Consider the following 56,279-nt stretch of genomic DNA (forward strand, 5'->3'; position numbering starts at 1 on the left):
AGACCACCTCGTTCGTGGCTGCTATCGGTGCCGCCACCTTGGCCGTGGGCATGGCCTTGCAAGGTAGCCTGGGCAACTTCGCGGGGGGCGTGCTGATCATGATGTTCCGCCCGTTCCGTGTCGGCGACTGGATCGAGGCCCAAGGGGTGTCCGGCACCGTGGACAGCATCCAGATCTTCCACACCGTGCTGCGTACCGGTGACAACAAGACCGTGATCATCCCCAACGGCAGCCTGTCCAACGGGATTGTCACCAACACCAACCGCCAGCCGACGCGCAAGGTGGTGTTCGACGTGGGGGTGGACTACGAGGCCGACTTGCAGAAGGCGCGCAACGTGCTGCTGGAGCTGGCGCAAGACCCGCGGGTGCTGCAGGACCCGGCGCCGCAGGCGGTGATCTCGACCCTGGGTGACAGCTCGATCACCGTGTCGCTGCGTATCTGGACCAAGACCGCCGACTACTGGGACGTGCTGTTCATGCTCAACGAGCATGCCCGTGACCGGCTCAAGGCCGAAGGCATCGACATTCCGTTCCCGCAGCGGGTCATCCGCGTGGTGCAGGAGAACGCGGTGCAGTAAGCCGCGCCTTCACCCTCGCTGTTCAACGTGGGGTAAGTCTGTTCCTACAACCTTGTGGGGATGGGCTTACCCCATGTTGCTTTTCCTGCCCTTACACTTGTTCACAGCACAGGCACTGCCAAATCTGGCATATAGCCTGACCCCGCCCTCAATACCTGATGCCCGCCATGAAACCTCTGTTGTATATCACCCCTCTGCGCGCCTTGCTGTTCGGCTTGACCCTGGCGCTGTTCGAACTGCTGACCTACCTGGCCAGTGACGCCGTGATGCCCGCCATGCCGGTGGTGGTCGGTGACCTGCAGGCCAGCCCCGAATACATCCCCCACGCACTGAACCTGTACCTGCTCGGTGGCGTGGTGCTGCAATGGCTGATCGGCCCCCTGGCCGATCGTTACGGCCGGCGCCCGATGTTGCTGGTGGGTTGCCTGTTCTTCGGCCTGGCCTGCCTGGCGACGTTCTGGGTCCAGGACATCGGCCTGTTCAACCTGCTGCGCCTGCTGCAAGGCATCGGCCTGGGCTTCGTGGTCACGGTCAGCTACCCGGCGCTCAACGAAGCCTTCAGCGAGGCCGACGCCGTGCGCATGATGGCCCTGCTGGCCAATATCGCGCTGCTGTCGCCGTTGCTCGGCCCGCTGGTGGGGACCCTGATGCTGCAATGGCTGGACTGGCGCTGGCTGTTCGTCGCCTTCGCCCTGGGCGCGGTGCTGTGCTGGGTGCTGCTGTACCGCCTGATGCCGGAGACCCTCGGCGTGGAGCGCCGCGATGGCTCGCGCCTGCCGTTCACGCCGATTCAGCTGATGCCACTGCTGGCCGGCTATGCCCAGTTGCTGGGTAACCGGCGTTTCGTTGCCGGCAGCGCGGCACTGGGGCTGGTGGGGCTGCCGCTGATCGGCTGGATCGGCCTGTCGCCGGTGCTGCTGATCCACGACGAAGGCCTGAGCACAATGGACTACGCGTTGTGGCAGTTGCCGGTATTCGCCGGGCTGATCCTCGGCAACCTGATCATCAACCGCATCGCCGATCGCTATCCATTGCCGGCGCTGGTACGCGGCGCGTTGCTGCCATACCTGGCAGGGCTGGGGCTGATGGTTCTGGCCACCTGGTGCTGGTCGTCGGTGACCAGCGTGGTGGCGGGCATGTCGCTGTATGCCCTGGGCCTGGGCGTGGCCAACGCCGTGCTGTACCGCATGACGCTGTTCTCCAGCGAGCAGAGCAAGGGCCTGGTATCGGCCATGCTGGGCATGATCACCATCGCGCTGCTGGGGCTGGGTGGCGTGGTGCTGGCGATGCTGGGCGCAGGCGCGAGCCTGCTGCACTTTGCCGTCGCCGCAGGTGTGGCAGGGGCGCTGGCGCTGTTGCCGCTGTGGTTCGTGGTGGGTGGTCGTTCCGGGGAAGGGGTGGTTACAGGCTGAATGCAACGCGGGGCAAGCCCGCTGCCACGCAGCGTCCACAGGAGGTGTGCGTGGCAGCGGGCTTGCCCCGCGATGAGGTCGGCGATGGCTTAATGGGTTTCAGCCGCCGGGCTCTCCACCGGCACCGGCTTTCCCCGGCCGGCCTCCTGGCGCCAGTGCAGGGCGATCAGGATCAGCGTCGGCACGCCCAGCAGGGCGGTGATCAGGAAGAAATCGTGATAGCCGAATTTCTCCACCATCACCCCTGAGTAGCCGCCGATCAGGCGCGGCAACAGCAGCATGATCGAGCTGAGCAGGGCGTATTGGGTGGCCGAGAACTTCAGGTTGGTGAGGCTCGACAGGTAGGCGACGAACGCCGAGGTGGCCAGGCCTGAGCTGAAGTTGTCCAGCGAAATGGTCACCACCAGCATTTCCAGGTTCGGCCCCATGTCGGCCAGCATCAGGAACAGGATGTTGGTGGCCGCCGAGGCCGCGCCGCCGATGAACAGGATCGGCAGGATGCCGAAGCGCACGATCAGCAGGCCGCCGGCGCCGGCGCCGACCAGGGTCATGATCAGGCCGAAGATCTTGCTGACGCTGGCGATCTGGTCCTTGGTGAAGCCCATGTCGATGTAGAACACGTTGGCCATCACCCCCATCACCGTGTCGGACATCCGGTAGGTGGCGATCAGCCCGAGCAGCAGCAGGGCCTGCCAGCGGTAGCGCATGATGAAGTCGTTGACCGGCGTGAGCACCGGCGCCAGGCCGCGACGGCCCAGGGACGACAGGCAGGCCCAGGTCAGCAGCACGTAGAGGATCAGGCGCAGGAAGGCGCGATCCTCGAGCAGCAGGTCGAGCATGGTCGCGTCGCCGAAGACCACGCTGGCCCAGTCGGTGTTGAACATCTGGGTGAAGCTGGCCGGTACCGACACCAGCAGGATGATCAGCACGAACACCGAGGCCAGCTGGTGCGTCAGCCCGTAGCGGGCGGCCGACAATTGGGTGCGCAGGGGCACCGGCGGTTCGCGCATCACCAGGGTGGTGAACACGGCGGGCAGCATCAACACGCCAAACAGCACGTAGGTGCCGGTCCAGGCTTCATGCAGGTAGCTGAAACCGGTGGAACCGAACCATTCGGCAAAGAACAGCGCACCGGCTGTGGCGAGCAGGGCGGCGACCCGGTAACCGGCCATGTAGCTGGCGGCCAGGGCGGCCTGGCGCTGATCGTCGGCGATCTCCAGGCGGTAGGCGTCGACGGCGATATCCTGGGTGGCCGAGGCGAAGGCCACCAGCACCGCCAGGGCGATCAGCCACGACAGGTGCTTTTGCGGGTCGCAGAAGCCCATGCCGATCAGCCCGAGTACCACCAGCACTTGCGACAGCAGCAACCAGGAGCGGCGCCGGCCCATGCCGCCCAGCAGCGGCAGGCGCCACTGGTCGAGCAGCGGCGACCACACCCACTTGAAGGCGTAGGCCAGGCCGATCAGGCTGGCATAACCGATGGTTTCACGCGCGACACCCGCCTCGCGCAGCCACACCGAGAGGGTCGAGAACACCAGCATGTACGGCATGCCGGCGGCGAATCCGAGCAGCAAAAGCACCAGGGTTGACGGGCTGGCATAGGCAGCGAGCGCAGCGCGCCAGGTTTTACGGGGCATGGGCCAACATCTGCCTCAAGGTTTGCGAAAACAAAGCGCGCACTCTAACCGCTGTGCTCCATCGGGCGCCAGCCATGGCGCGCCATATCCACACGATTATTGGCCACATTCACGCCTTCTGCGCGCAGGCGGGCGCGCTGTTCGTCGCCCGAGGGGGTGCCCAGGGCCAGGCTCAGCCGGCCACCGGCGCCGAGCACGCGGTGCCAGGGCAGGCGGGTGTCGCCAGGCAGTTGCCCCAAGGTGCGCCCAACCCAGCGCGCCGCGCGGCCAAGGCCGGCCAGCTCGGCCAGTTGGCCGTAGCTCACCACCTTGCCGCTGGGGACCTGGCCCAGCACCGAGTACAGCGCCATTCGTCGGGCCTGTGCGTCTTCTGGCGGCGGTGCGAGCGGCGTGGGCATCACGGCGCCCCTGGCCTGTGGATGAAACCGGACAGGCGGTTTGGGTAAATGCGAGTGGAACTCATCGGCATGGGGTGGGTCTGTCCTTGCTCAGGGCCGGGGTATCTGGATAATGCCCGGCTTTTTCGTCGAATCGAACCCGTATCGCATTTATGTATTCTAGAACCCTGCTGTGCCTCGTTGCCGTTTCCCTGTGCGCCCCGGCGCTCGCCGACACCGTGTGGATGAAGAACGGTGACCGCCTGAGCGGCAAGATCAAAGTCTTCGACGGCGGCAAGTTGCTGTTGGAAACCCCCTACGGTGGCTCCATCGCCCTGGACTGGAAGCAGGTGCAGACCCTGGAGAGCGACCAGGAGCTGCTGGTCAAGCAGGACGCCTACAGCGGCGAGAAGGCCAAGTCGCTCAAGGCCGCCGAGCCGGGCAAGGTGACCCTGGCCAACGGCGAGGCGCCGAAGACCGTCGAGTTGGCCAGCATCGAGCAGATCATGAAGCCGCGGCCGCTGCTGGAGGACTTCCTGTGGAAAGGCAATGTCGATGTGGCGATGGACTACAAGCGCGCCGAGAACGATACCGACGACTATGACGTCAGCTTCAAGACCACCGCCCGCCACGGACGCTGGCGGCACAACGCCGAAGGCGAGTACAACCGCGAGACCAAGGACGACGTCACCACCACCAACAACTGGAGCGCCGAGTACGCCCTGGACCGTTTCATCACCGAGAAGTGGTTCTGGCAGGGGCGTCTGGAATACAAACGTGACCATATCGAGGACCTGGCCCGCCAGCGCACCGTCGGTACCGGCCCGGGTTATCAGTTCTGGGATGACGAGCTGGGCGCGTTCTCCCTGGGCTCGCTGATCAACCGAACCGATTTCGAATACCGCGATGGTGGCAAGGACAACTTCTATTCCGCCGCGGTGAAGTGGGACTACAACCGCTACCTGATCGGCAAGAAGGTCGAGTTCTTCACCAATGGCGAGTTCGGCAAGCCGTTCGGCGGTGTCGCCGACTACTCGCTGGATGCCGAGATGGGGCTGCGCTACAAGGTGACCGAGTGGGCGTCGTTGAACCTCAAGGCCGAGAAGGACGTGATCAGGGGCACGCGTGACAGCGACCTGGACAAGACCCGCTATACCGCCGGCTTCGGGGTAACCTGGTAAGGCGAGCCGGTAAAACACTGTGCATGCTCTTTGTAGGAGCGGCCTTGTGTCGCGATAGGGCCGCAAAGCGGCCCCAGGATCTCAGCGACATGGCAGACATTGCCGGGGCCGCGTTGCAGCCGTTTCGCGACACAAGGCCGCTCCTACAGGGATGTGCATCGATCCCATAGGTGAGTCTGGCAGCGGCGGGTGATAATGCTTATCTTGTCACTCATCCAGTCTGCCGCCAGGAGCCCACGCCTGTGAGTACCAACGCCCTTCGCCCCGCCCGGGAACTGCTGCTCAAGGAGTACCGCGGCGTCCTCTCGACCCATTCCAAGTCGATGCCCGGCTTCCCTTTTGGCTCGGTGGTGCCCTACTGCCTGGATGCCGAGGGCCATCCGCTGATCCTCATCAGCCGCATCGCCCAGCACACCCACAATCTGCTCAAGGACCCCAAGTGCTCGATGCTGGTGGGTGAGCGCGAAGCAGAGGATGTGCAGGCGGTCGGGCGCCTGACGGTGATGGCCGAGGCCCACAAGCTCAGCGACGAGGCCGCCATCGAAGCGGCCGCGGCGCGCTACTACCGCTACTTCCCCGAGTCGGCGAATTACCACAAGGCCCACGATTTCGACTTCTGGGTGCTGCAACCGGTGCGTCACCGCTACATCGGCGGGTTCGGCGCAATCCACTGGCTCGACCAGGTGACCCTGGCCAATCCGTTTGCCGGCTCCGCCGAGGCCAGCATGATCGCGCACATGAACAGCGATCACGCCAATGCCATCGCCCATTATGTCGAGCTGACCGGGCTGCCGCGCAGCGCGCCTGCCGAACTGGTCGGTATCGACAGCGAAGGGATGCACCTGCGCATCGGCCAGGGTGTCCACTGGCTGGCGTTTCCAGAAATTTGCAACACCCCGACACAAGTCCGCGAGGCCTTGGTACTGCTGGCCCGCGCCGACCAGTGGCCGGTGGCGGCGGCGGTCGAGGGTTGAAAATCGGCAGCAGGGCATCCATCTGATGGTCTTACAGGAAGATTCTCTTCCATCGAGGAATGCTTGATGCGTGCTTTTCTACTGCTGTTTCTACTCTTCCCTGTGCTGGAGCTGTTCGTCTTCGTCAAGGTCAGCGCCGCCATCGGTTTCTTCCCGGCGTTGCTGCTGATCATCGCCGGTTCCGCCCTGGGTGTGCTGGTGATGCGCGTGGCGGGCCTGGCCACCGCCCTGCGTGCCCGCGAGAGCCTGCAGCGTGGCGAATTGCCCGCCGAGGACATGTTCCAGGGCCTGATGCTGGCGGTCGGTGGCGGCCTGTTGCTGCTGCCCGGCTTCATCAGCGACGTGGTTGGCCTGCTGTGCCTGCTGCCGTTCACCCGGCGCCTGGTGGCGGCGAAGATGCGCCGCCGTGCCGAGGAGCAGGCCCTGCGCCAGCGTGCCTTCCAGGATGACCCGTACCAGGCGCAGCCGCGTGATGGCGGCCATCGCCCCAATGTGATCGAGGGCGAGTACGAGCGTCGTGACAAGTAACGGCGTCCAGCGCTGTGGCTTGCCTCGTCGCGGGGCAAGCCTGCGGCCACGTCGGCCTTGAAAGGCCAGGTGAAAAAAATTACCTATCAAGCCTTGTAATCAATTTTGTCGGCCTCATGTATGTGGTCACCGCAAGGTTTCTGGTGGCGACACCAGACATGACACAAGTGGTTCGCCCATCGCGGGCCACTCCCGGCAACGCCGGACCGTATCAACCTGCCGGTGTCGACACCGGCCGATGAAAACCACTATTTGGGAGAGATCGACAATGAAGCTTCGTCCTCTGCATGACCGCGTCGTTATCCGCCGCAGCGAAGAAGAATCGAAAACCGCTGGCGGTATCGTCCTGCCGGGTTCGGCCGCTGAAAAACCAAACCGCGGCGAAGTCGTCGCCGTCGGCACCGGTCGCATCCTGGACAACGGCGAAGTGCGCGCGCTGGCCGTGAAAGTGGGTGACAAAGTGGTTTTCGGCCCTTACTCGGGCAGCAACACCGTGAAAGTCGATGGCGAAGACCTGCTGGTCATGGCCGAGAACGAAATCCTCGCCGTCATCGAAGGCTGATTTCCCCGACTTCCCGTTACTCCAAAGATTTTTCAAGGATTAAACGATCATGGCTGCTAAAGACGTAAAATTCGGCGATTCCGCTCGTAAGAAAATGCTGGTTGGTGTCAACGTTCTGGCTGACGCGGTAAAAGCGACCCTGGGCCCGAAAGGCCGTAACGTGGTCCTGGCCAAGAGCTTCGGCGCGCCGACCATCACCAAGGACGGCGTTTCCGTCGCCAAAGAAATCGAGCTCAAAGACGCCTTCGAGAACATGGGCGCCCAGCTGGTCAAGGAAGTGGCTTCCAAGGCCAACGACGCTGCCGGTGACGGCACCACCACCGCTACCGTCCTGGCTCAGGCCATCGTCAACGAAGGCCTGAAAGCCGTCGCTGCCGGCATGAACCCGATGGACCTCAAGCGCGGCATCGACAAGGCCACTGCCGCCGTCGTCGCCGAGCTGAAGAACCTGTCCAAGCCATGCGCCGACTCCAAAGCCATCGCCCAGGTAGGCACCATCTCCGCCAACTCCGACAACTCCATCGGTGAAATCATCGCCGAAGCCATGGAAAAAGTCGGTAAAGAAGGCGTGATCACCGTCGAAGAAGGCTCGGGCCTGGAAAACGAACTGTCGGTCGTCGAAGGCATGCAGTTCGACCGTGGCTACCTGTCGCCGTACTTCGTCAACAAGCCGGACACCATGGTTGCCGAGCTGGAAGGCCCGCTGCTGCTGCTGGTCGACAAGAAGATCTCCAACATCCGCGAACTGCTGCCGGTGCTGGAAGCGGTGGCCAAGTCGGGCCGTCCGCTGCTGATCGTGGCTGAAGACGTCGAAGGCGAAGCCCTGGCGACCCTGGTGGTCAACAACATGCGCGGCATCGTCAAGGTTGCCGCGGTCAAGGCCCCAGGCTTCGGCGACCGCCGCAAGGCCATGCTGCAGGACATCGCTGTCCTGACCGGCGGCCAGGTCATCTCCGAAGAAATCGGCCTGACCCTGGAAACCACCACCCTGGAGCACCTGGGTAACGCCAAGCGCGTCATCCTGTCCAAGGAAAACACCACCATCATCGACGGTGCTGGCGTCGACGCCGACATCGAAGCACGCGTCAAGCAGATCCGTGCCCAAATCGAAGAGACTTCCTCGGACTACGACCGCGAGAAGCTGCAAGAGCGCCTGGCCAAGCTGGCTGGCGGTGTTGCCGTGATCAAGGTCGGTGCCGGCACCGAAGTTGAAATGAAAGAGAAGAAAGCCCGCGTTGAAGACGCCCTGCACGCTACCCGTGCAGCCGTCGAAGAAGGCGTGGTGCCTGGCGGTGGCGTTGCCCTGGTTCGCGCCCTGGCGGCCATTGTCGAGCTCAAAGGCGACAACGAAGACCAGAACGTCGGTATCGCCCTGCTGCGTCGCGCTGTAGAAGCCCCGCTGCGCCAGATCACTGCCAACGCCGGCGACGAGCCAAGCGTTGTCGCTGACAAGGTCAAGCAAGGTTCGGGCAACTACGGCTACAACGCCGCTACCGGCGAATACGGCGACATGATCGAGATGGGTATCCTGGACCCAGCCAAGGTCACCCGTTCGGCCCTGCAAGCGGCTGCTTCGATCGGCGGTCTGATGATCACCACCGAAGCCATGGTTGCCGACCTGCCGGAAGACAAGCCAGCGGCTGGTGGCATGCCTGACATGGGCGGCATGGGTGGCATGGGCGGCATGATGTAAGCCTGCCTGTACCCTGAAAAAGCCCCGGCTCGCGAGAGCCGGGGCTTTTTCGTTTATAGCATCGCGCAACGGGTTGGCGTTGCCGCTAAACGCCATAGCGTAGGAGCCAGCCTTGCTGGCGCAGCAGGCAATCCAATAATCGCACAGGCATCCGCTACACAACGCTGCCTTGAGGTACAGGGGCGTCTTGTCTTGCCCGGCGATACAGCACCAGGTAATACGACCCCAGGCCGATCAACCAGCAGAACACTGCCGTCCACACGTTGTGCGACAAGAAGTGCGCCCCTTGCATCATCCGTCCCAACGACAACACTGAACCTGCGACAAACGCCAGCAACAACGCTGCCCGCGCCAGCCTCGGCCTGCGGTCGCGCAGCGCGAAGAACAGCGCGAACAGGCAGAACCCGGTCGTCGCATGGCCACCCGGCCAGCACAGCCCCGGTTTGTCGGTAGGCGGCCGTGGTTCGAGCAGCTTGCTATAGGTTTCCTTGCCGCCGAACTGAGTCAGGCTCCACGGGCATTGCACCTGGGTCAGTTGCTTGAGCGGAGTGACGAAAGCGGTGGACAGCGCCAGGGCCAGCACCAGACAGCCCAGCTCGCGGCGCCAGCTGAACAACCGTGACCACAGAAAACTCAAGGCAAGGGCGCCGATGCTCAGCACGCCGAGCAGGATCACGCCTTGCTTGACCCGGTCATGCAGGATGGTTTCCAGCAGGTAGCTGTGGCGGCCGATGAACTGGCCGGCCTGCGGGTCGTAGAACAGCGCGGCCAGGTCCATGTCCAGCGAGGTCCATTCCAGCAGGACCAGCGCCACGACGGTAAGCAAAGGGATGCCCAGGTACAGCCACGGATTGATCGGGCGGGGGCGGACAGATGCCTGCATGGTGACTCCAGCGGGTGAGGGGAGGGTGTGAAAATGACCGGGCATTGTCGTGCGCCCGCTATCCTGAGTCCGTGAAGGATCAGTGAAAAATCTGTCAAGTTCGCTGAATTCGCCGCAGGGCTGGCACCTCGCGGGCGATGGCCGTAAGCTGCGCCTGCCGCGCCCTGCGAAGCGCCGCACAGGAGACCCCGATGCGCATTCTTTTGGTTGAAGACAACCGCGATATCCTCGCCAACCTGGCCGACTATCTCGGCATGAAGGGCTATACCGTCGATTGTGCCCAGGATGGCCTGTCCGGCCTGCACCTGGCCGCTACCGAGCACTACGACCTGATCGTGCTCGACATCATGCTGCCGGGCATCGATGGCTACACGCTGTGCAAGCGCCTGCGCGAGGACGCCCGTCGCGATACCCCAGTGATCATGCTCACCGCCCGCGACCAACTGGATGACCGTCTGCAGGGCTTCCGTTCCGGGGCTGACGACTACCTGCTCAAGCCATTCGCGCTCTCGGAGCTGGCCGCGCGCATCGAAGCGGTGCTGCGCCGGGCCCAGGGCGGCGGGCGGCGCACGCTGCAGGTCGCCGACCTGAGCTACGACCTCGATACCCTGGAAGTCACCCGCCAGGGCCGTCTGCTCAAGCTCAACCCGGTCGGCCTCAAGCTGCTTGCCGTGCTGATGCAGAAAAGCCCCCATGTGCTGCGCCGCGAAGTGTTGGAAGAGGCCCTGTGGGGCGACGACTGCCCGGACAGCGACAGCCTGCGCAGCCATGTGCACCAGTTGCGCCAGGTGATCGACAAGCCGTTCGAAAAGCCCCTGCTGCATACCGTCCATGGCGTCGGCTATCGCCTCGCCGAGGGCCGCGATGGAGTTTAGACAGAGCCTTGCCCAGCGCATCATCATCGCCTTTGCGCTGATGAGCGCGCTGGTCGCCGGGGCCTTCGCCTTTGGCATCGTCGCCACGGTGCATCTGGTCGAGGAGCGCCTGATTTCGTCGGTACTGGGCGGTGACCTGCAGCGCCTGCTGCGCATGGACAGCGTCAGCGACTGGAGCCACCGGCCGCGTCCCGACCAGCTGTTCTACTTCAGTGGCGGGCGCGACGATTTCGAACTGCCCAAGGACCTGCGCCACCTGGACGTCGGCTTTCATGAGGTGTTCCGCGACCAGCTGTCGTACCACGCCATGGTCGAGATCGTCGATGGCCGGCGCTATGTGCTGTTGCAGGACCAGAGCGACTTCGAGGAGCGTGAGCGGGTGCTGTTCGCCGTGGTGGTGGTGGGCTTCGTGCTCAGCCTGGCACTGGCGGTGATCCTTGGATGGTTGCTGGCGCGGCGGGTCATGGCGCCGGTGATTCGCCTGGCGCGCCAAGTGCGCCATCGCGACCAGTTGCTGGGCCTGGCGCCGCCGCTGGCGCCGGACTACGCCGCGGACGAGGTTGGCCAACTGGCGGTGGCCTTCGACGATACCCTGGGGCGCCTGCGAGATGCCCTGACCCGCGAGCGCCTGTTCACCAGCGACGTCAGCCACGAGCTGCGCACGCCCTTGATGGTGCTGGCCACCTCGTGCGAGCTGCTGATGGAAAACCCCAACCTCGAGCGCCGCGCGCGTAGCCAGGTCGAGCGGATTGCCCGGGCGACCGAGGAGATGCGCGAACTGGTCAAGACTTTCCTGATGCTGGCACGGGCCCAGCGCGACGAGGGCGCGGTGGCCTCACGGGCGACCCTGCGCGAGGTGGGCGACGATTTGATCGGCGTGTGGCGCGACACCATCGAACAGAAGGGCCTGGTGCTGCACTACGACGGTCGGGCGGATGCCAGCCCGGTGCTGTACAACGCCACCTTCCTGCAATCGGTGATGGGCAACCTGCTGCGCAACGCCGCCCACTACACCGACGGTGGTTACATCCGCCTGAGCCTGGAGGCCAATGGTTTCAGTGTCGAGGACAGCGGCGTGGGCATTCCCGAGGAACAGCGCGAGGCCATGTTCCGGCCCTTCGTGCGCGGTGACGAGCGCCGTGGCGAAGGCCTGGGCCTGGGCCTGTCGCTGGTGCAGCGGATCTGCGACGACCAGGGCTGGCGAGTGACCCTCACCGCGACGCTGCCCCATGGTTGCCGTTTCCAGGTAGACCTGAGCCAAGGCAAGCCGGTGGTGCAGGACAGCGAAGGGCGTGACGGCATCTTGGATCCGGATTAACGTTCGGTAACATCTGCGGCTTGTTCTGACAGATTTTTCACATCGACATGACCTGGCACCAACGCTTGCCTGCCTAAGGTGGGGCGCACTGGAGTCAGGAGATGTTCAATGCGTAGCCCCATCAAACTTGCGTTCTCGGAGAAATACGACCGGGACCATGCCCGTGAGTACTTCCTCAAGCACCAGGATGGCCTGGCCCGTCGCCTTTCCCACCAGCGCGACGAACAGCTGGCCCGGCGGGCCCTGGCGCTTGTCGGTGAACCGGGCCTGGTGCTCGACCTACCCTGTGGTGCCGGGCGTTTCTGGCCGATGCTGGCGGAAAAGCCCAACCGGGTGATCATTGGCGCGGACAATTCTGCCGCGATGATCGAGACAGCCTGTGCGGCACAACCGCCAGAGGTGGTGGCGCGGGTACGCCCTTTGCAGACTTCTGCCTTCGCGATTGATCTGCCGGATAACGCAGTCGACAGCATTTTTTGTATGCGGTTGTTCCATCACATTGGTGACCCCGCCCATCGAAGAAAAATTCTTTCAGAATTTCAAAGGGTTAGCCGTGACAGTGTAATTCTGTCACTGTGGGTGGATGGTAATTTCAAGGCTTGGCGACGTCGCAAGCTGGAGGTTCGCCGTGGTGCCCAGGCAGCGCAGGACAGCTACCAGAACCGGTTTGTGTTACCAGCGGCTACAGTTGAAGAAGAATTTTCCTCTGCTGGCTTCAGGATTCAGGAACGTCTCGACTTCCTGCCGTTCTATGCCATGTGGCGAGTGTATGTATTGCGCAAGGGGTAGAGATTGATGGCGGTAGCCCAGAAAGAATCCAGGCAGTTCGAGTATTACTGGCAGCAGCAGGGGGAGTGGGTCGAGGAGCCTAACCAGCGCCGCGGTGGCGAGAGTGGTGTGCAGCGCCTGAGCGATGAGCGCGGCCACATGTTGTATGCCAAGCGTCAGGTCGGGCATATCTATCGCAGCCTGCTGCACCCGTTCGGCCGCCCCACGGTGTTGCGCGAACTCGATGCATTGAACAGTTTCGAGCAGTTGGGCGTGCGTGTGCCGCGCATCGTCTACGCCGGTGCCGAGCGCGATGCCGATCATCAATGGCGCGCATTGCTGGTGAGCGAGGCGCTCGAGGGTTTCGTCGACCTTGATACCTGGCATGCCGAGGGCGCCCATGATCGATATCCGCAGGCGGTTCACGAGCGCATGCTCAAGGACCTGGCGGACAACCTGGCGCGTATGCACCTGGGCCATTGGCAGCATGGCTGCCTGTATGGCAAGCATGTGTTCGTCAAGGTGACGGGCGAGGGGGAGCTGGCGCGGGTCGAGGTGGCGTTGCTCGATCTGGAGAAATGTCGGCGGCGGATCAGTTGCCAGCGCGCGGCGTATAACGATTTGCGCCAACTGCGCCGCCATTCGTCGTTCAATGACGCGCAGTGGCAGACGTTGCTCTATTTTTACCAGATGGCGTTTGGCAGCGCTGTCAAAGGGTTAGAGCAATGAAACTAGAAATCGCTCGAGCTTTGTTCCTGGTGGCGGCGTTGGCGGTGACCACCGCAGCGGCGGCGGCCTGGGAGCAGCCTCGGCCGACGGTGTTCAGCAAGGCCGAGGTCGGTGGGTTGTGCCCGCTGCCGCGGGTGGCCAAGGCTGACCAGGCGCGGGCGCAGCCGGATCACGATTTGTTGTTGTTTCTGTTTGGGATGAGGCAGGGGTTGCGGCCGTTTGGCTAAATGCTGGCTGGCGCCAGGGGCTTCAGGAAGTGCCTGGCGTTTTGGTTTTGGCGATCATGTTTTGGTTGGTTAGTTGGTTAGTTGGTTAGTTGGTTAGTTGGTTAGTTGGTTTTGGTGGTTGTATGCGCATTCATTTGTGATGTCGACGCATAGTCACCTTTCCGCCCTTACGGCGGGTAACTTTTTGAAGGATCAAAAAGTCACCAAAAAATCCTCGCTCCATTCATCCGGCCCCTGCGCTTCGCTCCGGGGTTCCCTCACTCCGGCCTTGCTCCCGGGAGGACCGCGCTGTAGGGCCCATCCTGGGCCCCAGCGCTTGACGGGCATCCATGCCCGTCACCTCCCTACGCAAGGCCTGCGTTCGGCCTCCTGAAGTCGCGAAGTTACGGGCGGCGCCTGCACTGGCGCAGCTAGTCGCTAGTTGAATCAGTGGGAACTCCGGATCGCATTGCGGGCGTCGGAACAAACAACACACTTCCAACTAACAAACCAAAAACATCTGCTCTTGATCTGCTCTTGATCTGCTCTTGATCTGCTCTTGATCTGCTCTTGATCTGCTCTTGATTTTGCTTCTAAGCGCGCGATAGTCCAGGCGCCGCCAATTGCGACTTCAGGAGGCCGAGTGGAGTTCTTGCGTAGTGGGGCGACGGCCATGGATGGCCGTCGAGCGCTGCGCCCCAGGATGGGGCGTACAGCGCGGTACCCACGGGAGCAAGAACGGAGCGAGGGGACCCCGGAGCGAAGCGTAGGGGCCGGATGAATGGAGCGAGCGGTTTTTGCCTACTTTTGCCCGCGTGCAAAGTAGGTCGCCGTAAGGGCGAAAAGGTGCCTAAATGTCGGCATCATCTACGAATGCGCATAAAAAAATCAAAACAATCCCTACCGACCCCGACCCCGACCCCGACCCCGACCCCGACCCCGACCCGACCCCGACCCCGACCCCGACCCCATCACCCCCACCCCGCCCCCTTATGCGCCAAAACCGTATAAATGCAGGGCAACACAAACAACGTAAACAGCGTCCCAATCGACATCCCGGTAGCAATCACCGTCCCGATATCGAACCGACTCACCGCCCCCGCCCCCGTCGCCAGAATCAGCGGCACCATGCCAAACACCATGGCTGCCGTGGTCATCAGCACCGGCCGCAGGCGAATCGCCGCCGCCTCCTCGATCGCCTCGCGCACCCCAAGCCCCTTCTCCTCGCGCAACTGATTGGCAAATTCGACAATGAGAATCCCGTGCTTGGTAATCAGCCCGATCAAGGTCACCAACCCCACCTGGGTATAGATGTTCATGCTCGACACCCCCAGGAACAACGGCAGCAGCGCCCCGCAGATGGACAACGGCACCGTCACCAGAATCACCAGCGGATCACGGAAACTCTCGAACTGCGCCGCCAGCACCAGGAAGATGATCGCCAGCGCCAGACCAAAGGTCACCCATAGCGCGCTACCCTCCTGGACGAACTGCCGCGCCGTCCCGGCATAGTCCACCGAGAAGCCCTCGGGCGCTTCCTCGCGGGCGATGGCGCGCACCGTCTCCAGCGCCTCGCCCATGCTCACCATCGGCACCCCCTGGATAATCGCCGAGTTGAGCTGCTGGAACTGGTTGAGCTGACGCGGCCGGGCGCGGTCGCTGAGGGTGATCAGGGTCGACAGCGGCAACAACTGGCCTTGCTCGTTCTTCACGTAGTAGTTGTTCAGCCAGCCAGGGTTGGCGCGGTAGGGCCGCTCCACCTGGGCAATCACCTTGTAGCTGCGGCCCTCGAGGGTGAAACGGTTGATCTCGCCCTCGCCCAGCAGCGTCGCCAGGGTACCGCCCAGGGTGTCCATCGACACGCCCATCTGCGCGGCCTTGGCCCGGTCGATGTCGACCACCACCTCGGGCTTGTCGAAGGCCAGGTCGATATCGAGGAAGGCGAACTTGCCCGAGGCCTGGGCACGTTCCTTGACCCGTTGGGCCACATCCAGCAGGGCCGGATAATCGCCGGCGGTGTTGATCACGAACTGGAACGGCAAGCCCTCGCCAGTGCCGGGCAGCGACGGCAGGTTGAAACCAAAGATCTGCAGGCCGCCGATCTGCTCAAGCTGCGCCTGCACCAGCGGCAGCAGCTGCATCTGCGTACGCTCGCGCTCGTTCCACGGCTTGAGCAGAAAGCCGCCGATACCGCTTTGCACACCATTGAAACCGTTGATCTGGAACGACGAGTAGTACTCGGGGAAGCGCTTGAACAGCGGGGTGAACTGGTCAGTGTAGGCGTTGAGGTAGTCCAGGTTGGCGGTCTGCGGCGAGCTGCTCATCATGAAGATCACCCCCTGGTCCTCGTCCGGGGCCAGCTCGTTGCGGGTGAACATCAGCAGCACCGGGATCAGGCACAGGATCAGCACGGCGAACACCAGCACCACCGGGCGGCTGTCCAGGGTGCCGTGCAGCAGGCGTTGGTAGCGCAGCTTCAGGCCATCGAAGATCAGGTCCAGGCGGTGGGCCAGGCCGCTGGGGTTCTGTTCGTGGCGTAGCAACAGGGCGCACATCATCGGCGACAAGGTCAGCGCCACCACGCCGGAGATCACCACCGCGCCGGCCAGGGTCAGGGCGAACTCCTTGAACAGCGCGCCGGTCAGCCCGGTGAGAAAGCCGATTGGCGCGTACACCGCCGCCAGGGTGATGGTCATCGACACCACCGGCACGGCGATCTCGCGGGCGCCTTCCAGGGCGGCCTGGCGCGGCGTCTTGCCTTCCTCGATATGACGGTGGATGTTCTCCACCACGACAATGGCGTCGTCCACCACCAGGCCGATGGCCAGGACCATGGCCAGCAGCGTCAGCAGGTTCAGCGAGTAGCCCATCATCTGCATGAAGAACAGCACGCCGATCATCGACAGCGGGATGGTCACCACCGGGATCAGCACCGAGCGCAGTGCGCCGAGGAACAGGAACACCACGACGATGACGATCAGCACCGCCTCGCCGAGGGTCTTGATCACCTCGTCGATGGAGGCCTGGATGAACAGCGTGGCGTCGTAGGCGATCGACACCTTGAGGTTGGACGGCAACTCCTCCTCCAGCTGTGGCATGAGCCGGCGCACTTCCTTGATCACCTCCAGCGGGTTGGCCGCCGGGGTGGCCTTGATGCCGATGTACACCGACGGCGTGCCGTCGAAGGAGCTGACCGTGTCGTAGTTCTCCGCGCCCATCTCCACCCGTGCCACATCGCCGAGCAGCACCCGGGTGTCGCCAGCGGTCTTGACCGGCAGGGCGGCGAAGGCCTCGGCGGACTTCAGCTCGGTGGTGGCGTTGATGCTGGTGACCACGTACTCGCCCTTCACCTCGCCGGCGGCGGCGAGGAAGTTGTAGCGGCGCACGGCATTGGTCACATCCACCGCCGACAGGCCGAAGCCGGCCAGCTTCACCGGGTCGATCCAGATGCGCATGGCGAACACCTGGTTGCCGAGGATCTCGGCCTCGGCCATGCCGGGCAAGGTGGCCAGCTTGGGCTGGATCACCCGCGACAGGTAGTCGGTGATCTGCGGGTTGCTCATCTGCTGGCTGTAGAAACTCAGGTACATCAGCGCCGAGGCGTCGGCCGCTTCCTTGCTCAGTACCGGGTCTTCGGCGTCCTGGGGCAGCTTGTTGCGCACCTCGTTGGCCTTGGCCAGCAACTGGGTGAACAGGCGGTCGCTGTCGGCGCCGATGCGCGCGTAGACCGAGATAATCGAGAAGTTCTGCCGGCTCACCGATGTCATGTAGTCGATGCCGTCGGCGCTGGCCAGGCTCTGTTGCAGGGGTTGGGTGATATAGCCCTGGATGGTCTCGGCGTTGGCCCCGGGGTAGGCGGTGGTCACCGTGATCAGGGCGTTCTCCATTTGTGGGTACTGGCGGATCTGCAGCTTGCTCCAGGCTTGCAGCCCCAGCAGCAGGATCAGCAGGCTGACCACGCTGGCCAGCACCGGGCGACGGATGAACGGGTCGGTGAACGCCATGCCAGCCTCCCGTTCAGTTCGCGCCCGGCGCAGCGGGCTTGAGGGCCTGGTCGGCGCTGATGCGGATCGCCGCGCCCGGGCTGAGCTTGAGCTGGCCGGCGGTCACCACCTGATCGCCGGCCTGCAAGCCCTTGAGTATCACCACCCAGCCCTCGCGGCGCTCGCCGGTCTGCACGGTGCGTTGCTCGGCGATCAGGCTGGGCTGGCCCTCGGCATCGTGCTGCACCTGGCCGTCCTCGTTGCGCTTCTGGCTGATCCGGTACACCGAGTTGCCGTACAGGGTATAGGTGATGGCGTTCTCGGGCACCACCACCTGCGGTTGCGGGTCGGGCAGCAGCAGTTGGAGGCTGGCGAACATGCCCGGCAGCAATTTGCCGTCGGGGTTGGCCAGGGTGGCGCGGACCAGCAGGTTGCGGGTGTTCTCGTCGACCTTGGGGTTGATCGCGCTGAGGCTGGCGGGGAAGGTCTGCCCGGGGTAGGCGGCCACCTGGGCCAGCACCCGCTGGCCCAGGTTCAAGTGGGGCAGGGCCTGCTCGGGCACGTTGAAGTCGACGTAGAGGCTGGACAGGTCCTGCAGGGTGGCGATCACCGTGCCGCTGGCCAGGTAGGCGCCGACATCCACCTGGCGGATGCCGATGGTGCCGCTGAACGGGGCACTGATGCTCTTTTTCGCCAGCGAGGCCTTGAGCTGGTCGACCACCGCCTGGTTGCGCCGGTACTGGGCGGTGAGGCGGTCGAACTCACCGCGGGAGATGGCCGAGTCGCCGACCAGTTGGCTGCCGCGGCCGAAGTCGACCTTGGCCAGGCCCAGGTCGGCCTGGGCGGTGCCGAGCAGGGCGGTTTCCTGGTCGCTGTCCAGTTGCAGCAGCAGTTGCCCGGCCTTGACCTGCTGGCCAGATTGGAAATGCAGCGACCTGACCGTGCCGGCCACTTCCAGGCTCAGCTCGACGCCCTGGTAGGCCTTGAGGCTGCCGACCGCCGGCAGGCGCTCCTGCCATTGGCGCAGCTCGGCCTGGGCCGCGGCGACACTGACCGGCGGCTTGGGCTGGGAAAACATCTGCACCTGCTGGTAGATGGAAAAGGCCTTGATGCCTCCCAGGATCAACACGATCAGCAGGACGACGGCCAACATGATCAGCATGCGGCGGCGCAACATGGTCCGGTTCCCTGGATGTGAGGTTATGCAGCGGGCACGACAACGGGCGATGCGACCCACGTGCGGTGGGGAAAGTATCGTCGGTTTTTGAAAAAAGGGGAGGCGCAAGCCGGTGAGGGCGCGAACCCTGTGGGAGCGGCTTCAGCCGCGAACACCGGCGCAGCCGGTGCCAGGCACCGCGTCGCCTGGTTCGCCAGCCAGGCTGGCTCCTACAGGAGGAGCACAGGGCTTGCCCGCGACATCAGACCAGGTGCAGGTGGTTGTCCCAGAACCCGGACGGCAGGTTCATCGGCTGGCCGATCAACTCAGCCTGGCGGCAATCGTAGAAACGGCAGCGGCCTTGCCCGGAGGTGACCACAAAGCCATCCTTCACCGCCCCGACCCCGGCGCAGTCGGGCATCGGCGCGTCGAGCTTGACCGCACCGCTGTCCAGGTCCCAGATGAACAGGCGGTTGGCTCGCGGGGCGGTCAGCGCCACCAGGCGCAGGTCGCTGTGGATCGCCACGCTGGCGGTGTACTGGGCCATCGCCTGCAATTGCCGCTCAGGCACCGGGAAGGCCTTGAACGGCTCGCCCGGGCGCTTGATCGCCAACAGCTCGGCGGTCTCGTGCGCGCCCCCCATGAACTGCTGGCAGGCGGCGATGGTGCCGTCGCTGCCCACCGCCAGGTGACGCACGCTGTTCATCTGCTGGGCCAGGGTCTCCTTGCTCAGCAGGGTGCCATCGCGCTGCATCAGCACCAGGCTCGGCTGCATGGCATCGAGGTTCATCTCGACCCGGCTCTCGGCCTCGGTGCGGATACCGCCGTTGGCCACCACCAAGGTCTCGCCGTCCGGCAGCCAGGCTACTTCGTGGGGGCCGATGCCGTGGGTCGGGATCTCGCCGCTGTGCACCAGGCGTTCGCCTTCGAAGCGGTAGACACCGAGCACACCGCGCCCAGGGTCGCGGGTGTCGTTCTCGGTGGCATACAGCCACTCGCCGTCCTGGTGGATCACCGCATGGCCATAAAAATGCCGGTGTGGTTGCGAGGTGACGGTCTGCAGCAGGCGCCCGTCACGCAGGTCGACCAGGTAGCTCTCGGTACCGGGCCGACGGGCGACGAACAGGGCGATGGGCAGCGCAGGGTGGTTGATGATCGCGTGGCAACGCTGGGCCACCTGGGTGCTGAACACCTGGGTGCCGTCCAGGCGGAACCCGACGGCATAATGCCTGCCGTCGCCGTCGTCGCGCGCCGAGAGCAGCAAGGGTTCGCTGCCTTTGTTGCGAAACAGGCTCCAGCCGCCCAGGGTCAGGGCGCTGAGCAATACGCTACCGAGTTTCAGGGCCTGGCGTCGCAGCATGATCAGTCACCGTCGTTGGCGTTGAAGCCCAGTTGGATGTTCAGCGCCTTGGCCAGCTCGCCTTCGTGCAGGCGGTGGACGACGTTGAGGGCATCGTAGATCTGGTTGAGGGTTTGCTTGCCGGCGTCGTCGGCCAGCAGTTCGCCCAGGGTCTTCTGGTTGTCGCCCAGCAGCTTGAGGGCATTGGCGTAGGCGTCGTCGATCTTCTGCGCCAGTGGCGCCTGGTCCTTGCCCAGCAGGCCGCGCAGGCCCTGGTTGTCGACCCCGACCCACACGGTCTGGGCGGCCTTGAGCGAGGCTTCCAGGCTCTTGATCGAGGCGTGGCTGCGCCAGGCTTCGGCCTGCAGCGGCTGCGCGATGCCCTTGCTCAGGCGGCCCATCGGGGCGCCGAGCTTCTTCTTCAGGGTGTCCAGGGCGGTGACCTGGGCGCGCAGCAGGTCGGCGATGGCCTCGTGGGAGTCGGCATAGCGCTGGTTGGGGAACTTGGTCATCTGCGAAAGCATGCCGTCGGTGCTGTTCCAACCCTTGAGGATTTCTTCGGCCAGGGCCTTCTGGTGTTCGCCGATGGCCACCAGCAGCGGGCAGTAGCGGGCCTTCTGCTCGGCCGTGGCGATGTCTGGCTTGCTGTCGAACAGGATGTATTCGTAAGCCGACAAACCGCGCACCACGACGCTGGCCTTGCCCAGCGACTCGGCGTCCACCGGTTTGTCCGCGGCGACCAGTTGCTCGACCTGGCGGCCCACCAGGTTCTTCTTGTCTGGCCAGAACTGCACCTGCCAGGCGCGGTTGCCCTCGGCCAGCGGGCCGATCAGCAGCGGTTGCAGTTCGGCCCAGGCCTTTTGTGCGTTGAGGAAGTCGGCGCGGGCTTTTTCCAGGTTCTCCTTGCCTTCGCAGTAGGCCAGGGCGCTGGCGGCCAACAGGCGGTCGGCTTCGACCCAGCGGCTGTAGGTCGGCAGGATCACCTGCTTGGCGATGGCGGCCGAGGTCACCGCTTGCGGGTCCTGCGGCGAGCAGGCGCCGAGGGCGAGGGCGGCGAGGCTGGTGAACAACAGTTTGGGTCGGAACATGCCCGGCTCCTTGTGCGTTTTAAAGTGAATTCAAAAAGGCCAGCAACGCGGCGCGCTGCTCGGCATTGAACGTCAGTACATGGTCGCGCGCCGCCTGGGCTTCGCCGCCGTGCCAGAGCACGGCTTCGAGCAGGTTGCGGGCGCGGCCGTCATGCAGGAACTGGCTGTGGCCGCTGACGGTCTGGCTCAGGCCGATGCCCCACAGCGGTGGGGTGCGCCAGTCCTGGCCGTTGGCGGCAAATTCGGTGCGTTCGTCGCTCAGCCCCGGGCCCATGTCGTGCAGCAGCAGGTCGCTGTAGGGGCGGATCACCTGGCCGGCCAGCTCTGGTTCGGCGGCGTTGGCGGCGGTGGTGAACTGCGGGGTGTGGCAGGCCTGGCAGCCCGCCTGGAAGAACAGGTTCTTGCCGGCCAGCACCTGGGGCGCGCCGACGTCGCGGCGGGCCGGCACGCCGAGGTTGCGGGTATAGAAGGTGACCAGGCGCAGGATGTTGTCGCTGACCTCCTTCTCGCCGTCCTGGCCATCGCCGTTGGGCGCGGCCAGGCAGGCGACCTGCGCCGGGGTGCAGTCGTCCTTGGGCAGCAGGCCGGTGGTCAGGCCCATGTCGCCGGCGAAGGCGTGCACGTTCTGCTGGTTGACGTTGGGCTGCCCGGCCTTCCAGCCGAAGCGGCCGACCACGGTCTTGCCCTGGGCATCGTCCCACACCCGGTTGGCGCGCCCGCGAATGCCGTCGCGGTTGCGGTCGTCCGGGTCTTCATTGGCGAGCAGGTCGGCTTCGGCGATCGCCTCGAGCAGGCCGAGGCCGATCATCGGCGGGGCAACCCGCGCCGAAAAGCGCGTGTCCGGGTGCAGCGGGCCGTAGCCGAGCTGGCTGATCTGCAGGCTTGGGCGGCGCAGTTCGACGGCATGGCCATCCTGGAAGGTGACCCGCTGCAGGTCGTAGCTCACCCGTACCTTGCCCTCCGGCGTCACGCCAGGGATGGCCATGTCCTGCAACTGGGTGCCGTAGACCGGCTCGGGGACCACGCCCAGGCGTTCGATTTCGCGGGCATAGTAGGGCTGGTCGGGGATCGACAGGCGCACCAGCATCGACACCGCGTTGCTGTCGCCCGGCTCGGGCGGGTGGCCGCGGCCATCGCGCACGTGGCAGTTCTGGCAGGCGTTGGTGTTGAACAGTGGGCCAAGGCCGTCGCGGGCGGTAGTGGTGGACGGGGCGATGACCCAGGGGTTGCGGAAGAAGCTGTTGCCCACCGCGAAGTCCAGGCGCCGCTCGGGGCTGAGGTTGGCCGAGGGCAGCGAGTAGGCGTTGCGGTCGCTGCGCTGCACGGTTGCCTTGCCACCGGCGAGGGCTTCGCCGGGCTCGGCCTGGGTGAAACGCGGGGCGTCGTCACAGGCGGCGAGGGCGAGGGCCAGCAGCAGGGGGCTTAGGCGGAGCACGGACATCGAGGATCCTGGGCATGGGCGAAAAACCGGCGTGCAAGCTTATCAGGCCGGGGGTGTTTGAATAAGAGCAATTTGCAATTGCTGGATGAAATCAATGTCAGTTGGCCCCTATCGTCGAGGCAAGGCCGCTCCTACAGGGGGGCGATGGTGGTGCTGGGAAATAAAAAAGGCGGCCCGAAGGCCGCCTCTGTTGAACCGCTGGCGCTGATCAGAACTCGTGATCGGCGGTGTCCGGGTTCAGGTTGGCAATGCCCAACTTGCCTGCTGCCTGCTCGATCGCGCCGGTCTGCTTGACCAGCGAGGCGATGGCGTCACGCACGATCTGGTTGCCGGCGGCGTTGTCGGCGGCGATCAGCTGGTCGTAGTGCTCGCCCTTGAGCGCGTGGTCGACGATCACCTGGATCTTGGCCTCGGTGGCTTCCAGGTCGGCCTTGAGGGTGGCGTCGGTGGCCGGGTCGGCCTTGGCCACCAGCGACGACAGGCTCGGGCCGCTCAGCTTGCTGCCGTCGACACGGGTGTACTCGCCCAGGTAGACGTTGCGGATGCCCTTGGCGTCGTAGAAGTGCGAGTAGTGGGTGTTGTCGCTGAAGCAGTCATGCTCGTCTTCCGGCGAGTTGGCTTCCAGCGAGACCTTCATGCGCTCGCCGGCCAGTTCGCCCAGCGACAGGCTGCCCATGCCGAACAGCATCTTGCGCAGGCCATCGTTGCCCGGCTCGTTTTCCAGGGTGGCGCGGTAGTTGTCGGCGACGTTCGGTGCCCAGTTGCCGACCATTTCCTCGAGGTCCTTGACCAGCAGGTCGGTGACCGCCTTGAGGTAGGTGCGGCGACGGTCGTTGTGCCCGCCCGTGGCGCCCTTGCCTTCGAGGTAGTCCGAGGCCGGGCGGTTGCCCGCGCCTGGGCCGGTGCCGTTGAGGTCCTGGCCCCAGAGCAGGAATTCGATGGCGTGGTAGCCGGTGGCGACGTTGGCTTCCGAGCCGCCCAGTTCGTTGAGGCTGGCGAGCTTCTCGGGGGTGATGGCCTTGACGTCGATCTTGTCTTCGCCCACCTGGATCTCGGTGTTGGCGATGATGTTGGCGTTAGCCGCCGGGTTGCCCAGGGCGTGCTCGTAGCTCTTGTCGACGTAGTCGATCAGGCCTTCGTCCAGGGGCCAGGCGTTCACCTGGCCTTCCCAGTCGTCGATGATGGTGTTGCCGAAGCGGAACACTTCGCTCTGCAGGTAAGGCACGCGGGCGGCGGCCCAGGCGTCCTTGGCGGCCTTGAGGGTCTGGTCGTCGGGCTTGGCGAGGAAGGCGTCGACGGCGCTTTGCAGCTGCTTGGCGGTGCTCAGCGAGTCGCTGTACACAGCGTGGACCATTTCGGCGTAATGCTTGACCACCGCCTTGGCGGCGGCTTCGTCGACCGCGCCTGCTGCGGCGCTGCTGCTGGCGGCGGCAGGTGCCTGGGCTTGCGGCGCGGCGGCCTTGTCATCCTTGCCTTCGCCGCAACCGGCGAGGGCGATGGCGATGGCCAGCAGACTGGCGGAGGCCAGAGGCATTCGAATCATTGTTGGTTTCCTGCGTCGTGTGGTGGGACCAAGGGTGGGCCGTGCGCTGTGGCACGCGAAACCGTGACATCATGCGAAAGATTTGCATTTGCTGTAAAGGGTCGGGCGCGCATTTCATGCAAACGCCCGTTTGCGCGGTGGCGCCAAGGCCAGCCGGGGGTTACAGCGCGGACACCTGGTCGCGTTGCGCCTGCTTGAGGAAGTGGGTCAGCTCGCGGGCCGACAACGGCTTGCTGTAGTGGTAGCCCTGACCTTCGTGACAGCCCTGGGCAATGATGTAGCTTTCCTGCTCGGCGGTTTCCACGCCCTCGGCGATCACCTGCATGCCCAGGCTCTTGCCCAGCTGGATGATGGCACGAACGATGGTGGCGTCGTCATCGTCGTCGAGCAGGTCCTGGACGAAGCTCTTGTCGATCTTGATCTTGTCCAGCGGCAGCGATTTCAGGTAGCTGAGCGAGGAGTAACCGGTGCCGAAGTCGTCGATGGCGATCAGCGCGCCGGAGCGGCGCAGGCTGAGCAGGTGCTGGGCGGCGGTGCTGATGTCTTCCATCAGGCCGGTCTCGGTGACTTCCAGCTCCAGGCTGCGTGGCGGCAGGCGGTAGGCCTGCAGCAGGTTGTTGACCACCCGCGGCAGCTCGTTGTGGTGCAACTGCACGGTGGACAGGTTGACCGCCATGCGCAGCTCGGCGAAGCCCAGGTCGTGCCACTCGCGCAGTTGCCGGCAGGCCTGGTCGAGCACCCATTCGCCGATGCTGATGATGCTGCCGTTCTGCTCGGCCAGGGGAATGAACTGGTCGGGCGGGACCATGCCCAGCTCCGGGTGCTGCCAGCGCAGCAGGGCCTCGACGCCGACCACGCGGTGGTCGCGGTAGCTGATCTGCGGCTGGTACACCAGGTACAGCTGGTTGCGCGGCAGGGCTTCGCGCAGGTCCTTTTCCAGCTCGCGGCGCCGGCGCATCTCGCTGTCGACGCTGGCGATGTAGAACTGGTAGCGGTTGCGTGAGCGGGCCTTGGCCAGGGTCATGGTCTGCTCGGCCTTTTGCAGCAGTTTCTCGGTGCTGTCGCCGTCCTCGGGGAACAGGGTGATGCCGATGGTGGCGCGCAGGCGAATCTGCTGCTGGTCGAGGTCGAACGGCGCCTCGAGGTCGTCGAGGATGCTCTGGGCCAGTTCGGCGGCCTCGTAGGGTTGCTCGATGTTGGCCTGGACCAGGGCGAATTGGTCGCCGCCGAGCCGCGCCAGGGCGCCGAGGCGGCCACTGTGGGCGCGCAGGCGGTCGGCCAGGGCCAGCAGCAGTTGGTCGCCGACCTGGTAGCTGAACTGCTCGTTGATGCCCTTGAAGTCGTCCAGGCCCACGCACAGCACGGCGACGCGGCGTTGCAGGCGGCCGCCGTCGACCAGGATCTTGTCCAGTTGCTGCTGCAGTTGCTGGCGGTTGGGCAGGCCGGTGAGGAAGTCGTACTGGGCCATGCGTTGAAGGCTGTTCTCGGCTTCATGGCGCAGGTGGGTGTTGCGCTCGATGGAGGCCAGCAGCTGGTTGGCGGTGTTGACCCAGATGCCCAGCTCGTTGCGTTCGTGGCCCTTGAGCTGCGGGATCTGGTGCTGGCTGGGGCGGTCTGGGTTGATCTGGGTGAGGTGCTCGATGATCTTCGACAGCGGCTTGGTCAGCAGCCAGTGGTACACCAGGTACAGCACCAGGCCCATGGCCAGGGCGCGCAGTACGCCGGAGATGAAGATGATCACTGCATTGATCAGAAAACCTTCGCCATAGCCCGAAGTGTCGAGGGTGATGCTCAGGTCGCCGTAATATTCGCTGTAGGGGCCACGGCCGACCAGTTGCGTGGTGTAGGTGCGTTCCTGGCCAAGGATCAGGTCGGTCAGCCAGCGCATGGACATGTCCTGCAGGGGCCGGGATTTTTCCGCCAGCATGGTTTCGTTGGGGTGGCCGATGGCGGCCATGCGCACGGCCTGGTCCTGGAACAGGCCTTCCATTACCTGCATGCCCATTTCCCGGTCGAGGCTGTACACCGCCTGGGTCGAGGGGTCGCGGAACATGTCGAGGATGCGCTGGGCGTCGTTGTTCACCGACTGGCGGGTCTTGTAGGCGTCGTAGACGATCTGCGCACAGCTGAGCACGACGCCGACAGCCAACGCCGAGAGCAACACCACCCTGAGCAACTTGACCGACAAGCTGTTGCGAAATTCCAGCTTCAATGGGGTTTCCTTAATCCATGCGCATGCCATTATTTTGCCATCAACCATGGCGACAGACTATCGACCGATGTGCCCTTGGCTCTGTATCGGTTGGGCGGTCATGCGACTTGAGTGCGCTGCGTCAACTTTCCAGAAGTTGATGTTAGCGCGCTCTGCCGGCTGAGCAAGAGGGGCGAGGCCCCGGGCGGGCAAATCGCTTGGCAGCTGTCGGCGCCGGCATAAAAAAACCCGGCGCAAGGCCGGGTTTTCGGGTTCAGCACTGAAATACTCAGGCCTTGAAGGTCTTGCCTTCGAACTGCTCGGCAACGAACTTCCAGTTGACCAGGTTCCAGAACGCCTCGACGTACTTCGGACGCAGGTTGCGGTAGTCGATGTAGTAGGCGTGTTCCCAGACGTCGCAGGTCAGCAGCGGGGTGTCGCCGCTGGTCAGCGGGTTGCCGGCGCCGATGGTGCTGGCCAGGGCCAGGGAACCGTCAGCCTTCTTCACCAGCCAGCCCCAGCCGGAGCCGAAGGTGCCGACGGAAACCTTGGTGAACTCTTCCTTGAACTTGTCGAAGGAACCAAAGGCGGCGTTGATGGCCTCGGCCAGGGCACCGGTCGGTTGGCCGCCGGCGTTCGGTGCCAGGCAGTTCCAGTAGAAGGTGTGGTTCCAGACTTGAGCGGCGTTGTTGAAGATGCCGCCCGAAGAGGTCTTGACGATCTCTTCCAGGGTCTTGCCTTCGAACTCGGTGCCTGGGACCAGGTTGTTCAGGTTCACGACATAGGTGTTGTGGTGCTTGTCGTGGTGGAACTCCAGGGTTTCCTTGGAGATGTGCGGCTGCAGGGCATCGTGGGCGTAGGGCAGCGGCGGCAATTCAAAAGCCATGGTGGATCTCCTGATTCAGGTCTGTTTGCGGTTTGCGCAAGGCCGATCACGGGCGGCCCATGAGCGTCGACGAGTTTGTACTCTTTGCGACGCAAGGGCTGGATCATAGCACCGGCCCCGGCGCTTAACCACGCAACATCTATAGGGAATAGAGGTTCCAGAGCGGTTCGCCGGGGGCGACAGGCGGGCCCTCTCAGGTGCTGTGCAATCCCTGTAGGAGCAGCCTTGCGTCGCGAACGGGCTGCGCAGCAGCCCCGGGATTTCAGCGTTGATACGCAGATCGCCGGGGCCGCTTGGCGGCCCTCTGCGGCCGGCCCGAGGTATTGGCCGCTCCTACCGCGAGGGGTGTAATCCATCCGCTTCAGTTGAAAATCAACTGCGCCGCCACCGCGAACATCATCACCGCCACCATCAGGTCCAGCAGCCGCCAGGTCGTTGGCCGGGCCAGCCACGGCGCCAGCCAGGCGGCGCCGATGGCCAGGGTCGAGAACCACACCAGCGAGGCGCTGGCTGCCCCCGCCACATAAGCGCCGGGCACGCTCTGCTGGGCGCCGAGCGAGCCGATCAGCAGCACGGTGTCCAGGTATACGTGAGGGTTGAGCAGGGTCACCGCCAGGGCGCTGAGCAGTACCGCGCGCCGCGAGCGCTGGCCCTGGCCCTGCTGGTGCTGCAGGCTTTGCTTCGAGCAGGCGCTGCGCAGCGCCTTGGCGCCATACCAGAGCAGGAACAGCGCGCCGCCCCAGCGCGCCACCGCCAGCAGCGTCGGGTTATGGGCCAGCACCGTGGCCAAACCGAACACCCCGGCGGCCACCAGCAGCGCGTCGCAGACCACACACAGCGCCGCCACCGGCAGGTGATGCTCGCGGCGCAGGCTTTGCGCCAGGACGAAGGCGTTCTGCGCGCCGATGGCCATGATCAGGCCGAAGGCCACCAGCATGCCGTTGAGATAGCTTTGCCACATGTGAGGAACACTCCACTGGCGCCGACGTTGCCGCCGGCGCTGATTACAAGAAAGATGTGGCCATTGTGGCGGGCGCGGCGGTATAAGAAAAACAAATAGAGCTGATCTGTCATTAGAGAAATCGATGTTCGACTACAAGCTGCTCGCCGCCCTCGCCGCGGTGATCGAACAAGCCGGCTTCGAGCGTGCCGCCCAGGTGCTGGGGCTGTCGCAATCGGCCATCTCGCAACGCATCAAGCTGCTCGAGGCGCGGGTCGGCCAACCGGTGCTGGTGCGGGCGACACCGCCGAGCCCGACCGAGGTCGGGCGCCAGCTGCTCAACCATGTGCAGCAGGTGCGTCTGCTCGAGCGCGACTTGCAGCGCCAGGTGCCGGCGCTGGACGAAGAGGGCATGCCCGAACGCCTGCGCGTGGCGCTCAACGCCGACAGCCTGGCGACCTGGTGGGCGGGCGCGGTGGGGGCGTTCTGCGCCGAGCAGCAGTTGCTGCTGGACCTGGTGGTCGAGGATCAGGATGTGGGCCTCAAGCGCATGCGTGCCGGCGAGGTGGCGGCTTGCCTGTGCGGCAGCGAGCGTCCGGTGGCTGGCGCGCGCAGCCTGGCGCTGGGGGCGATGCGCTACCGGGCGCTGGCCAGCCCCGGGTTCATGGCGCGCTATTTCCCCAACGGTTTCGAAGTCGCGCGCCTGGCGCGGACCCCGGCGATCGTGTTCGGCCCCGATGACTTCCTGCAGCACCGCTACCTGGCCTCACTGGGTATCGAGGATGGTTTCCTGCACCACCTGTGCCCGTCTTCCGAGGGCTTCTTGCGCATGACCGAGGCCGGCCTGGGCTGGGGCCTGGTGCCCGAGCGGCAGGTGGCCGAGCAACTGGCCCGTGGCGAGTTGGTGGAAATCTGCAGCGATACCCCCATCGATGTGCCGCTGTACTGGCATCATTGGCGCAATGGCGGGCAACTGCTCGCCCAACTGACCGAACACCTGCGCCATTCGGCCCGGGACTGGCTGGTGCCGTTGTAGGCGCGGCGTGCGTCAGTTGCATCCGATATCAGGCAAGGCGGAGTCTTACATGCGAATTCTGGTCACCGGCGCGAGCGGCTTCATTGGCGGGCGCTTTGCGCGCTTTGCCCTGGAGCAGGGCCTGGAGGTGCGGGTCAACGGCCGGCGGGCGGAAGGGGTGGAACACCTGGTCAAGCGCGGGGCGCAGTTCATCCCCGGCGACCTGGGCGATGCCGAACTGGCCCGGCGCCTGTGCCAGGGCGTCGACGCGGTGGTGCACTGCGCGGGCGCCGTGGGCACCTGGGGGCGCTACCAGGACTTCCATCAGGGCAACGTGGTGCTTACCGAGAACGTGGTCGAGGGCTGCCTGAAGGAGCACGTGCGGCGCTTGGTGCACCTGTCGTCGCCGTCGATCTACTTCAATGGTCGTGGGCAACGGGATATCCGCGAGGATCAGGTACCCCGGCGTTTCCATGACCACTACGCGCTGACCAAGCACCTGGCCGAGCAGAAGGTGTTCGGCGCCCAGGAGTTCGGCCTCGAGGTGCTGGCGTTGCGACCGCGCTTTGTCACCGGTGCCGGTGATACCAGTATTTTCCCGCGGCTGATGCACATGCAGCGCAAAGGCCGGGTGGCGATCATCGGCAATGGCCTGAACAAGGTCGACTTCACCAGCGTGCACAACCTCAACGAGGCCTTGCTCAGCGCGTTGTTCGCCGAGGAGCAGGCGCTGGGGCAGGCCTACAACATCAGCAACGGCCATCCGCTGCCGTTGTGGGACGTGATCAACTATGTCATGCGCCGCATGCAACTGCCGCAGGTCACCCGCTACCGCGCCTATGGCCTGGGCTACAGCCTGGCGGCGCTGAACGAGGCTGCCTGCCTGCTGTGGCCCGGCCGCCCGCAGCCGACCTTGAGCCGTACTGCGATGCAGGTGATGAGCCGCGATTTCACCCTCGATATCAGCCGCGCCCGCCAGTACCTGGACTACCGCCCCAAGGTCGAGGTGTGGGCGGCGCTGGATGAATTCTGCGCCTGGTGGCAGGCCCAGCCGGGCCAGCGCTGAACCTGTGGGCGGGATGATGGTCATCAGTGCGCCGCCCAGGCGGTTTATACTCATGCCTCTTTGCTACTACTGCGGTTGACTACATCCATGCGTAATGACGCCCACGACGATTTCGACGAAGTGCCCACCCTGCGAGCCGGCACCCCTGATGATGACGAACTGTTGCCTGCCCACGTGGCGCGCAGCCGCCAGAAGGCGGTGCGTCCCCGCAGCAATGGGCCACTGTGGGCGTTGCTCGGCGCCTCGTTCATTGCCCTGGCGGGGCTGGGTTGGTGGAGCTTCCAGCAGATTTCGCTGATGGAGCAGCAATTGATCGCCACCCAGGAAAGCTTCGCCCGCATCAGCGAAGAAGCCGCCGGGCGGTTGCAGGCGATCAGCGGCAAGGTCGAGGCCAGCGAGTCGAGCAACAGCACCGGCAGCGAGGCGTTGAAGCTGCAGATTCGCCAGTTGCAGGCCTCGTTGGTCGAGCAGGGCAAGCAGCAGCAGGGCGTCGCTGGCCAGGCGGGCGACCTGGGCAAGCGCCTGGAGCAGGTGCTGGCCGACACCCGCGAGCAGCAAAAAGCCGTGACCGAGTTGCAGGGCCAGTTGCAGGCTCAGCTCAAGGCGGTGAACGCCGAGTTGACGGCGCTGAAGTCGGGGCAGGTGGACGGCGGCAAGCTGGATGGCCAGCTCAAGAGCCTGAGCAACGAGGTGGCGGCGTTGAAGAAGCAGGGCAATCCGAGCGCGGCGATCGCCAGCCTGGAGCAGGATGTGCTGGTGCTCAAGAGCCAGGTCGACAACCGCCCGGCGCCAGCGGCCGGCGGTGCCTCGGTGCAGGAGTTCGATGCTTTCCGTGGCCAGACCACCCGTAACATCAGCACCTTGCAGAGCCAGATCCAGAACCTGCAGCAGCAGATCAACGCCCGGCCCTGAGCCGAGCCCGAGGCCGGTGTCATCCACACCGCGTCGCCTGGTTCGCCAGCAAGGCTGGCTCCTACGGGCCAGGCCGGTCGCACACCCCGTAGGAGCCGGCCTTGCCGGCGAACACCGCGTCGCTTGCTTCGCCAGCAAGCTGGCTCCTACGGGCCAGGCCGGTCGCACGCCCCGTAGGAGCCGGCCTTGCCGGCGAACACCGCGTCGCTTGCTTCGCCAGCAAGGCTGGCTCCTACGGGCCAGGCCGGTCGCACACCCCGTAGGAGCCGGCCTTGCCGGCGAACACCGCGTCGCTTGCTTCGCCAGCAAGCTGGCTCCTACGGGCCAGGCCGGTCGCACGCCCCGTAGGAGCCGGCCTTGCCGGCGAACACCGCGTCGCCTGGTTCGCCAGCAAGGCTGGCTCCTACGGGCCAGGCCGTCGCACGCCCCGTAGGAGCCGGCCTTGCCGGCGAACACCGGCATAGCCGGTGCCATCCACACCGTGTCGTCTGGTTCGCCAGCAGTTGGCGCCTACGGGCCGGTGGCTGTCACAGCCGCGGATAATCGATGTAACCCACCGGGCCCTTGGCGTAGAACGTCTCTGGGCGCGGCGCATTGAGCGGCGCGTCGGCGGCCAGGCGCGCCGGCAGGTCGGGGTTGGCGATGAAGGGGATGCCAAAGGCCACGGCATCGGCCCTGCCACTGGCCAGGGCGGCGTTGGCGCTGGCCTTGTCGAAGCGCTCGTTGACGATGTACGGGCCACCGAAGGCGGCCTTGATCAGCGGGCCGATGCTGTCGTCGGCTTCTCGCTCCCGCGAGCAGATGAAGGCGATGCCGCGCTTGCCCAGCTCCCGTGCCACGTAGCTGAAGGTCTCGGCGCGGTCGGCGTCGCCCATGTCGTGGGCGTCGGCCCGTGGCGCCAGGTGCACGCCCACGCGGCCAGGGCCCCACACCTCGATGGCCGCGTCGGTGACTTCCAGCAGCAGCCGGGCGCGGTTTTCCAGCGAGCCGCCATAGCGGTCGCTGCGCTGGTTGGTGCTGCTCTGCAGGAACTGGTCGAGCAGGTAGCCGTTGGCGCCATGGATCTCCACGCCGTCAAAACCCGCGGCCTTGGCGTTCTCGGCGCCACTGCGGTAAGCCTCGACGATATCGCTGACTTCCTCGGTCTCCAGCGCCCGTGGCACCGGGTAGTCGCTCAAGGGGCGGACCAGGCTGACATGGCCCTTGGCCTGGATCGCGCTGGGCGCCACCGGCGCTTCGCCGTTCAGGTAAGAGGGGTGGGAAATCCGCCCGACGTGCCACAGCTGCAGGAAGATTCGCCCGCCACTGGCATGGATGGCCTTGGTCACATTGTTCCAGCCGCGCACCTGCTGGTCGTTCCAGATGCCGGGGGTGTCGGGGTAGCCGACGCCCATCGGGGTCACCGAGGTCGCCTCGCTGAGGATCAGCCCGGCGCTGGCGCGCTGCACGTAGTACTCGGCCATCAGCGCGTTGGGTACACGGCCTGCGTCGGCGCGGCAGCGGGTCAGCGGCGCCATGATGATGCGGTTGGGCAGTTGCAGGTCGCCCAGGGTGATGGGGTCGAACAGCGTAGTCATGGGCAGCGTCTCGTGAACATCAGTGGGAGGCGGTGGCCAGCTCGGCGTCGCCGCCGCGCTGGCTGAAGGTGATCAGGGTGACGATCAGCGCCAGCACCGCCAGTGCCGCCGCGGCCAGGGGCACGCGGGTCAGGCCGAAGCCATGGGCGATGACGCTGCCGCCAACCCAGGCGCCCAGGGCATTGCCCAGGTTGAAGGCGCCGATATTGAGGGTGGACACCAGGTTCGGCGCGGCCTTGCCGTAGGTCACCACGTTCACCTGCAAGGCCGGTACCGCAGCGAAAGCCGCGGTGGCCCAAAGGAACAGGGTAATCTCGGCCGGCACCAGGGCGACGCTGGTCCAGCTCAGGACGGTGCAGAGCACGGCCATGGCGGCGAACACGCCCATCAGCGTGGCGCCCAGGCGGCGGTCGGCGAGCTTGCCGCCCAGGATGTTGCCCAGGGTCAGGCCCAGGCCGATCAGCAGCAGGGTCCAGGTCACGCCACGGGGCGAAACGCCGGTGACATCGCCCAGCAGCGGCGCGACATAGGTGAACAGGGCGAACATCGAGGCGGCGAACAGTACGGTCATGCCCAGCGACAGCCACAGGCCGATGCCCTTGAGCGCGGCCAGTTCGGCGCGCATGTCGACGCGGTGCTCCTCGCCCTGGCGCGGCAGGTAGCGGATCAGGCCGAGCAGCGCGACCACGCCGATGGCGGTCACTGCCCAGAAGGTCGAGCGCCAGCCGGCCACCTGGCCCAGGGCGGTACCCAGCGGCACGCCGAGCACGTTGGCCAGGGTCAGGCCGGTGAACATCAGGGCCACGGCCGAGGCGCGGCGGTTGGCCGGCACCAGGCTGGCGGCCACCACCGAGCCGATGCCGAAGAACGCGCCGTGGCACAACGCGGTGACCACCCGGGCGAACATCAGCAGGTTGTAATCGGCGGCCACCGCGCACAGCAGGTTGCCGACGATGAACACGCCCATCAGCGCCACCAGCGCGGCCTTGCGGGGCAGGCGGGCGGTGGCCAGGGCCATGAACGGCGCGCCGATGGCCACGCCCAGGGCGTAGCCTGTCACCAGCCAGCCAGCACCGGGGATAGTCACGCCGAGGTCAGCGGCGACATCGGGCAAAAGGCCCATGATGACGAACTCGGTGGTGCCGATGGCGAAGGCGCTGAGCGCCAGGATCAGAAGCGAAAGGGGCATTGCGGGTCCTTGTCAGAGCGTTTGGCTCAGTTGCGCGAGGAAGGCCTGGAGGGTCTGCTCGTTGCGTTTGAAAAAGTGCCACTGGCCGATCTTCTGGCTGCTGATCAGGCCGGCGCGTTGCAGGGTGGCCAGGTGGGCGGAGACGGTCGACTGCGAAAGGCCGCAGCGTTGGTCGATCTGTCCGGCGCAGACACCATGCTCGGTGCTGTGCTGCTGGTCGGGAAACTGCGCCGCAGGGTCCTTGAGCCAGCTGAGGATGTCGCGCCGCACTGGGTGCGAGAGGGCTTTGATGATTTCGTCGAGATCGAGTGGCATGGCTGGGCTCGGGGTGTGTAACGCTATATCGCGATGGGGCGAAATATATATCGCTATCTAGCGATATACAAATGACAAGGCGCACTGAGCTGAGCATGAAACGCTATATAGGGGCCTGCTGGCGATGTCCGGCGCGGTGCTAGACTGGCGCCATGAACTACCTTGCGCACCTTCACCTAGGCGGCCCCGCGCCGCAGCAATTGCTCGGCAGCCTGTATGGCGATTTCGTCAAGGGCGCACTGGAGGGGCGTTTCCCCCCGGCGCTGGAAGCCGCGATCCGGCTGCACCGGCATATCGACCGCTACACCGACAGCCACCCACAGGTGCTGGCGGCGCTGGCGCGTTTTCCGCGTGAGCGGCGGCGCTTTGCCGGGATTGCCCTGGATGTGTTCTTCGATCATTGCCTGGCGCGGCACTGGGCGGATTATGCCGAGCAGCCGCTGGGGGTGTTTACCGGTCATTTTTACCGGGTGCTGCTGGCTGAACCCGATTTACCTGGGCGGCTGGCGCGGATCGCACCCTTCATGGCTGCGGACGACTGGCTGGGGGCGTATGGCGATTTCGCCACGCTGGAGCAGGTGTTCCGCGGCATTGCCCGGCGCTTGTCGCGGCCTGAGGGGATGGATGGGATGGTCGATGAGCTGGAGCGGCTGTATGAGCCGTTACTGGCGGATTTTCGTGAGTTCTATCCGCAGTTGCAGGCGTTTGCCGAGGCCGGGAGAGAATAGAGGTAGCAGGGGGGCGCCAAGGTGTTTGACGAAAAAGATTCAGCGCCTGTTAGATCGAGCGCCGCGCGGGCGGCGCTCGATCTAACAGGCGCTGCAAGCGTTTCGGCGAGCCCATTGCAGCGCTCCCCCTCAAGCCGCCTTCCCCACCCGCCGCAGCTCAACCTCCTCGAACCCGAACAACGCCAGGTGAATCGCCTGTTGCGCCTGAAACGCCAGGGCCGCGCGCTCCTTGCCGGCACTGTGCAGCGGCGCCAGCAACTGGATCACCACCTCGCCACGGTCCTGGGCAAACAGCCGCATCAGGTGCGAAAGCAGGTCATCCTCGCCAATGAACGGCGCAAGCGGATCCGGCTGGCCTGCGCGCCAATACTGGATCGCCACCGGCTGCACCGGCGTGCCCTGGTCGATGGCCCCGGCCAGCAGGCGGCCATGGAAGGTACGCAAGGTACGGCCGTCGGTGGTGGTGCCCTCAGGGAAGATCAGCAGCGGCCGTTGTTCGCGCAACTGACCGCTGATCTGCTCGCGCAGGCGCTGGCCATCGCCACCGCCACGGCGGATGAACAGGGTGCCGGCCTTTTCGGCCAGCCAGCCGGCCAGCGGCCAGTGGCGCACCTCGGCCTTGGACAGGAACGACAGCGGGGTGAGCATGCCCAGCAACGGAATATCGGTCCACGAGACATGGTTGCACACCCACAGCATCGGCCGCTGTGGCAGCTCGCCCTGCACCCGCACATTGAACGGCAGGGCCCGGACCAGGCGTTGCATGAACTGCCGTGTCCAGCGCTGGCGGCGCTCGACCGAGGCCCGTAGCCCCAGGCGTTCGCCCGCGGCGATCAGCGTGGCCATGGCCACGCCCAGGGCCAACACCAGGCACAGTCTCAGCAGGCGGGCGCCGGCCCGCAGGCCGGGCATCAGACCGCCGCCTTGAAGTGGCGGGCGTAGCGAGGACACAGGTCGTCGCGCTTGAGCAGGATGAACACGTCGGCGACCTGGAAGTCCTGGTCCCAGCACGGTTCGCCGCAGATCTTCGCGCCCAGGCGCATGTAAGCCTTGAGCAGCGGCGGCATTTCGGCGATGACGTTGTGCGGCAGGGCCAGGCTCGGCAGCGGGTGCTTCGGTTCTGCGCGCAGGTGCTCGGTGCACAGGTAGCGTTCGCGCAGGCGCTGCATGATCGCGTGGGCCTGTACCCCGCCGTCCTGCATGGGAATGCTGGCGCAGCCCATCAGGTAGCTGTAGCGCCCTTCCTTGAGCACTTCGGCCAGTTCGCCCCAGAGCACGGCGATGGTGCCGCCATTGCGGTAGCCTGGGTCGACGCAGGTGCGGCCCAGCTCGAGGATTGGCCCTTGCAGTTGCCGCAGGCCATGCAGGGCGAACTCTTCTTCGCTGTAGAAGCGCCCCAGGCTGCTGGCGGCCTGGTGGTCGAGCAGGCGGGTGGTGGCGACCAACTGGCCGGTGCCCAGGTCGCGCACGCCGATGTGGCGGCAGTGGATGTCGTAGTCGTCCATGTCCAGGCCGTGTTCGGCGCCCTTGAGCTTGGCCTTGAATTCGCTGCTGAACACCTTGAAGCGTAGGGCCTGCGCTTCCTGCAGGGCCGCGGCGCCGACCAGGCGTTCGGCTTGCAGACGGCGTTCAGTGCTGTTGTCGCCAGAGCGAGCGATCCGGGTCATTGCGAGTCTCCATAAGCCAGCCAAAGGGTTGCGGCCGGTCGGCTTTGTTGTGCAAAGTCAGCCTAGGTACGCGTGGTGTCACCCCCGTGAATCTTTGGTGATGCTTGCGTGACACCCCTCAAAGGAGCTTGCGATGGCCTGGTTGCAACGACTCAACGACCCTCTGCGTCAGCCGCTGGCGGCGACCCTCGGTGAAACCTACTCGGCAGTGCTGGCGCGCCTGGGCACGGCGGCCCCGTTCGAACTGGCGGTGCTCGGTGGGCGCGCCATGGCCACCCCCGGCCTGGCTTTCCTGCTCGGTTACCAGGCCGCCCTGCGGGTGCTCTGGCCCAGTGCGCCGCCTAGCCTGGGCGCGTTGTGCGCGACCGAGCGGCGCAGCGTGCGCCCGGCGGACATGCACACCCGTCTCGATGGCTTGCGCCTGACCGGCAGCAAGGACTTCGTCACGGCCGGCCTCGAGGCCGAATGGTTGCTGGTGGCGGCGCGCCACGAAGCGTCGGGCGATGCGCCCCGGCTGCAACTGGCGGTGGTCTACCCGGGCGAGCCCGGCGTGACCCTCGAAGCCTTGCCGACCCTGCCGCTGATGCCCGAGGTCGGCCACGGCCGCCTGTTGTTGCAGGGGGCTGCTTGCGAACTGCTCGCCGGTGATGGCTGGGATGCCTACGTCAAGCCGTTCCGCTCCCTCGAAGACTTGTACGTGCTCGCCGCGCTGGTCGGCTGGTTGCATGGTGTCGCCCAGGAGTGTGGCTGGCCGCAGGACTTGCGTTTGCGCCTGCTGGCGCTGTTGGCTGGCTGCGCCGAGGGCAGCCGGCAATGCGCCGACAGCATCGCCTGTCACCTGCTGCTGGGTGGGCTGTTCGCCCAGTTCCACGGGCTGCGCGGCGAAATCGACCAGGCCTTGGCCAATGGGCCTGGGCAGTGGGCGCAGTTGTGGCAACGCGACCAGGGCGTGCTGGCCCTGGCCAGCGCCGCGCGCGACCAGCGCCTGGCCAAGGCCTGGGCTGCCGCCGGATTGTCATGAACGCGTGAGACGCTGGGGAAACCTTTGAACCTGGGCTGCGAAGCAGCCCCTGCAGATGCGTCCCATGAAGGCACTCTGGTTTGCCCTGATCACGCTCGTCACGCCGGCCTGGGCCGAAGACTGGCCCACCGCGCAATGGCCAGTCGACCCCGCCGCGCTCGACTGGCGAGCCGTCGACGCCTACGCTTTCCCGCCACGTGACGCCGAGCGCGGCGGTATTCGCACCGATGCCCTGTTGATCATCCGCGATGGCTGCATCCTCCACGAGCGCTACGCCGCGCCCACCCGCGCCGACACCCCGCACCTGACCTGGTCGGTGAGCAAGAGCGTGCTGGCCACCGTCATGGGCGTGGCCCATGGCCAAGGGCGTTTCAGCCTGGACGACCCGGCCGCGCGCTACTACCCGGCCTTGCACCCGCACCCCGCGCTGCGCCTGGCCGACCTGCTGCACTGGGCCAGCGGCCTGGCCTGGCAGGAAGACTACGAATACGCGCCGCTGAAATCGTCGGTGGTGGCCATGCTCTATACCCGTGGGCGCAACGACATGGCCGGCTATACCGCCGCCATGCCGGCGAGCAGCCCGCCGGGCACGCGCTTCGTCTATTCCAGCGGCGACAGCAACCTGTTGGCCGCGACCCTGCGCGGCATGCTCGGGGAGGGGGACTATACCGACTACCCCTGGCAGGCGCTGTTCACCCCGCTGGGTATCGACAGCGCGACCTGGGAGCGTGATGCCACGGGCACCTATGTCGGCTCCTCGTACCTGTATCTGAGCGCCCGCGACCTGGCGCGCATCGGCCTGCTGATGCAGCGCGACGGACGCTGGGGCGAACGGCAGCTGCTGGCGGCGGACTGGGTGGCGTTCAACCGCACCCTGTTCGGCGCTGCCCAAGCCATCCCTGGGCAAGCCAACCCCGGCGGCCATTGGTGGCTGAACCAGCCCTTGCCCGGCCAGTCGCGGCCCTGGCCGGATGCGCCCAGCGCCACCTTCGCCGCCCTGGGCCACTGGGGGCAGGCGCTGTACATACTGCCAGCGCAAAAATTGGTGATCGTGCGCTACGCCGATGACCGCGACGGCAGCTACAGCCATAACGAACTGCTCAAGCGCGTGCTGGCCGCCGTGGCTGGGGAGGGCGCATGAAGCGGCTGCTGCTGGTGCTGGTGCTGGCGTTGCTGGCCTGGGCCTGGCATGAGCGTCAGGCACTGGCGGATTTCCCTGGCATCCTCTCGGCGTATTCGGCCAAGGAGTACTGCTCGTGCCGGTTCGTCATGGGTTTCACTGCAGCCTATTGCCGCGGCTATGTAGAACAGTACCTGCCTTTGGGGCTGTTGGAGGAGGACAGCGCCCGGCGCCTGGTCAGCGCCGAGGGCCTTGGCCAGCGCAACCAGGCCGCCTGGCAGGGGGCGCGCGCCGGCTGCCGCTTGCTGCCGTGAAACCGTGCGGGTAAGGTTGACGGCCTCGATTCACAGGATTTCACATGTTCAAGCCGTCCCGCCTGCTGCCTTCCCTGCTGCTTCCATGGTTCATGGCCCTGGGCCTGCCCGCCCAGGCCAACTGGCACCTGGATGGCGAATCCTCACGGCTGTCGTTCGTCACCGGCAAGAACGGCAATATCGCCGAGGTCAGCCGTTTCCTGGTGCTGCACGGCAAGGTCGACCGCAAGGGCGCGGCCGAGGTGAGCATCGAGATGGACTCGATCAGCAGTGGCATCCCGCTGCGTGACGAGCGCATGCGCGACCACCTGTTCGCCTTCGAGCAGTTCCCCGAGGCGAGGGTGCAGGCGCAGATCGACCTGCGCCCGATCAACGACCTGGCCGACGGCGCGCAACTGGAACTGCGCCTGCCGGTCAGCGTTACCCTGCACGGCCAGACCCGCAGCTACAACACCCTGTTGCTGGCCACGCGCCTGGACGAACGGCGCTTCCAGGTGGTGACCCTGGAGCCGTTGATCCTGCGGGCAGCGGATTTCGGTTTGCTGCCGGGCCTGGAAAACCTGCGCAAGCTGGCCGGGCTCAAGTCGATCAACCCATCGGTGCCGGTGAGCGCGGTACTGATCTTCACCGCCCGCTGACATGCCGGGGCCGGTCTTCCCCTGGCGGGATGGCAACCAGTTCGAACTGCTGATCGACGGCCCCGCGTTCTTTCCGCGCATGCTCCTGGCGATCGTGCGCGCCGAGTTCCAGGTCGACCTGGAGCTGTACCTGGTCGAGGGCGGTGCCTGCGCCGAGGCGGTGGTCGAGGCGCTGGAGCAGGCCGCGCGGCGCGGCGTGCGGGTGCGCTGCCTGTTCGACGACTATGGCTCGCTGGCGTTTCCCACGGTTTTGCGCGAACGCTTGCTGGCGGCGGGCGTGTACCTGCGCTGGTACAACCGCCTGCGCTGGCGCCGAGGCTTGCGCAACCTGTACCGCGATCATCGCAAGCTGTTGTTGGTGGATGAGCGCTGGGCGGTGGTAGGCGGCACCGGTATCACCGACGAATTCTGGACACCCGACGCCGACACCAGCGAATGGCACGAAGTGATGGTGCGCATGGAGGGGGCGATCGTCACCGACTGGCAACTGTTGTTCGACCGCCAGTGGCACGCCAACCAGCGCCGCACCGCCTGGCGCCCGCCGGAGGGCTTTGGCTTGCCGCGCCTGCCGCGAGTGCCGGCCCAGGGCCAGGGCATGGGCCGGGTGGCCTATGCCGACGCCCGCCAGCACAAGGACATCCTGCATGCGCTGGTGCGCGCACTGAACAGCGGCCAGCGCCGCATCTGGCTGGCCACGCCGTACTTCCTGCCCACCTTCAGCGTGCGCCGCTCGCTGCGCCGGGCCGCGCAGAACGGCATCGACGTGCGCCTGCTGCTCACCGGGCCGCGTACCGACCACCCGGCGGTGCGCTATGCCGGGCATCGTTACTACCCCCGGCTGCTGCGCGCCGGGGTACGGATCTTCGAGTACCAGCCGTGTTTCCTGCATCTGAAAATGGTGCTGGTGGACGATTGGGTCAGCGTCGGTTCGTGCAACTTCGACCACTGGAACCTGCGTTTCAACCTCGAGGCCAATGTCGAGGCCATCGATCCTGCGCTGAGCGCCGCCGTGGTCGCGAGCTTCGAACGCGACTTCGCCCAGAGCCAGGAAGTCGACCTGGCGCGCTGGCATGCCAGGCCGTTGTCGCGGCGGGTGCAGCAGCGGCTGTGGGGCTGGCTTGACCGGCTGGTGGCCAACCTGCTGAATCGCCGCGACTAGCGGCGTATATCGCCGCCAGGCAAAGCAGACTATCGTGCTGGGATTGTTCCCAGACAACCGAAGGAGTGGATGCGATGACGGCGAAGAAGATTCTCATGCTGGTGGGCGACTATGTGGAGGACTACGAGGTGATGGTGCCGTTCCAGGCCCTGGCCATGGTCGGCCATACCGTCCATGCCGTGTGCCCGGAGAAGATTGCCGGGCAGACGGTGCGCACGGCGATCCATGACTTCGAGGGCGAGCAGACCTACAGCGAGAAGCCGGGGCACAATTTCGCCCTGAACTACGACTTCGTCCAGGTGCGCGCCGAACGTTACGACGCGTTGTTGATCCCCGGTGGCCGCGCGCCAGAGTACCTGCGCCTGAACGACAGGGTGCTGGAGCTGGTCAAGGCTTTCGACCAGGCTGGCAAGCCCATCGCCGCGGTGTGCCATGGCGCCCAGTTGCTGGCGGCGGCTGGCGTGCTGGAAGGGCGCGAATGCAGCGCCTACCCGGCTTGCGCGCCGGAAGTGCGCCTGGCCGGTGGCACGTTCATCGATATCGCGGTAGACCAGGCGCATGTGCACGGTAACCTGGTGACGGCGCCGGCCTGGCCTGCGCATCCGGCGTGGCTGGCGGCGTTTTTGAAAGTGCTGGGTACCCGTATCTCCTGAGCGACACCGTTCAAAGTTGTAGACGCGGCCTTTCGCGATTCGAGGCCGCTGCTACCCGGGTTGAGCCAGGGTAGCGGTCATGGAGAAATACCTGTCGCGCAGGGGAAAGGCCGCAGGGCAGGGTGGGTGCTAGGGTGGACCTCAGTCATAGCCATCGACAGGACGCCCGACCCGCATGGAAATTCGCCTGCTGCATGGCGCGGCCATCGCGCCTTACATCGATGAACTCGCACGTTTGCGCCTGACGGTGTTTCGCGAGTTTCCCTACCTTCACGACGGTTCACTGACGCACGAAGTGAAGCACCTGGCCAGCTACGCCGAGTCGGGGCGTAGCCTGGTGGTGCTGGCCCTGGATGGCGGCCAGTTGGTCGGAGCCGCTACTGGCCTGCCACTGGTGGACGAAGTGGCCGAGTTCCAGCAACCGTTCCTGAGCCAGGGGCGTGATCCGGCATCGGTCTATTATTTCGGTGGATCGGTCCTGTTACCGGCCTATCGCGGCCAGGGCCTGGGCGTGCGCTTTTTCATCGAGCGTGAATCCTATGCCCACAAGCTGGTCGAGTTCGAGGCGTGTGCCTTTTGTGCCGTGGAGCGCCCGGCCGGGCACCCGCAGCGGCCGGTGGATTACAAGCCGCTGCAGGGGTTCTGGCGCAATCGCGGCTTCCTGCAGGAGCCATCGTTACGCACGACGTACCGCTGGCGCGATCTGGACCAGCCCACGCATTCGGCGAAGATCATGTCCTTCTGGCTCAAGCCCCTGCCGCTCTGATCCAGCATCCAGCCCCATGGCTGCGCGCCGCCGAGCCGATGCCAAGGTTACTTGCGGGGGAAGTACAACCTGCCCGCCGCCAGTTCGCGACCCGCCGGCAGCGGGCCTTGCAAGCGCGAGCTCGCCGCCACCTGCGTAGGGATCGAGGTCCCGGCGTCATCGACCCACAGGTGCTGCATCCACTGCGCACGTTTGACGAAGATTGCATGGTCATAGCCGTACACTGGCCGTTGCAGAACATTGGCAATCTGCTGTGCCGCGCCACTCTTGCCGCCATGACAGGCCAGCAGGACGAAAGGGACATCGGCGGGAAGATCGGTCAGACGAGGTGCTATTTCACGCAGGGCGAGCTGGGCCGCAGCCTCCACCTGGCCCTGGGCGTTCAGCAAATGGCCCGTTGGGCTGCCGTGGGTTTCGAATGCCCTGATGTTCTTGCCCCAGAGGTTGGTGTGCCAGACGACGTCGTCGGCCTCGCTGGACTTGGCATAAAGTACTGCGCTGCGCTTGATCCAGTGCGTCGGCTTGCTGATGGCCCTGACCGCCGTGCCGCCTTGCGGTTGGGTAGCGCCTTTGGCGTAATGCGCCAGCGACCGGCTGCCAAGGCTGCTGGCCGCGCCTATCAGGCTGGCCGCGCCGGTCCCCAGCGAGACCCAGCCCAGGACACTGGCGGCTTTTTCATCTGCGCCTTGCGCCTGCAACACCATGGACGCGATACCGGTGCCCACTGACAGGGTATTCAGGGCCGCCGTGGCCACGGCCAGGACGCCACTGGCGCTCATCGTGCCCCCGGCCAGGATGGCGCCAAGGGCGGCGCCAGCCGTACCCAGGCTGGCGACGCTGGCGAGTATCCCAGCGGCGATGCCGACGCCGGCCATGACCCAGGTCTGCCAGCTGTGCCCGTCAGGATCGCTGCGGTTGATTGGATCACCCCCGCAATAGGCATAGGGATTGATCCCGCCACGGCCGAAGGGGCTTTCGCTGTCGGGGGCAAGGAAGCACATCAGTACGGGGTCATAGGGGCGGTAGCCGGCGGGGATGATCCAGCCGGTCAGCGGTTCGCGTCGCTGCCCGCAAAAGCCGAAGCGGCTATGCCCCGGCTGTCCGGTTTCTGCGCCATGGGGGCTGTAGTGGCGGCTGCTGAGGTGGGCGCCGGCTTCCAGGCGGACACTTCCCTGGGTGTCGCAACCCAGCAGGGTGGTCTGGCGCACCCCACCCGCTACCCGGTTCGCGGCGAACAGGGTGGTGCCGTCACCGGCAAGCTCCAGGCGTTCACCTGGCCGTTCCTCGTGAGTCAGTTGCGTACCACTGTGGAAACCGCGGGTGAGGTTGCCGTCGACCACTCTGTCGCACAGTTGGCCGCTGGGGGTGTAACGGTAGTGACAGGTACTGCCTTGAAGACTGACGCTGGCCAGGCGGCCTTGGTCGTTCCAGGTCAACTGACGGCCGAGGCTGTCCCCGACCACCTGGCCGCAGGCGTCATAGGTCAGGGTGATTTCGGCCGGCCAGCTGTGATGGGTATGACCGATCGCAATGACTTGGGTGGGATCGGTTTCGGCGTAGCGGAAGGTGGCGGTGTCGGTGCTGCCGTCGGTGAAGGTGCTGATGACTTCGCGCAGTCCATCGAGGTGGTTGAAGGCGAAGCGTTGCTCGACCAGGGTGTTGCCGAACGGATCTTGCGGGCCGGCGTGCGCGTTGGCGCTGTAGTGCACCAGGCGCCCGCGCAGGTCATAGGCGAAATGCTCCTCGGTTATCGCGCCGTCTTGCTCCCAGGTGCGCGAGATCAATTGATCGAGGTTGGAGTAGGCCAGCGTCTGGACGAACGCGTGGCTCTGGCCGGCTTCGCTGACGTTGAAGGTGCAACGGGCTTCGCGGCCGAAGCTGTCATATTCCAGGTGTTTGCTCAGGGTCCTGGCGCTGGCCAGGTCCTCGCTGATGACCATTGCCGGCCGTGAAAACGCGTCATAGCTGATCGTGGTGCGGACTTCGCCGGCCTGCACGCGGTGGATCCGGCCGAAGGCATCGTGCTCGCGCGTGTGTTGCGTGCCGGCGGCATCGGTGAAGCCGAGCAACTGGCCGAGCAGCGAATGGCGCCAGTGGGTGCTGTGGACCTGGCCGTCCACGGTCCAGCTGTCGCGTTGCAGTTGGCCGGATGGGGTGAAGTGCCAGGCGTGTTCACTGTGGCGGCCGGTGGCCTGGATCGGTCGACCGAGGTGTGGGTGATAGCTCAGGCGCTCCCCGGGGTTGCCGTCGACCTGAATGCCGAGCAGGGCATTGCCCAACTGTGGTTCATAGCTGTAAGCCACGCGGCTGCCGTCGGGCAAGGTGTTGGCCGTGGGCGGCAACTGCCCTGGCTGGTAGTGGTAGTGGGTGGTACGGCCGGTCACGCTGACCGAACGCTGGCGGCCGAGTCCGTCGAAGGTCTGACGGCCAATTTCGATCGGTATGGCAGTCATGGCTGCTGCTCCTGTGCGGGGGTGACAGTGATGGATTCGACATGCTCGGCATCGCTGTGGGCGGCGAATGCCCAGGCCAGGCCGGTACCGTCGGGCTTGCTGCTGCGGGTGATGCGCCCGTAGTGGTCATGGCCGTAGGTGGTGATGAGGGTGGGGCTGCCTGCGGCCTCGATGTGTTCCTCGATGACCCGGCCCAGGCCGTCACGCACCTGCTTGTGGGTGCGGACCCGCTCTCCAGCGGCGGTCCAGTGCTGCTGTTCGATGGGCGCGCCCGAAGTATCGCGGACCACCACCCGCTTTGGCCCTGACACGCCGCCCACCGATTGCCATTGCTCGCTGCGCAGGCTGATGGGGTCGTTGTGCTGATGGCTGCTGATGCCGTCAGGACTGATGCTGAGCACGGGCTGGCCCCAGTCGTCGTAGGCTGTCGTACTGGTCAGGGTAAGTACACTGCTGGCGTCCGTGCCGTACCAGTCCTGTCGGGTCCGGCTGATGGGGCGACCCAGGGCGTCGTAGATAGCGAGCAGGATCTCGCGGAAGGTGCCGGGGGCATGATCGAGGGCCTCGCGTTCCTGTCGCACGACGCGGCCGTCACCGTCGAGCCACTGTCGGTGCCGGCAGCCGCTGGCATCGGTCTGTTCGACCATGACCGGGTTGTCCTGAGGGTTGGCGCGGACCTCGCGCGCCAGGCTGTCGTCCAGGTGATAACGGGTGGTCTGCTCCGTCTGGTAAGGGCTGTCCGCCGCATGGACGGTACGCGTGATGCGGCCCAGGGCATCGTACTGGTAGCGGGTGCAGACGCCAGCGCGATCACGCACCCAGGTGGTCTGGCCGCTCAGCCAGGACTGCGCGACGGTCTCGCTGGCCTGATTCTCTGCGTCGTTCTCGAAGCCGCTGATGGTGGTGGTGCTGAGCCGTTCGTCGTCGGTGGCGGCGTACTGATAGTGGGTGGTGGTGGCCTTGCCGTTGAGCTCGGTGATCCTCAGCGCTTCGCGTCCGTAGGCGATGCCTGGCGTCCTGATGTACGACTGGCGGGTATGTTCCAGGACCTGCCCTCGTTGTTCGTCCAGCAAGCGTTCACTGGCCACCACCAGGTGCGCAGGCGCACCTTGGATCAGCGAGGGGAGCAGTTCATAGGTGTATGCCGTGCTCAGGATGGGCGCGTTGCCAGGCGCCTGGGCAGGCTGGGTGGTGTTTTTCTTGAGCGAGCGGACCATGCCCAGTGGATCCGGCGGACAACCTTCGGCACCTTCGGCGGGATAGTAGAGGTTGAACTCTTCAATGCCGCCCGGGTAGCGGGTGTAGGTGATGTTGCCGAAGTCGTCGTAACGGTAGAGCGTTGTTTCTGTGCGGCTGGCGCCGTCGTCGCCATGGTCGACCCAGGTGGTACGGACCTTGTGAGGGAGCTGGCAGCAGGGAGGCTGCTGTTCCCAGGTGAGCTTGGGGTCGACACCATAGTGGGTGTCCTTGCGTGTTTCGTGGTTGCCCAGGCGGGTCGTTTCGCTGACCAGCAGGTGAAAGCGGTCCCATACCCGTTCGATGCTGCCCAGGTCCTGCCCGTTGCCATCGGTGAGGGTTTCGATGCACTGGTAGCGATACTCGTGTTCGACCTGATACAGGTTGTCGCGTCCGGTTTGCCAGGAGAAGGCCTGCTGGCTGGCAAAACCCAGGTAGTTGGTGGTGCCGAGCCATTGATAAGCATGTAGCCGTTGGTTACCCGGCGTGCCAGTGTCATGGTTCCATGACAGTACCCGCGGCAAGTAGGCAAACGGGGCATCGACGGGCAGGTGGTGTCCCTGGCGACCGGTCGCCCAGGTGATGGTGTCATGCGCCCCTAGCGGGCTGTGCACCTCACGGGGCAACAGCAGCCGCGAGCCATCGGCCAGGGGCTCTGCGTCATAGTCGATCCTGATGGGGGTGTCGACGTTGGGCAGGTGGATCTCGACCAGCCGCTCATTGCTCAGCACCAGGCGCAATAGCGCTGCCTCGCTGGTGTGCGGATTGACGCTCAGCGCCACCTCATCGGCAAAATGCTCCAGGCTCAGCAGGTCGCGTTGCTCATCGCGGATGCGCTGGAGAATGAAGTCGCCGGCATTGCCGTAGGGCGCCCAGTCGATAAACAGCCGATGGCCCTGGGGGGAATGCATTTCCTCGACCAGGTAGCGGCCACTGGCCTCTTGTTCACGAAGGAATTCACGCTCGCCGGACTTCTTGTCCACTCGATAATCGCCATCGTCCTGCAGGGTGACCCGCAGCGTCTTGAGTTTCTGGTCAATGAAGTGCAATGGGCAACCGGGCGCGAAAGTAGAGGCTTCTTGATCGATGGCGTACTGTTCGCCGGAGGCGAGCCTGAGCCTGTGCCTGTCCAACTCGGACAGGCACAGGGACCAGCCCAGCCCATAGCCTCTGTTGGTACTGGAGCCGAGCACGCTGAAGGCAAGGGTGAGCGAGAGTGCAGGGCCGTTGAGTTGGTTGGCAGGTGGCAGCGGCAGGGTGAGCGCCAGGGTGAACTGGCCGGTACGGTGATCCACACCGGTTTTCATGAAGTCCAGGAAATTACTGGCCTGGGTATGCAGGCTTGACATGCTGAGCGTCTCTGAAACATGAAGGGTGAAAGGAGCCTCATTGCGAGGCTCTGCTGTCGGCTATCAGGCTTGGGCCTGGGTGAGGCGGAAGGTGGCGCTTCTACCTGACTCGGTGGCGACAAACTCGATGCCATAGGCGTTGCCATGCTTGTCCAGCACGGTCCAGCGGCTGGCATGTTCTGCCCGGTCACTGTAATGGCGGCGGTAGAAACGCCGATGGTAGAGGCTCAGGCTCATGTGGTTGGGGCGGTTGCGCAAGCGCCGCTGCGCCTGCGCGGTGTCGAACTCGACCGTTTCGTTCACGCCATGGGCTGTCACGTGGCATTGCTGGCTGTAGTCGTTGGTGCCGGTAAACGAAATCAGCACATGCTCCCAGTTATGGCGCCAGTAGAACGCTTCGCCGGAGGGGGTGGCATGGGCGCGGCTCTCAACGATGCTGTTGCGCGGGTCGCTGCAGCCGAAGTGGCCTATCTGGTACTCGAACTCATCATCGTGAGCACCTTCTACGTGGTAGGTTTCGCGGGTCTTCTCCAGTTCCAGATTGAACATTGAAATATGCGGCTCGGGCGCTGCAATGGATTCGATGATCACGGAGGACTGGAAGGGCGCGCGCGTGGTTTCGAAATGCGTCTCGGGGTCTTTCCAGATGCCGGCATACAGGGTGCTCAGCGTGCCGCCGGCGAGGGTGGAGCTGACATAGAAGCGCCGCCGGAGGGTGCGTGGGGTCGACTGCAGCAGGGCGCTGGGCGCCGCACCGGAGGCGGCATGGTAGACGAAGCGGGGATCACGCTGGTCGCTGACCTGGAGATCGCCTTGCAAGTCGCGTGGGATGCCGTCGTCATCGAGGACGACAAGCTGCAGGGTGGCAAGCTGTTCGGCGGTGATCTCCTGGCCTTTGCGCGGTTCGATACTCAGGGTGATCTCGACTTGCTGACGACCATTGGCGAAGACACGGTTGGCGTTGGAGGTGATGGCGACTTCGAAGCGGCTGAGCCACTGATTGGCCTGTTGCGTGTGGTTCATGAGGGCTTCCTGTTGTGGGAGAAGGGCCTCATTAAAGTGGGAACAGGGCCGCTGGCTGCGGTACATAAAGCTCAGCGTTATCACCCGGAACAAGGCCGCTGGATGGAACCCCTCGTGCGGCAGCCCGTGCACGGGCAAAAAAAAACCGCTCCAGGGGAGCGGCTTTTTGCCTACGGCAGGGGTGTCACTTCACTTCCACCGCCAGGCTTTCGGCGATCTTGCTCTGCCACAGCGCGGGGCCGGTGATGTGTACCGACTCACCCTGGCTGTCCACCGCGACGGTGACCGGCATGTCCTTGACCTCGAACTCGTAGATCGCTTCCATGCCCAGCTCGGCGAAGGCCAGGACCTTCGACTTGCGGATGGCCTGGGCCACCAGGTAGGCGGCGCCGCCGACGGCCATCAGGTACACGGCCTTGTTGTCCTTGATCGCCTCGATGGCGGTCGGGCCACGCTCGGACTTGCCGATCATGCCCAGCAGGCCGGTCTGCTCGAGGATCTGGCGGGTGAACTTGTCCATGCGCGTGGCGGTGGTCGGGCCGGCTGGGCCGACCACTTCGTCACCGACCGGGTCGACCGGGCCGACGTAGTAGATGAAGCGGCCTTTGAGGTCGACCGGCAGTTCTTCGCCACGGTTGAGCATCTCGACCATGCGCTTGTGCGCAGCGTCGCGGCCGGTGAGCATCTTGCCGTTGAGCAGGATGGTCTCGCCCGGTTTCCAGCTGGCGACTTCTTCCGGGGTGATGGCGTCCAGGTTCACGCGGCGCGCGCTTGGGCCGGCCTCCCAGACGATTTCCGGGTAGGCGTCCAGCGACGGCGCTTCCAGCTCGGCCGGGCCGGAACCGTCGAGCACGAAGTGGGCGTGACGGGTGGCGGCGCAGTTGGGGATCATGCACACCGGCAAGGAGGCGGCGTGGGTCGGGTAGTCCATGATCTTGACGTCGAGCACGGTGGTCAGGCCGCCCAGGCCCTGGGCACCGATGCCCAGCTGGTTGACCTTGTCGAACAGCTCCAGGCGGATCTCCTCGATGCGGTTCTGCGGGCCACGGGCCTTGAGCTCATGGATGTCGATGGACTCCATCAACACTTCCTTGGCCATCACCGCGGCTTTCTCGGCAGTACCGCCGATGCCGATGCCGAGCATGCCAGGCGGGCACCAGCCAGCGCCCATGGTCGGCACGGTCTTCAGGACCCAGTCGACGATCGAGTCGGACGGGTTGAGCATGGCCATCTTCGACTTGTTCTCCGAGCCACCGCCCTTGGCGGCGACATCGACCTCGACCTTGTCGCCGGGCACGATGGAGTAGTGGATCACGGCCGGGGTGTTGTCCTTGGTGTTCTTGCGGGCACCGGCCGGGTCGGCCAGGATCGAGGCGCGCAGGACGTTCTCGGGCAGGTTGTAGGCGCGGCGCACACCTTCGTTGATCATGTCGTCGACGCTCAGGGTGGCGCCGTCCCAGCGCACGTCCATGCCCACGCGCACGAACACGGTGACGATACCGGTGTCCTGGCAGATCGGGCGGTGGCCGGTGGCGCACATGCGCGAGTTGATCAGGATCTGGGCGATGGAGTCGCGCGCGGCAGGCGACTCTTCACGCAGGTAGGCCTCGTGCATCGCCTGGATGAAGTCGACGGGGTGGTAGTACGAAATGAATTGCAGGGCGTCGGCGACGCTCTGAATCAGGTCGTCTTGCTTGATCACGGTCATGCAGCGCGCTCCTCTTAAAGACGGGAACATTCGTAAAGGCATTCCGACAACGCACACCGATATGTCGGGCATGCCTGGCAAGGCTCCGGCTGGTCGGGCCGGGGCAAAAAGGCGCGGCAGTATACCGCGCCGCGCCGCGGGAAACACCTGCGTGTGGTCTGGACCATGGTCGGCAGGCAGCAGGCATCCTTTTTGCTGCCAATGCGCGCTTGGCATACAGTGACCCGAAGAACGATGGAGACAGACCGACCATGCCCGAACTTTGCGTGGGCGAACGCCGCTGGGTGGTGCCGTCCGGCAGCAACCTGCTCGATGCCTTGAACGAGGCCGGGCTCGCTGTGCCCTACAGCTGCCGCGCCGGCAGCTGCCATGCCTGCCTGGTGCATTGCCTGGCCGGGCAGCCGGTGGATGCCTTGCCCGAAGCCCTGGCGCTGGCCCAGCACGCCCAGGGCTGGCGCCTGGCCTGCCAGTGCCGGGTGGTCGAGGACCTGCGTGTGGCGGTGTTCGACCCGCACCGCGACGGCGTGCCGGCGCGGGTGTGCGCGGTGGACTGGTTTGGCGATGTGCTGCGTTTGCGGCTGAAGCCGCAACGCGCGCTGCGCTATCAGGCGGGGCAGCACGTGGTGCTGTGGCTGGGCATGGTGGCCCGCCCATACTCGCTGGCCAGCCTGCCGGGGGAGGATGATTTTCTCGAGTTTCATATCGACTGCCAGCGGCCGGGTGCGTTCTGCGACCTTGCGCGTGGCTTGCAGGTTGGCGATGGGATACGCCTTGGCGAACTGCGCGGCGGCGCTTTGCATTACGAACTGGACTGGCAGGATCGGCCCTTGTGGCTGCTGGCGGCGGGTACCGGGCTGGCACCGTTGTGGGGCATCTTGCGCGAGGCGTTGCGCCAGGGGCATCGGGGGGAGATCAGGGTGGTGCATGTGGCGCGCGATGGCGCTGGGCATTATCTGGACGGGCCGTTGCTTGAAATGGCCGGGGTGAATGTCGAGCTGGTCTTGGCCGATCGGATGGATGAGGCGCTGGCGGGGTTGCGGCCGTCATCGCGGCAGACGGTGGCGCTGGTGTGTGGCGGGGCGGGGAGTGTCGAGCGGTTCGCCCGGCGGCTGTTCATTGCCGGGGTGCCGCGGGGGCAGGTGTTTGCCGATGTGTTCGTCGAGCATGCTTGAGTGAGCTGGGAGGGCTTTGCCCTCCTATCGCGACACCAGGCCGCTCCTGCAGGGAAATGCGATCGCCTGTAGGAGCGGCCTTGCGTCGCGAAAGGGCCGCAAAGCGGCCCCCGGGGAGGCTATCAGCCGACCAGCGGATCACCGACATGCAGGATCTTCATGCCGTTGGTGCCCCCGATGGTGTGGTAGCTGTCGCCCTTGGTCAGGATGACCCAGTCACCTTGCTCCACCAGGCCGCGCTTGAGCAGCTCGTCGACGGCTGCCTGGCTAACCTTGTCGGCCGGCAGCGAGGCCGGGTCGAAGGCGATCGGGTAGACGCCGCGGAACATGTTGGCACGAGCCTGGGTGGCGCGGTGCGGCGACAGGGCGAAGATCGGCACGTGCGAGCGCAGGCGCGACATGATCAGCGGGGTGTAGCCACTTTCGGTAAGGGCGATGATCGCCTTCACGCCGGGGAAGTGGTTGGCCGTGTACATGGCCGCCAGGGCGATGGACTCGTCGCAGCGCTCGAAGGTGGTGTGCAGGCGGTGGCTGGACTTCTGGCTGGTCGGGTGCTTTTCGGCGCCCGAGCAGATACGGGCCATGGCCTGCACGGCTTCGATCGGGTAGGCGCCAGCGGCGCTCTCGGCCGACAGCATCACCGCATCGGTGTTGTCCAGCACGGCGTTGGCCACGTCGGACACTTCGGCGCGGGTCGGCATCGGGTTCTGGATCATCGACTCCATCATCTGGGTCGCCACGATCACCGCCTTGTTGTTGCGGCGGGCGTGCTGGATGATCTTCTTCTGGATGGCGATCAGCTCGGCGTCGCCGATTTCCACGCCCAGGTCGCCACGGGCGACCATGACCGCGTCGGAGGCGAGGATCAACTGGTCGAGGGTCTCGTCGTCGGCTACCGCTTCGGCGCGTTCGATCTTGGCCACCAGCCAGGCGCTGCCGCCGGCTGCGTCACGCAGTTTGCGGGCGTATTCCATGTCGCTGGCGTCCCGCGGGAACGACACCGCCAGGTAGTCCAGGTCCATTTCCGCGGCCAGCTTGATGTCGGCCTTGTCTTTTTCGGTCAGGGCCGGGGCGGTCAGGCCGCCACCTTTGCGGTTGATGCCTTTGTGGTCCGACAGCGGCCCACCGATGATCACCACGCAGTGCAGGGCATCGGCGGTGGCGGTTTCGACGCGCATGACCACGCGGCCATCGTCGAGCAGCAGTTCGTCACCGACGCCGCAGTCCTTGACCAGGTCGGGGTAGTCGATGCCGACGATGTCCTGGTTGCCTTCGGTCAGCGGGTGAGCGGTGGAGAAGGTGAACTTGTCACCGACTTTCAGTTCGATGCGCTTGTTGGCGAACTTGGCGATGCGGATCTTCGGGCCCTGCAGGTCGCCCAGCAGCGCGACGTGGCGGCCGTTCTTGGCGGCGATCTCGCGGATCAGGCGGGCGCGGGCCTTGTGCTCGTCCGGGGTGCCGTGGGAAAAGTTCAGGCGTGCCACGTCCAGGCCGGCGAGGATCAGCTGTTCGATCACTTCCGGCGAGTTGCTGGCGGGGCCAAGGGTGGCGACGATTTTGGTACGGCGGATGGTCATGCACAGACTCCTATAGTGAAGCGCAGCGAAAGGCTACTCCTCAATTGCGTTGTAGTCATTGTTCCGTTGCACTACCGGCATGCAAGGCAGGGTGGCATTTGAACGGCAGGGGTATGCTTGCAAATGTCGGTGAAGATTTGCCGGCAAAGGCCGATACACTGCCCATCAAAGGAGAATTCCCATGCGCACCCTGATCGTTTTGACCATGGCGGCCAGTGTCGTCGGCTGCACCCGCTGGTCCATGGACCACCACCTGAACAACGCCTATCGCGCTTATGACCGTGGCGATTGCGCGCGGGTGATGCTGGAGCTGTCGCAGGTCGACCGCACCAGCCGCGCGCGGCCGTTCATCCACCCGGAAGCCTCGCTGCTGCGTGGCCAGTGCCTGGAGCGACAGAAACTCTATGTCGACGCGGCCCAGACCTACCAGTACCTGATCCAGCAATACCCGCGCAACGAGTACGCCTACCGTGCCCAGGCCCGGCTGCAGACCCTGGAGAAGCTCGGCCACCTGCGTGACGGCGGCACCGCGGTGGCCAAGCCGGTCAACGCTACACCTTGGCGTTAATCCGAAGGTGTCGATGATTTCATGTAGTCGGCGGGGCGGGCTGAGCTAATCTGTTAAAGCGTTGTAACGATTATCGCCAGTACCTTGTCTTCCTGGCTCCAGGTACAGGATTCCACTGCGATCATGTTTATCGAGCGACATATAGAACGTCACCAGTTGCCTTGCGTGCTCAAGGTCTACAACCGCTGCACCGACCAACAGATCGGCTATCTGGGCAATGCCTCCGAGGACGGCCTGATGCTGATCAGCCAGTTGCCGCTGCTGGTGGGGCCGGACTTCGAGCTGCAACTGCGGGTGCCCCTGGCCGGCGGCGGCGTGCAGTTCATCAACCTGACCGCCAGTTGCCTGTGGTGCCGTGAAGACGAGACCCCCGGGCACTACGATGCCGGCTTCATGTTGCTGCAGGCCCCTGCGCAATACGACGAATTCGTCCGCTCGCTGCGCGGCTATTTCAGCTTCCGCCCGCTGAACGCCTCCGCCTGAGGCTGGCCCAGGCCCGGCCTGGGCCGCTAGACTCTGGTCGACCTTGTTACAGGAAGACCCCGTGAGCTCCAGCATCTTCTGGCACGACTACGAAACCACCGGCATCAACCCGCGCTGCGACCGCCCGTTGCAGATGGCCGGGGTGCGCACCGACCTCGAACTCAACGAGATCGAGGCACCGATCAGCCTCTATTGCCGTCCCTCCGACGATATCCTGCCGCACCCGGCAGCCTGCCTGGTCACCGGCATCACCCCGCAGCAACTGGCCAGCCAGGGCCTGGGCGAAGCCGAATTCATGACCCGGGTGCACCAGCAGTTGTCACGCCCGGGCACCTGCGGCGCCGGCTACAACACCTTGCGTTTCGACGATGAAGTCACCCGCTACAGCCTTTATCGCAATTTCTTCGACCCGTATGCCCGCGAATGGCAGGGCGGCAACAGCCGCTGGGACTTGATCGATGTAGTGCGCACGGCCTATGCCCTGCGCCCGGAAGGCATCGAGTGGCCGCAACAGGATGGGCGTACCAGCCTGCGCCTGGAACTGCTGAGCAAGGCCAACGGCCTGGATCACGGCCAGGCCCACGAAGCGCTTTCCGACGTACGGGCAACCATCGCCCTGGCGCGCCTGATTCGTCAGAAACAGCCAAAGTTGTACGACTGGTTGTTCCAGTTGCGCAGTAAACACAAGGTCATGGAACAGATTCGCCTGTTGCAGCCACTGGTGCATGTTTCCGGGCGTTTCTCGGCACAGCGCAACTATATCGGCGTGGTGCTGCCCTTGGCCTGGCATCCACGTAATCGCAATGCATTGATTGTCTGCGACCTGCAACAGGACGCCAGGCCCTTGCGCGAGGAAAGTGCAGAGGCCTTGCGCCAGCGCTTATACACGCGGCGTGAAGACATGGCCGAGGGCGAACTACCGGTGCCACTGAAGTTGGTGCACATCAACCGCTGCCCGGTGCTGGCACCCTTATCGGTATTGCGTCCTAACGATCAGCGACGCCTGGGCATCGATTTGTCGGCCTTGCAGTTAAGTGGCGAGCAGTTGGCAAATGAGCAGGCCCAATGGCAGGACAAGTTGGCGATCATCTTTCAGGAGGAAGGGTTCGCCTCGAATGAGGATCCCGAGCAGCAGTTGTATGACGGATTTATTGGCGACCGGGACAAGCGCCTGAGCGAGCAAGTGCGCGACACCGACCCCGGACTATTGGGCAAGCAGCACTGGATGTTCGACGACGCGCGGTTGCCGGAGTTGTTGTTCCGCTACCGCGCCCGCAACTTCATCGACACCCTGGATGAACAGGAGCGTGCCCGTTGGCATGGCTTCTGCCAGCAACGCCTGACCGATCCGGTGTACGGCGCGCCAACCACTGTCGGTGACTTCGAACTGGCCTGCCAGAGCAGTTGGGGCGAGGCCAGCGAAGCGGGGCGGCAGGTGCTGGCGGCCTGGTTGGAACATATCCGACAGCTGAAAATGAACTACCAACTGTGAAATAAGCAGACAAACAAAAACGCCGGCAAATGCCGGCGTTTTCATTGTGCAGCGATGTGCGATATCGCGGCTCAGTCGAGCAGGGTGGCCCAGCTCTCGACGACATCGCCGCCCCACTTGGCTTTCCACTCTTTCAGGGTTTTGTGGTTGCCGCCCTTGGTTTCAATAACCTCGCCATTGTGCGGGTTCTTGTATTGCTTGACCTTGCGCGCACGCTTGGTGGCGGTGGTCTTGACGGCGCCACGTGGGGCCTTGCTCAGTTTGCTTTCCGGGTCGAGCAGGGCAATCACGTCACGCAGCGACTTGGAGTACTCACCCATCAGGGTACGCAGCTTGCCTTCGAATTCCAGTTCTTTCTTCAGCTTGTCGTCTTGCGACAGGTTGGCCAGACGGGCCTGAAGTTCTTTGATCGCTTCTTCGGTGGCGCGGTATTCGTTGATCAGGGACATGGAGAGTTCCTTAATGCGTTAACAGAGAGACAGTGCGGCCAATAATAGACAGGCGATACTCTCAAGTAAACAATTAAAAAGTCCTGCATCAATTAATAGCAGTGGCCGTATTGATCACGGCGAAGGTTAAGAAAAATTTACATAGCGCTCGGCCAATGGCCATTTCCCTGTGGGATGAAGGGAAAAGCGTTGTAGCTTTTTGTTGCTCAAGGGCCGGGTAGCACGGGCGGGCAGATCATTACTGCGTTTTTCCTGGTAGCTCGCTAGAATGTGCGCCTTTGCGAAGTTCTGGAGTTTTTCCTCATGCGCACCTATCGATTGGTGATTGCCTGCCCCGACCG

51 protein-coding genes (2 of these 51 running past the window's edge) are annotated in these 56,279 nt (G+C 65.1%); 28 read left to right on the forward strand and 23 right to left on the reverse strand.

Features of this window, described 5'->3' with window-relative positions:
• Both KSS95_RS07810 and KSS95_RS07815 read left to right on the forward strand, forming a co-directional pair.
• Positions 1-578: the 3' portion of a mechanosensitive ion channel family protein gene (locus KSS95_RS07810; protein WP_217853038.1), read on the forward strand. 262 nt of this gene lie to the left of the window's left edge; only the last 578 of its 840 coding nucleotides appear in the window; the start codon falls outside the window, past its left edge; its stop codon occupies positions 576-578.
• Positions 579-745: 167 nt separating this feature from the next.
• The gene (locus KSS95_RS07815; RefSeq protein WP_217853040.1) at positions 746-1,990 is read left to right on the forward strand and encodes an MFS transporter; all 1,245 of its coding nucleotides are present in this window, start codon (positions 746-748) and stop codon (positions 1,988-1,990) included.
• A gap of 89 nt (positions 1,991-2,079) precedes the next feature.
• On the opposite strand, the gene KSS95_RS07820 is transcribed toward KSS95_RS07815, so the two are convergent.
• Together KSS95_RS07820 and KSS95_RS07825 are read right to left on the reverse strand one after the other, a co-directional pair.
• Positions 2,080-3,627, reverse strand: a complete 1,548-nt coding sequence (locus KSS95_RS07820; RefSeq protein ID WP_217853042.1) for an AmpG family muropeptide MFS transporter — start codon at positions 3,625-3,627, stop codon at positions 2,080-2,082.
• A gap of 44 nt (positions 3,628-3,671) precedes the next feature.
• Positions 3,672-4,025, reverse strand: coding sequence for an MGMT family protein (locus KSS95_RS07825; protein WP_217853044.1), 354 nt, complete (start codon positions 4,023-4,025; stop codon positions 3,672-3,674).
• 152 nt (positions 4,026-4,177) lie between these two features.
• Here KSS95_RS07825 and KSS95_RS07830 point away from each other — a divergent pair, with 152 nt between their 5' ends.
• The 5 genes from KSS95_RS07830 (at position 4,178) to groL (ending at position 8,942) form a co-directional block, all read left to right on the forward strand.
• Positions 4,178-5,185, forward strand: a complete 1,008-nt coding sequence (locus tag KSS95_RS07830) for a DUF481 domain-containing protein (RefSeq protein ID WP_217853046.1) — start codon at positions 4,178-4,180, stop codon at positions 5,183-5,185.
• Between the two features lie 242 nt (positions 5,186-5,427).
• Positions 5,428-6,159 carry a HugZ family pyridoxamine 5'-phosphate oxidase gene (locus tag KSS95_RS07835; RefSeq protein WP_217853048.1) on the forward strand — a complete coding sequence of 244 codons (732 nt, stop codon included), beginning with the start codon at positions 5,428-5,430 and terminating at the stop codon, positions 6,157-6,159.
• A 66-nt stretch (positions 6,160-6,225) separates the two neighbouring features.
• Complete coding sequence (locus KSS95_RS07840) at positions 6,226-6,687, forward strand: FxsA family protein (protein ID WP_217853050.1); 462 nt, start codon at positions 6,226-6,228, stop codon at positions 6,685-6,687.
• A 268-nt stretch (positions 6,688-6,955) separates the two neighbouring features.
• Complete coding sequence (locus KSS95_RS07845; protein WP_003260750.1) at positions 6,956-7,249, forward strand: co-chaperone GroES; 294 nt, start codon at positions 6,956-6,958, stop codon at positions 7,247-7,249.
• A 49-nt stretch (positions 7,250-7,298) separates the two neighbouring features.
• Entirely contained in the window at positions 7,299-8,942 is a 1,644-nt protein-coding gene (groL, locus tag KSS95_RS07850; protein ID WP_217853052.1) for a chaperonin GroEL, read from the forward strand.
• A 154-nt stretch (positions 8,943-9,096) separates the two neighbouring features.
• Here the strand turns inward: groL and KSS95_RS07855 are convergent, their stop codons facing one another.
• On the reverse strand, positions 9,097-9,825 hold the full coding sequence (locus KSS95_RS07855) for a phosphatase PAP2 family protein (protein ID WP_217853055.1): 729 nt from the start codon (positions 9,823-9,825) through the stop codon (positions 9,097-9,099).
• Between the two features lie 191 nt (positions 9,826-10,016).
• On the opposite strand from KSS95_RS07855, the gene colR reads away from it, so the two are divergent.
• The 5 genes from colR (at position 10,017) to KSS95_RS07880 (ending at position 13,742) form a co-directional block, all read left to right on the forward strand.
• A complete protein-coding gene (colR, locus tag KSS95_RS07860) occupies positions 10,017-10,700 on the forward strand; it encodes a two-component system response regulator ColR (RefSeq protein ID WP_003255215.1) in 684 nt (227 codons plus the stop codon).
• Positions 10,690-12,018, forward strand: coding sequence for a sensor histidine kinase (locus KSS95_RS07865; RefSeq protein WP_217853057.1), 1,329 nt, complete (start codon positions 10,690-10,692; stop codon positions 12,016-12,018). The genes colR and KSS95_RS07865 overlap by 11 nt, the downstream gene beginning before the upstream one ends.
• A gap of 108 nt (positions 12,019-12,126) precedes the next feature.
• Positions 12,127-12,807 (forward strand): class I SAM-dependent methyltransferase, encoded by a 681-nt coding sequence (locus KSS95_RS07870; RefSeq protein WP_217853058.1) that lies wholly within the window; start codon positions 12,127-12,129, stop codon positions 12,805-12,807.
• Between the two features lie 6 nt (positions 12,808-12,813).
• Complete coding sequence (locus KSS95_RS07875) at positions 12,814-13,515, forward strand: lipopolysaccharide kinase InaA family protein (protein ID WP_217853060.1); 702 nt, start codon at positions 12,814-12,816, stop codon at positions 13,513-13,515.
• A complete protein-coding gene (locus KSS95_RS07880) occupies positions 13,512-13,742 on the forward strand; it encodes a hypothetical protein (protein ID WP_217853062.1) in 231 nt (76 codons plus the stop codon). The genes KSS95_RS07875 and KSS95_RS07880 overlap by 4 nt, the downstream gene beginning before the upstream one ends.
• 950 nt (positions 13,743-14,692) lie before the next feature.
• Here the strand turns inward: KSS95_RS07880 and KSS95_RS07885 are convergent.
• The 9 genes from KSS95_RS07885 to KSS95_RS07925 all read right to left on the reverse strand — a co-directional run bounded on the left by KSS95_RS07885 (position 14,693) and on the right by KSS95_RS07925 (position 28,309).
• On the reverse strand, positions 14,693-17,725 hold the full coding sequence (locus tag KSS95_RS07885) for a multidrug efflux RND transporter permease subunit (RefSeq protein WP_217853064.1): 3,033 nt from the start codon (positions 17,723-17,725) through the stop codon (positions 14,693-14,695).
• 13 nt (positions 17,726-17,738) lie between these two features.
• On the reverse strand, positions 17,739-18,881 hold the full coding sequence (locus tag KSS95_RS07890; RefSeq protein ID WP_217853066.1) for an efflux RND transporter periplasmic adaptor subunit: 1,143 nt from the start codon (positions 18,879-18,881) through the stop codon (positions 17,739-17,741).
• Between the two features lie 241 nt (positions 18,882-19,122).
• On the reverse strand, positions 19,123-20,220 hold the full coding sequence (locus tag KSS95_RS07895; protein ID WP_217853068.1) for a DUF1513 domain-containing protein: 1,098 nt from the start codon (positions 20,218-20,220) through the stop codon (positions 19,123-19,125).
• 2 nt (positions 20,221-20,222) lie between these two features.
• On the reverse strand, positions 20,223-21,287 hold the full coding sequence (locus KSS95_RS07900; RefSeq protein WP_217853070.1) for an imelysin family protein: 1,065 nt from the start codon (positions 21,285-21,287) through the stop codon (positions 20,223-20,225).
• A gap of 19 nt (positions 21,288-21,306) precedes the next feature.
• The gene (locus KSS95_RS07905) at positions 21,307-22,728 is read right to left on the reverse strand and encodes a di-heme oxidoreductase family protein (protein WP_217853072.1); all 1,422 of its coding nucleotides are present in this window, start codon (positions 22,726-22,728) and stop codon (positions 21,307-21,309) included.
• A 208-nt stretch (positions 22,729-22,936) separates the two neighbouring features.
• On the reverse strand, positions 22,937-24,271 hold the full coding sequence (locus tag KSS95_RS07910; RefSeq protein ID WP_217853074.1) for an imelysin family protein: 1,335 nt from the start codon (positions 24,269-24,271) through the stop codon (positions 22,937-22,939).
• Between the two features lie 160 nt (positions 24,272-24,431).
• Positions 24,432-26,483, reverse strand: coding sequence for a putative bifunctional diguanylate cyclase/phosphodiesterase (locus tag KSS95_RS07915; RefSeq protein WP_217853077.1), 2,052 nt, complete (start codon positions 26,481-26,483; stop codon positions 24,432-24,434).
• 268 nt (positions 26,484-26,751) lie between these two features.
• Positions 26,752-27,348 carry a superoxide dismutase gene (locus KSS95_RS07920; RefSeq protein ID WP_134691530.1) on the reverse strand — a complete coding sequence of 199 codons (597 nt, stop codon included), beginning with the start codon at positions 27,346-27,348 and terminating at the stop codon, positions 26,752-26,754.
• A gap of 361 nt (positions 27,349-27,709) precedes the next feature.
• A complete protein-coding gene (locus tag KSS95_RS07925; RefSeq protein WP_217853079.1) occupies positions 27,710-28,309 on the reverse strand; it encodes a LysE/ArgO family amino acid transporter in 600 nt (199 codons plus the stop codon).
• A 124-nt stretch (positions 28,310-28,433) separates the two neighbouring features.
• On the opposite strand from KSS95_RS07925, the gene KSS95_RS07930 reads away from it, so the two are divergent.
• The 3 genes from KSS95_RS07930 (at position 28,434) to KSS95_RS07940 (ending at position 31,281) form a co-directional block, all read left to right on the forward strand.
• Positions 28,434-29,324, forward strand: a complete 891-nt coding sequence (locus KSS95_RS07930) for a LysR family transcriptional regulator ArgP (protein WP_217853081.1) — start codon at positions 28,434-28,436, stop codon at positions 29,322-29,324.
• A 49-nt stretch (positions 29,325-29,373) separates the two neighbouring features.
• Complete coding sequence (locus KSS95_RS07935) at positions 29,374-30,369, forward strand: NAD-dependent epimerase/dehydratase family protein (protein WP_217853083.1); 996 nt, start codon at positions 29,374-29,376, stop codon at positions 30,367-30,369.
• Between the two features lie 87 nt (positions 30,370-30,456).
• Entirely contained in the window at positions 30,457-31,281 is an 825-nt protein-coding gene (locus tag KSS95_RS07940; RefSeq protein ID WP_217853085.1) for an ATPase, read from the forward strand.
• Positions 31,282-31,808: 527 nt separating this feature from the next.
• Here KSS95_RS07940 and KSS95_RS07945 read toward each other — a convergent pair.
• The 3 genes from KSS95_RS07945 to KSS95_RS07955 are packed head-to-tail and all read right to left on the reverse strand — an operon-like array spanning position 31,809 to position 34,362.
• A complete protein-coding gene (locus KSS95_RS07945) occupies positions 31,809-32,858 on the reverse strand; it encodes an alkene reductase (protein ID WP_217853087.1) in 1,050 nt (349 codons plus the stop codon).
• Between the two features lie 19 nt (positions 32,859-32,877).
• The gene (locus KSS95_RS07950; RefSeq protein ID WP_217853088.1) at positions 32,878-34,047 is read right to left on the reverse strand and encodes an MFS transporter; all 1,170 of its coding nucleotides are present in this window, start codon (positions 34,045-34,047) and stop codon (positions 32,878-32,880) included.
• 12 nt (positions 34,048-34,059) lie between these two features.
• The gene (locus KSS95_RS07955; RefSeq protein WP_217853089.1) at positions 34,060-34,362 is read right to left on the reverse strand and encodes an ArsR/SmtB family transcription factor; all 303 of its coding nucleotides are present in this window, start codon (positions 34,360-34,362) and stop codon (positions 34,060-34,062) included.
• A 152-nt stretch (positions 34,363-34,514) separates the two neighbouring features.
• On the opposite strand from KSS95_RS07955, the gene KSS95_RS07960 reads away from it, so the two are divergent.
• Positions 34,515-35,090 carry an acyl carrier protein phosphodiesterase gene (locus KSS95_RS07960; protein ID WP_217853090.1) on the forward strand — a complete coding sequence of 192 codons (576 nt, stop codon included), beginning with the start codon at positions 34,515-34,517 and terminating at the stop codon, positions 35,088-35,090.
• A gap of 129 nt (positions 35,091-35,219) precedes the next feature.
• On the opposite strand, the gene KSS95_RS07965 is transcribed toward KSS95_RS07960, so the two are convergent.
• Together KSS95_RS07965 and olsB are read right to left on the reverse strand one after the other, a co-directional pair.
• Positions 35,220-36,002 (reverse strand): lysophospholipid acyltransferase family protein, encoded by a 783-nt coding sequence (locus KSS95_RS07965; protein ID WP_217853092.1) that lies wholly within the window; start codon positions 36,000-36,002, stop codon positions 35,220-35,222.
• Complete coding sequence (olsB, locus tag KSS95_RS07970; RefSeq protein ID WP_217853094.1) at positions 36,002-36,757, reverse strand: L-ornithine N(alpha)-acyltransferase; 756 nt, start codon at positions 36,755-36,757, stop codon at positions 36,002-36,004. The genes KSS95_RS07965 and olsB overlap by 1 nt, the downstream gene beginning before the upstream one ends.
• A 133-nt stretch (positions 36,758-36,890) precedes the next feature.
• Here olsB and KSS95_RS07975 point away from each other — a divergent pair, with 133 nt between their 5' ends.
• The 7 genes from KSS95_RS07975 (at position 36,891) to KSS95_RS08005 (ending at position 42,428) form a co-directional block, all read left to right on the forward strand.
• Positions 36,891-37,778 carry an acyl-CoA dehydrogenase middle domain-containing protein gene (locus KSS95_RS07975; protein WP_217853096.1) on the forward strand — a complete coding sequence of 296 codons (888 nt, stop codon included), beginning with the start codon at positions 36,891-36,893 and terminating at the stop codon, positions 37,776-37,778.
• 64 nt (positions 37,779-37,842) lie between these two features.
• Positions 37,843-38,919 (forward strand): serine hydrolase domain-containing protein, encoded by a 1,077-nt coding sequence (locus tag KSS95_RS07980; RefSeq protein WP_217853098.1) that lies wholly within the window; start codon positions 37,843-37,845, stop codon positions 38,917-38,919.
• Positions 38,916-39,212: an amidase gene (locus KSS95_RS07985; RefSeq protein ID WP_217853100.1), complete on the forward strand. Its 297-nt coding sequence runs from the start codon at positions 38,916-38,918 to the stop codon at positions 39,210-39,212. The genes KSS95_RS07980 and KSS95_RS07985 overlap by 4 nt, the downstream gene beginning before the upstream one ends.
• 44 nt (positions 39,213-39,256) lie before the next feature.
• Entirely contained in the window at positions 39,257-39,850 is a 594-nt protein-coding gene (locus KSS95_RS07990; protein WP_217853102.1) for a YceI family protein, read from the forward strand.
• A gap of 1 nt (position 39,851) precedes the next feature.
• Complete coding sequence (locus KSS95_RS07995) at positions 39,852-41,009, forward strand: phospholipase D-like domain-containing protein (RefSeq protein ID WP_217853104.1); 1,158 nt, start codon at positions 39,852-39,854, stop codon at positions 41,007-41,009.
• Between the two features lie 74 nt (positions 41,010-41,083).
• The gene (locus tag KSS95_RS08000) at positions 41,084-41,662 is read left to right on the forward strand and encodes a DJ-1/PfpI family protein (protein ID WP_217853106.1); all 579 of its coding nucleotides are present in this window, start codon (positions 41,084-41,086) and stop codon (positions 41,660-41,662) included.
• Between the two features lie 175 nt (positions 41,663-41,837).
• On the forward strand, positions 41,838-42,428 hold the full coding sequence (locus KSS95_RS08005; protein ID WP_217853108.1) for a GNAT family N-acetyltransferase: 591 nt from the start codon (positions 41,838-41,840) through the stop codon (positions 42,426-42,428).
• Between the two features lie 47 nt (positions 42,429-42,475).
• Here the strand turns inward: KSS95_RS08005 and KSS95_RS08010 are convergent, their stop codons facing one another.
• The 4 genes from KSS95_RS08010 to KSS95_RS08025 form a co-directional block, all read right to left on the reverse strand.
• Positions 42,476-44,881 (reverse strand): RHS repeat-associated core domain-containing protein, encoded by a 2,406-nt coding sequence (locus KSS95_RS08010; protein ID WP_217853110.1) that lies wholly within the window; start codon positions 44,879-44,881, stop codon positions 42,476-42,478.
• A complete protein-coding gene (locus KSS95_RS08015; RefSeq protein ID WP_217853112.1) occupies positions 44,878-47,466 on the reverse strand; it encodes an RHS repeat domain-containing protein in 2,589 nt (862 codons plus the stop codon). Before KSS95_RS08015 ends, KSS95_RS08010 begins: the two co-directional genes overlap by 4 nt.
• Before the next feature lie 63 nt (positions 47,467-47,529).
• Positions 47,530-48,489: a hypothetical protein gene (locus tag KSS95_RS08020; RefSeq protein WP_217853114.1), complete on the reverse strand. Its 960-nt coding sequence runs from the start codon at positions 48,487-48,489 to the stop codon at positions 47,530-47,532.
• Positions 48,490-48,673: 184 nt separating this feature from the next.
• Positions 48,674-50,197 (reverse strand): fumarate hydratase, encoded by a 1,524-nt coding sequence (locus tag KSS95_RS08025; protein ID WP_217853116.1) that lies wholly within the window; start codon positions 50,195-50,197, stop codon positions 48,674-48,676.
• 251 nt (positions 50,198-50,448) lie between these two features.
• Here KSS95_RS08025 and KSS95_RS08030 point away from each other — a divergent pair, with 251 nt between their 5' ends.
• Complete coding sequence (locus tag KSS95_RS08030; RefSeq protein ID WP_217853118.1) at positions 50,449-51,369, forward strand: iron-sulfur-binding ferredoxin reductase; 921 nt, start codon at positions 50,449-50,451, stop codon at positions 51,367-51,369.
• Between the two features lie 122 nt (positions 51,370-51,491).
• On the opposite strand, the gene pyk is transcribed toward KSS95_RS08030, so the two are convergent.
• On the reverse strand, positions 51,492-52,946 hold the full coding sequence (gene pyk, locus KSS95_RS08035) for a pyruvate kinase (RefSeq protein WP_217853120.1): 1,455 nt from the start codon (positions 52,944-52,946) through the stop codon (positions 51,492-51,494).
• Positions 52,947-53,127: 181 nt separating this feature from the next.
• Between pyk and KSS95_RS08040 the strand changes: the two genes are divergently transcribed.
• The 3 genes from KSS95_RS08040 to sbcB all read left to right on the forward strand — a co-directional run bounded on the left by KSS95_RS08040 (position 53,128) and on the right by sbcB (position 55,489).
• A complete protein-coding gene (locus KSS95_RS08040) occupies positions 53,128-53,514 on the forward strand; it encodes a tol-pal system YbgF family protein (protein WP_217853122.1) in 387 nt (128 codons plus the stop codon).
• 123 nt (positions 53,515-53,637) lie between these two features.
• Positions 53,638-53,997 carry a PilZ domain-containing protein gene (locus KSS95_RS08045; protein WP_217853124.1) on the forward strand — a complete coding sequence of 120 codons (360 nt, stop codon included), beginning with the start codon at positions 53,638-53,640 and terminating at the stop codon, positions 53,995-53,997.
• Between the two features lie 61 nt (positions 53,998-54,058).
• Positions 54,059-55,489 carry an exodeoxyribonuclease I gene (sbcB, locus tag KSS95_RS08050; protein WP_217853126.1) on the forward strand — a complete coding sequence of 477 codons (1,431 nt, stop codon included), beginning with the start codon at positions 54,059-54,061 and terminating at the stop codon, positions 55,487-55,489.
• Between the two features lie 71 nt (positions 55,490-55,560).
• On the opposite strand, the gene mvaT is transcribed toward sbcB, so the two are convergent.
• A complete protein-coding gene (gene mvaT, locus KSS95_RS08055; RefSeq protein WP_186659333.1) occupies positions 55,561-55,938 on the reverse strand; it encodes a histone-like nucleoid-structuring protein MvaT in 378 nt (125 codons plus the stop codon).
• 303 nt (positions 55,939-56,241) lie between these two features.
• On the opposite strand from mvaT, the gene purU reads away from it, so the two are divergent.
• Positions 56,242-56,279 carry the 5' end (the start) of a formyltetrahydrofolate deformylase gene (purU, locus tag KSS95_RS08060; RefSeq protein WP_217853127.1) on the forward strand. 814 nt of this gene lie beyond the right edge of the window, so only the first 38 of its 852 coding nucleotides appear in the window; the start codon lies at positions 56,242-56,244; the stop codon falls past the right edge of the window.

Origin of the sequence: Pseudomonas muyukensis (genome assembly GCF_019139535.1) — a bacterium.
GTDB lineage: Bacteria > Pseudomonadota > Gammaproteobacteria > Pseudomonadales > Pseudomonadaceae > Aquipseudomonas > Aquipseudomonas muyukensis.

Bases quoted from the DNA above. Each gene is read 5' to 3' on its own strand.
- KSS95_RS07930 (WP_217853081.1), top strand. From the start codon at position 28,434: ATGTTCGACTACAAGCTGCTCGCCGCCCTCGCCGCGGTGATCGAACAA.
- KSS95_RS07910 (WP_217853074.1), bottom strand. From the start codon at position 24,271: ATGATTCGAATGCCTCTGGCCTCCGCCAGTCTGCTGGCCATCGCCATC.
- KSS95_RS07870 (WP_217853058.1), top strand. From the start codon at position 12,127: ATGCGTAGCCCCATCAAACTTGCGTTCTCGGAGAAATACGACCGGGAC.
- KSS95_RS07950 (WP_217853088.1), bottom strand. From the start codon at position 34,047: ATGCCCCTTTCGCTTCTGATCCTGGCGCTCAGCGCCTTCGCCATCGGC.
- KSS95_RS07940 (WP_217853085.1), top strand. From the start codon at position 30,457: ATGCGTAATGACGCCCACGACGATTTCGACGAAGTGCCCACCCTGCGA.
- pyk (WP_217853120.1), bottom strand. From the start codon at position 52,946: ATGACCATCCGCCGTACCAAAATCGTCGCCACCCTTGGCCCCGCCAGC.
- KSS95_RS07960 (WP_217853090.1), top strand. From the start codon at position 34,515: ATGAACTACCTTGCGCACCTTCACCTAGGCGGCCCCGCGCCGCAGCAA.
- KSS95_RS07885 (WP_217853064.1), bottom strand. From the start codon at position 17,725: ATGGCGTTCACCGACCCGTTCATCCGTCGCCCGGTGCTGGCCAGCGTG.
- KSS95_RS07890 (WP_217853066.1), bottom strand. From the start codon at position 18,881: ATGTTGCGCCGCCGCATGCTGATCATGTTGGCCGTCGTCCTGCTGATC.
- KSS95_RS07895 (WP_217853068.1), bottom strand. From the start codon at position 20,220: ATGCTGCGACGCCAGGCCCTGAAACTCGGTAGCGTATTGCTCAGCGCC.
- KSS95_RS07995 (WP_217853104.1), top strand. From the start codon at position 39,852: ATGCCGGGGCCGGTCTTCCCCTGGCGGGATGGCAACCAGTTCGAACTG.
- KSS95_RS07880 (WP_217853062.1), top strand. From the start codon at position 13,512: ATGAAACTAGAAATCGCTCGAGCTTTGTTCCTGGTGGCGGCGTTGGCG.
- KSS95_RS08040 (WP_217853122.1), top strand. From the start codon at position 53,128: ATGCGCACCCTGATCGTTTTGACCATGGCGGCCAGTGTCGTCGGCTGC.
- mvaT (WP_186659333.1), bottom strand. From the start codon at position 55,938: ATGTCCCTGATCAACGAATACCGCGCCACCGAAGAAGCGATCAAAGAA.
- KSS95_RS07985 (WP_217853100.1), top strand. From the start codon at position 38,916: ATGAAGCGGCTGCTGCTGGTGCTGGTGCTGGCGTTGCTGGCCTGGGCC.
- KSS95_RS07875 (WP_217853060.1), top strand. From the start codon at position 12,814: ATGGCGGTAGCCCAGAAAGAATCCAGGCAGTTCGAGTATTACTGGCAG.
- KSS95_RS08025 (WP_217853116.1), bottom strand. From the start codon at position 50,197: ATGACCGTGATCAAGCAAGACGACCTGATTCAGAGCGTCGCCGACGCC.
- KSS95_RS07900 (WP_217853070.1), bottom strand. From the start codon at position 21,287: ATGTTCCGACCCAAACTGTTGTTCACCAGCCTCGCCGCCCTCGCCCTC.
- KSS95_RS08045 (WP_217853124.1), top strand. From the start codon at position 53,638: ATGTTTATCGAGCGACATATAGAACGTCACCAGTTGCCTTGCGTGCTC.
- KSS95_RS07990 (WP_217853102.1), top strand. From the start codon at position 39,257: ATGTTCAAGCCGTCCCGCCTGCTGCCTTCCCTGCTGCTTCCATGGTTC.
- KSS95_RS07830 (WP_217853046.1), top strand. From the start codon at position 4,178: ATGTATTCTAGAACCCTGCTGTGCCTCGTTGCCGTTTCCCTGTGCGCC.
- KSS95_RS07955 (WP_217853089.1), bottom strand. From the start codon at position 34,362: ATGCCACTCGATCTCGACGAAATCATCAAAGCCCTCTCGCACCCAGTG.
- KSS95_RS07925 (WP_217853079.1), bottom strand. From the start codon at position 28,309: ATGTGGCAAAGCTATCTCAACGGCATGCTGGTGGCCTTCGGCCTGATC.
- KSS95_RS07905 (WP_217853072.1), bottom strand. From the start codon at position 22,728: ATGTCCGTGCTCCGCCTAAGCCCCCTGCTGCTGGCCCTCGCCCTCGCC.
- KSS95_RS08000 (WP_217853106.1), top strand. From the start codon at position 41,084: ATGACGGCGAAGAAGATTCTCATGCTGGTGGGCGACTATGTGGAGGAC.
- KSS95_RS08015 (WP_217853112.1), bottom strand. From the start codon at position 47,466: ATGTCAAGCCTGCATACCCAGGCCAGTAATTTCCTGGACTTCATGAAA.
- KSS95_RS07965 (WP_217853092.1), bottom strand. From the start codon at position 36,002: ATGCCCGGCCTGCGGGCCGGCGCCCGCCTGCTGAGACTGTGCCTGGTG.
- olsB (WP_217853094.1), bottom strand. From the start codon at position 36,757: ATGACCCGGATCGCTCGCTCTGGCGACAACAGCACTGAACGCCGTCTG.
- groL (WP_217853052.1), top strand. From the start codon at position 7,299: ATGGCTGCTAAAGACGTAAAATTCGGCGATTCCGCTCGTAAGAAAATG.
- KSS95_RS07980 (WP_217853098.1), top strand. From the start codon at position 37,843: ATGAAGGCACTCTGGTTTGCCCTGATCACGCTCGTCACGCCGGCCTGG.
- KSS95_RS08020 (WP_217853114.1), bottom strand. From the start codon at position 48,489: ATGAACCACACGCAACAGGCCAATCAGTGGCTCAGCCGCTTCGAAGTC.
- KSS95_RS07855 (WP_217853055.1), bottom strand. From the start codon at position 9,825: ATGCAGGCATCTGTCCGCCCCCGCCCGATCAATCCGTGGCTGTACCTG.
- KSS95_RS08005 (WP_217853108.1), top strand. From the start codon at position 41,838: ATGGAAATTCGCCTGCTGCATGGCGCGGCCATCGCGCCTTACATCGAT.
- KSS95_RS07840 (WP_217853050.1), top strand. From the start codon at position 6,226: ATGCGTGCTTTTCTACTGCTGTTTCTACTCTTCCCTGTGCTGGAGCTG.
- KSS95_RS07945 (WP_217853087.1), bottom strand. From the start codon at position 32,858: ATGACTACGCTGTTCGACCCCATCACCCTGGGCGACCTGCAACTGCCC.
- KSS95_RS07815 (WP_217853040.1), top strand. From the start codon at position 746: ATGAAACCTCTGTTGTATATCACCCCTCTGCGCGCCTTGCTGTTCGGC.
- KSS95_RS08030 (WP_217853118.1), top strand. From the start codon at position 50,449: ATGCCCGAACTTTGCGTGGGCGAACGCCGCTGGGTGGTGCCGTCCGGC.
- KSS95_RS08010 (WP_217853110.1), bottom strand. From the start codon at position 44,881: ATGACTGCCATACCGATCGAAATTGGCCGTCAGACCTTCGACGGACTC.
- KSS95_RS07975 (WP_217853096.1), top strand. From the start codon at position 36,891: ATGGCCTGGTTGCAACGACTCAACGACCCTCTGCGTCAGCCGCTGGCG.
- KSS95_RS07935 (WP_217853083.1), top strand. From the start codon at position 29,374: ATGCGAATTCTGGTCACCGGCGCGAGCGGCTTCATTGGCGGGCGCTTT.
- KSS95_RS07865 (WP_217853057.1), top strand. From the start codon at position 10,690: ATGGAGTTTAGACAGAGCCTTGCCCAGCGCATCATCATCGCCTTTGCG.
- KSS95_RS07845 (WP_003260750.1), top strand. From the start codon at position 6,956: ATGAAGCTTCGTCCTCTGCATGACCGCGTCGTTATCCGCCGCAGCGAA.
- KSS95_RS07820 (WP_217853042.1), bottom strand. From the start codon at position 3,627: ATGCCCCGTAAAACCTGGCGCGCTGCGCTCGCTGCCTATGCCAGCCCG.
- colR (WP_003255215.1), top strand. From the start codon at position 10,017: ATGCGCATTCTTTTGGTTGAAGACAACCGCGATATCCTCGCCAACCTG.
- KSS95_RS07825 (WP_217853044.1), bottom strand. From the start codon at position 4,025: ATGCCCACGCCGCTCGCACCGCCGCCAGAAGACGCACAGGCCCGACGA.
- KSS95_RS07920 (WP_134691530.1), bottom strand. From the start codon at position 27,348: ATGGCTTTTGAATTGCCGCCGCTGCCCTACGCCCACGATGCCCTGCAG.